Source organism: Marinicella litoralis (assembly GCF_002591915.1).
GTDB classification, from domain to species: Bacteria; Pseudomonadota; Gammaproteobacteria; order Xanthomonadales; family Marinicellaceae; genus Marinicella; species Marinicella litoralis.
Genome location: NZ_NIHB01000002.1, coordinates 1 through 57,671 on the forward strand (window position 1 = coordinate 1; position 57,671 = coordinate 57,671).

Sequence of the window (57,671 nt, forward strand, 5' to 3'; positions counted from 1 at the left end):
TTGACCTTTCCCCAAACTTAACACCACTGCTTGGATGAGATAATTCATTTTAAGCTGCCTGCTCAGCAAATGCTACTGGTGTTAAATAATCCAGAGAACTATGTGGTCTGACAGTGTTGTAATGTTTCCTCCATTTTTCTATTTTGTCTGTTGCTTGTTCAATTGATTTGAACCAGTTTTGGTTTAAACATTCATTTCTAAATTTACCATTCAAACTTTCAATGAATGCATTCTGAGTTGGCTTACCAGGTTGAATGAAACCCAGCTTAACTCCACTTTTTTGTTGCCAAAAGAACATCGCTTTTGATGTAAATTCTGTGCCGTTATCACAAACAACTTGGGAGGGTTTACCCCTCTGATCTATCAGCTGATCTAAGAACCTAGCCACTTGCCTGCCACTGATTGAAAAGGATGTTAACTGACCAACCATTTCTCTTGAGTAGTCATCGATGACATTAAGCACTCTGAACCTTCTACCATTGGCTAGCTGGTCACTGACAAAATCCATTGACCAACGCACATCAGTGCGATTAGGCACGAACATGGGCATCCTTGGTCTAATCAGTTTCTTACGCTTCTTGGTGCGTACCTGAAGCCCTAATTCAGTGTAGATTCGATAGGTGCGTTTCTTATTGCAGACCAAGCCTTCAGATTTCAATAAGCCGTGTAAGAACAGATAACCATAACTTGGGTGCTTGGTCGCCAACTCCAACAATCTCGTCCTGACATGTTTGTCATCTTTAGGCTTTGGCTCATATCTGAAGCCTGTTCTACTGATGCCTACCAAATCACAAGAGGTTCGTTCACTGAGTTTGTATGACAACTTGAAGTGACGTACAACTTTCTTTTTATTGGCAGGCTTTACCACTTTTTTGATAGCACATCCTTCATGGCCTCGTTTTCAAGCAGCTTTTCTGCCAAAAGTTTCTTTAGTTTGGCATTTTCACTTTCAAGTTCCTTAAGCCTTTTGGCTTCTGAAACCTCAAGTCCAGCGTACTTGCTTCGCCAATTGTAGAAAGTGCCTTGTGAGATGTTTAGCTGGCGGCAAATATCATCGACTTTGACTCCAGACTCGTGCTGTTTGATGGCGCCAATGATTTGTTCTTCTGTATAACGTTTCTTCTTCATAATGAGATCTCCTCAATCTTAGTTTAATTGGAAATCTCATCCTTGTCATGGTTCTGTTTTTGGGGGAAAGGTCAAAAGGTCACCAACTTAAAAACAGTCCAAACCTTTAATTGACCATTTCCTTTGTGAGTTCGGAGGTCAAATCAGTACTTTTTTATGACTAAAACTTCGATCAATGTTCGGTTTGCAGTCCTTAAGCGATGCATGTCCTTGATTAGTTTCTTTAAAAAGTGACTGTCCCTTATAGTTTCAATTAGTTTTTAGCTTTTTGTTAAACTAACACTTTTTGGACTAAGCCCAACATCATTATTAAAAGGCCAACAATAATCATTAAATTCAAAATAAACTTTGCTGTTAGCAATACTGGTGAATTTACTTTTTGATTAATTGCCTTCTGTTTTTCTTCATCGGTTAACTCAATTGGCAAATGATCAAGAATCAGTGAGTACAAAGATGTAAAAAATAAAACAAAAATCAGGCCAAACGACATTATATCAGGTCCATTTAAATCCTCATCAAAATTAAATACAAGGTGGACTGGAATCAAAACAACAAATATCAGTCCAATTATTCTATATTTGGTTATTTTCATTTAATAATCACTGTTATTATGTCATCCATTGTTTTAGTGGCTTTTGAGGCCGCAGCTGGCCTGTAAATATATTAACTAATCAAGGACAGGCATCCCTTTCAATTCACGCCCATCAGAGATTTGCTACAGAAAATTTCACCATAACCAATTTAGGACAGGCACCCCAATCCTTGGAATTAAGCCAACATCAGCTCTTGAATAACACTTTAACCCTCAAAATCTATCCAGCAGAACATGTCTGCAACCGTCCCGCTCAGCTCAAATCGACTAAAACCAACTCTAATCCACCCTAACCTCTAACTTAATCACTTTCCTGCTGAACACATGGGTCAAGTCAGTGATTTTTTAATCAAAAACTTCACTTAAAAATTAGTTTGTGGTTTCTAAGTAATGCATGTCCTTGATTAGTTTAATTTTAATCAAAAACTTCACTTAAAAATTAGTTTGTGGTTTCTAAGTAATGCATGTCCTTGATTAGTTTGTTGTTAAAATTTAGATATATATTCCAGTGATTGATTTTTCCATTCATTAAGTAATTTATCAACATCATTTTTGTCAGCAGCATTTTGCAAGCCCAAAACATTCTTTATCATTCCTTCTTTCTTTGATGAATCCAAAAAAGTATCTGATTTTAAATAATTTAATAAATCATCACAAATCCAAAATGCTTTATCAAACTTACCTAACTTACACATTGAAATTGCAAGATCTAATTGAAATAATTTAGGGTTAACTACTGAATAAGACTCAACAAAATAGGCTTGGTAATCATGGATTTCATTTAATTTATTCAAACCTTGAACCTTAATATAACTAAGCATATCTTTTAAAATGTCTTCAACCTCATTAACTTCCGCATTTTCACTAATCCATTTATTTTTTGTAATTGGATTATATTCAAACCTATTACCAATTGTATAATCACTAAAAATTTTACACCACGGATCTGTAATTAGATTTGTATATATATTCAAATACAAAGTTCCTATTGATCTCCCTGATGAAACAGATATCACTTTAAGAAAATCACCAGTTATTTGATAGTAAACAATTTCTTTCTTAGTAGCTAAAAACGATTCACCACTTAATTCTTTTAAAAACAATTTATCTGATATTTTTTTTAATTTAGTTTTAGTCAATTTCATTTTTTTGTTTTTGCTCCGAAGAATCAAAGAATCAGGGTCAGGCACCACTTTCAATAAACTAATCAAGGACAGGCTGACCTTGATTAGTTCTTGGTTAGTTTACGCGTAAATAAACAATGTCATCAAGTTTAATCACCTTCAAATCCATCCTTAAATATCAATCCACTACTGCCGGCTAATTCAATAATCACATCTGGGGATTGTGAATCTACGCTAATCTTGGCTGCAGCTTGAAAGACTCCTTCTTGGGCTGGACTAAACTCTATTTCGAATTGGCATTGTTGTCCAATTGTCAGGGTTGTGCCAATGCATTGATTGTTGAAGGTTGGTAATTCAAACGCATCTACATCTGGACCAATTAAGGTGATGGTATCTATGGTGATGTTCTGATTACCTGTGTTGGTGATGGTTATGGTGGCGGGCATGGAAATGGTGTTCACCGGTATGTCACCGAAATCTATGTTGGCTTGTGATGCCTGGATTTGTGGAGGCAGGTATTCTACCGCGCCTATGTCGCATATGGCGATACCGTTTCCGTCGCCGTCTTGAGGACGAATCAGGCCTCTGGCGTCTGTCGCAGGGCAGCTTGGACCTGACATAGCGTCTATGGCGGGACTGTCAGGGCGAGGTTCTAAATAGGGTATGCTATCGCCCAAAAATTTGAGTGGCCCTAACTTGATGCTGTTGTCGGCAATTTCTATATCACTACCCAATGTAGTCATGTTACATCCGGTAAGGTCTCCGAAGATATTGTTGCCGTTGGAGGTCAATGCCGCCGATCCGCCTATCGCACAATTCAACGGGAAACTAAGCAGTCCCGGAGGTTGGTAGTTGCCGCCCAGCACCGAACCAGTGATGGAGACAATGGCGTTGTTGGCCAATGTCAGTGCGCCCCCGCTGATACCACTGGCGCCTCCGGTATCGCCGAAGTTCCCAGTGATCGTAACGTGGTTCAGTTCATAGTTTCCACCACCCAGGTATAAGCCGCCGCCTTGATTACCGGTGATGGTCACATTTTCGAAAACACCATTACTGGATGCTTGTGCCCAAACAGCACCACCGCTGACCGCGCGGTTGCCATCAATTAATGTGTCTCGAATATCGATCAGGTTGTTGGCTATAATCGCACCGCCGACAAAACCATCTGACATGCCACCAGTGATTCGAGATCGGCGTATGACCAGGTCACCTGGCCAGGCTTGAATACCACCTCGTGCAATGGTCAAATCTTCAATACGCAGTGTTACGCTTTCGGAAGTGGTACTCAAAACTGTGCTACCATCGCTGCCATCGATGGTGGTTTTGCCTGCTCCGTTGCCAAGAAGAATAAGGTCTTCTGCAACAGTGAACAATGTCCCCTGCTCCTGTGTAAACACGCCACTTCCCAGCGCGATAACCCGTTGGCCAGGTAGTGCGTTGGCTTCTTCTATGGCTGCACGCAGCGTGCAAACACCGTCTTCTGACTCACAAATACCGTCGCCGGGGTTGACATCGGATTTATCCAGTAATCCATCTTCTATTGCATCAACATATATATCGGCAGGAGGTACGATATTGAAGACCTGGGCAATTTCGTTGTTAGGGTTGACATCAACTTGATCCTGAGTTGCATTTGCCAAAAAGGTCAATACGGTGCCGGGACTGGCATTCGCATCAACCTGTGCGGTGATTTCGGCACCACTTGAAAAACTGGGGTTTAAGTTGCCGATATTACAAGTAACCTGCAGATCAACAAAACTGCAGCCAGTCCCACTGACAAAAATTGAACCAGGAGTCAAACCTTCAGGTAAATCAACAGTTAACACAACACCTGTGGCAATGGTGGCTGGCCCAGCTGATGGTGGTTTGTTGAGTGCAGAGAACTGCACATTGATGAGCTGATTGGGTAAGGCCCGTTCACTAGTTGCTTGGGAGGACATTTCTATATCCAGTCCGTCGATTGCATTAATCTCAAAATCATTGCAGCCTATCAACGATTCAGAGGTAAGGGTTTCACTGCCATCATCTCCTGTTACGCGATCTGCCAAGCACAATTCGACAGTATAAGTTCCTGGTGCCGAATAGATATGATCTCCAGTAATGAGACCGACACCAGTACCTGACTGCCCTACTTCAGGCCCACCACCATCAATCTCTGTCTCATTTTCAATGCTGCCATCACCCCAATTAATGATGAGTCTATGTTGTTCATTGGGATCTGGGTCGTAGAATTCCGCATTCAGTCTATACACAAAACCAACGCCCACTGTGGCATCATCTGGGGGTATCACCATGGGAGCATCATTGATTTCTGCCACGGTCAATATCACTTCTTCAGAAGCTGACACATAGACGCCATCTCCTACCGAGAATGCGAATGAGTCGGTGATTTCTGCTGTGGTGTAAAAATCCGGATCTGGTATGTAGGTGGCTAGGTTATCAACAACTTGAACCGTACCAAATCTAGGTGCTGTTGATACCACAAAATTTAAACTGTCAAGTGTGTCCAGATCCGACCCATCCAGAAAAATGTCTGTTGGCGTGTCTTCTTCAAGCATGATGGCGATCCCAGGTGTGGCAACAGGAGGACGGAAGTTACGCATCACCTCTACTTCGACATCTGCAGTGGTGCTTCTGACAGGCTGACCCGATTGAATGTCTCTGACTCCATCACTGACACTAAAGGCAAATTGATCGATACAATTAGCGCTGTTCTGACAGGCGAAATCATTGTTGGACTGATAGACCAGCTCAGCCCAATCAGCACCTTGGTCTGTGAAGGGTGTCAACAACGAAATGTGAAGCAAATCCGTGTCTGGATCAAAGATGTAGAATCGATCAGCATTAGCAGAAACATCCTCCGGCGTACCAAAATCCCCCAAAACAAAACAGCTGCCATCACATTCACTTTCAGCCTCACCGGCGAAGAAGCCGTCGGTGGTGAATCGTTGGATACGAAGATTACCCACATCAGCTACATACAGTGTGCCACGTGGGTCGATATCAATGCCTTGCGCTACGTAGAACTGCCCAGGTCGACAACCAAAATTACCATTATTGGTGAAGTTGTAATTACAGAAATCACGTTCATCTTGGGTAATGATTGGGTCAACTCCACAGACAGCATCAGTACAAGAATATCCAACGCTGCGTTTGTTAAAGGTATCACAGACAGCCTCATCACCTGGTGCCAGATCGGTATCACAACGTCCCAACCAGCCGACAAATGAACCTATTTGTGCATAGCCAATATCATCTATAAATGAAGCAGCATATTTATATATTCGATTATTACGTGATGCATATAAATTGCCATCAGCATCCAATGCCAATGAGCTTGCATCAACATCAGTGTTTGCATCATTGGTCACATCATCACTGACCACACCAACCACCAAAATTGGATTGGTGGGGTCATTAGATTCCTCAATCGCATAAATACGACCATTTTTCTGCATCACATATACCAAACCATTGGCATCCACTATTGCGCTGATTGCATTTGGTATTTCGCAGGTATTATGTGGTAGGTTTATTGTGCAATTTTCAATTGACCCATTGGGACCACGTTCTTTGAGATTTCTCAAGTTATAGCTGTCTATTTCATTAAGGTCAAGATCATAAACAGTTACTGTTGATTGTCCCAATCCGTTAGGACTGTTGGTGGTTGTGCTGATAACACGGTTGTTGAATTCGTCTACTATAAGATCAGAAAAGTTATCATCATTGGTACTCTCAGATACTTCAAGTTCCCCTGAGGCTCCAAAACGTACAATCCGTTGTTCCAAATCGTAAATATTACTTGGGTTACCTGCCAGGCAGTTGACCAGACCTCTGTCTACCATGTAACTGCGACCATTGTCATCTACTGCGAACTTTTCTGCCATCATTGGAAATTCAAGGTCAAAGTCATCATCAGCATTTGGTTGATTCTGACATGCTTCCTCAATGTTCTCTTCTTCAGCTTCTCCAGGCGCTGCCTGTAATCTAAAATCTTCTACAAAATACGGATACAAAGGAGCTACAAAAAAGCCGTTTTCAGGATATTGTTCGACGTAGAACCGCAAAGGGTCATTATCAGGATCGTTGCCTTCAAGACGTATTATTTGGGGTTCAAAAGTGACTGCATCTTGTCGGTTTTGACCGGTTTGTGCTATCGGTACTGGGTCATTATTATTGTTCTTGATGTTGACGATTTGAATGGCTGTGTCAGTGTTACCTGAAGAATCAGTTGCAGTCCATGTGACTTGGTGTAAACCGGTGTTCAAAGGCAAATTGGCATCGTTGGTGATGATTGGGTCTAAATCAACAAAATCAAATACCAATGGCTGACCCAGTTCACTGACTTGGCCAGTACCTACTTCAATTATATCAGGTGGTGGAACAATAGCAGGAGGACGAATGTCAACGACTTCTACAGTCATTGTCGTGATGGTTTCATTGCGTTCATTCAGCAAGTTTGGCCCTGGGTCTTTGGCTGTCCAAATAATCTCAAAAGTTTGATTTTGTTCAGAAGTACTGACTGGCCAAAAAATACGTAAATTTTCTTCTGGAAAACTTGGGAAAAAAGTCGTATCACGACCGCATGCATCACTGACTTGGTACATGCTTTCCAAAATACGTAGGTAATTGTTTGCTGACACGCCTCCAGGTTCGTCCGCCTCTATTTGTACATGAATATTATTTCCAATCAATGTGGCTTCAATGCGACTGGCATTAAATGGTTGTGGATCTATGGTTGGTGGTACTTCATCATAAACACGAACAAATTGAAAAGCATCTCTGTAATTATCTATTCGCCAGCCTGAGAAAAACGCTGCATCATTTGCAATGAGAATTGCTTCACGAATGGTATTTATCAGCAACCCTTTCCAAGGTTGTAGTTTAGCACCTGAAGGGATTCCTGGGATTAATGGTGCGAATAAATCCAGTGCTGACATCCTTGCATTAACACGCCAACGTATGACACGATCGCCAATTGGAAAAATTAATTCACGATCTTCCGCATAAGGGCATTCGTACCTTGGTCCCGATCCATCCAATTGACTGAACCTTACTGATCCATCAGCTCGGCAGTCTTCATAGATGCGATCTGTGGCTTCGAGAGAGCCTGTATTTGCCCAATATTCCAGATCAAGGCTTGGTGAAATTTCAGGGGTTGGCTGATTATAAAGCATCACCACATCGACCTCGGTGTTGTGGTGGTAAACTGTTGGTGAACCCAATTCCCCCCAGTTACTGTTATAGCCAAGACTAACCCCCAAGGCGTTTCCATATTTCGATGCCATATGAGGTTGTTCGAATCTTGCTTCACAAACCCCATTAGGTACACGTTTGGTTCTGCTGTCTGGTGCTTCAATATAGGTAAGACACCACTTCAAGGCTAAATTAGTAGCATAAACTGTCCCTTGGGCTATAGGTTGTTGTGGGCCTGGCACCAGAGAAGCACCGAAGGCTATGTTATGTGAAATCCCTAGTGGTATCTGACATAGTGTTGCAAAGTCGTTGCCAGTGCCGCCTCGTTGTTCAGATTTTGTGGCAACCTCAACCCATGCCACATCAAGTGCTACTTTCGATTCCCCGTCAGGTGCATGTGCAACACGCAGCGCAATACGATCAAATGGTTCACGTGATCGAAGACCTATCACACCATCAGACGACACTATTGAACCAGATCGCGCTTTGTCATCCATGGCGAAAAGATGCGACCCCAATCCATGCTCACCACGATAGGCTGTCATCTCGACCACTACATCAGATTGCACAGTCTTAATATGAAACAATAAAGCGTTTATTGGTTCATTCAAAGAAAGGTTTCCAGTTTCTGAACCAATTATGAATTGACCTTTGTGAGTTAACAAAGCCTCTAACGAAGCAGGTTTGAAAATTGTTTCACCTTTATCAGATCGACCGCTTTTTGCACCCTTTCCAATCAAATCAACAAATTTAGCCTGATTCGGCACATCAAAGATTGGTTCGACTAAAGGCTTGGGGCTGGCCAGTAATGAACTGGTAAACAAAAATAAGATCAGAACACAATGGAACAACTTGTTAAAAATAGGCATAGCGGTCTCTTTTTTTACTTGATTATCTATAGAGGCGTAAGCCATCATCTTTTAGGATCATTAAATTACAAATTATTCAAAGCTTCTTGTGTCTTAACTGTTCTGGTGTCTCCTGGTGGGAATGCCTTGGTGGCATGGTCTAAAACGGCTTGCCAGTGTGTTTTGGCACTTTCTTTATCACCCAACCCATCTGCCGCAACACCCAAATCATAGCGTGTCCAAACTGTAACCCAGCTATCAGGACCATCTAATGTTTTTCGTGTTTCCCATGTTTCATTCAGTATTTTTTGGGCTTTCTCAAACATGCCTTTGGCGTTATATACTCGACCTAAACCTTGTTTCGCTGTCATCAGGATATAGTCAGGTTTTTCATTGGCTGCCTGCATGATTTGCACAGCTTCATTGAAACTTTTTTCAGCTTCATCAAGGCGTCCAATGCCTAACTGACCACGACCAACCAGATTCAAGTCATAAGCCACATAAGGATGAGAATTACCACGTGCCTTGCGTTCAATGGTCAAAACTTCCTCAGAAAATGGCAAGGCTTGTTCATATTCCTCTAATTGATTGTGAAGAAAGGCTTTCATCAATAGTATGCCAGCCAACTCTGGACTGTCAGATGCATGCACTTGTCGAGCTGCTTTGATCGCCAAATCCAAAAGTGTTTTCGCCTCAGCTGTTTGGCCTGCTTGTGTCAAACCACCCGCTAAATTGGCATGACCATCAATCACTTTTGGATGTAATTCACCGAAGCTTAATTTGAGTATGCGCAGCGATTTGCGGTAATGGACAATGGCTTCATCAAATAACCCTTGGTGATCATAGGCCATGGCAATATAATTGTGTGCAGTACCCACGCGATCATGGTCAGGTCCATGCAAAGCGGAAAGAATTCCCAGCGCTTGTTGATGATTTGATAAACAAACATCAAATTGGCTTTCGTTACATGCCAAAACACCCAGGTTGGTTAATGCCGTTGCCACCATTCTGTGGTTTCCCCCAAATCTTTGAATGGCCGTATCTTTGGCCAAGGTTGAATGTTTTTTACTCTCTTCTTTATTGCCCAAATTAAATGTAATGTCTGCCATCAACAAATGTAAGCTGGTAAGCCTTTCCACATCTTCATGTTCTGTACCACCCATTTGCGAAAGTGCTTTTTCTATGGCCAATTTGGCATCAGGGTATTTGCCCAACTTCAGGTATGCTCGTCCAATGGTTTGATAGAGCTGTGTTTGTAACAGAGGTTCATCAGCCAGTTCTGAATCAATCTCGTGTAATCCTCTGTCCAACAAAGCCTTCGGATCTATGGCTTCTCCTTGAGCAACCATGGGGTTGGCCCGATCAAATAAATTCACCATAAACCCAGAAACACGATCAGACCGCTCAACTTGAGCCAACACACGGCCTTTTTCAACATCTAAACGATACAAATGAAAACCTAATAACAGTGACAGCGCAACAGAGAAAATACCAACGACTGTAACCACAGTGGTATTTCGCTTACAAAATAACCTGACAGATTGCCAAAAACCAGGAGGCCTCATCAAAATCGGTTCATGGTTGATAAACCGTTTAATGTCCTCTGCCAACATGCTGACACTTTGGTATCTATTGGCTGGATCAGGCTGACAACATGCAAATAAAATAGGGTCGATGGCAGGGTCATTTTTTTTATTTAAACGACTGAGAGGGGTTGGCTGCTCTAGTTGCAATAAATTGGCTATTTCACCAATTGACTTGTCTTGCAGTTCATGGGGCCCTTGTCCACTGAGCAAATGATAAAGCAGTACACCCAAAGCATATACATCTGTGGCAGTTGTTAACAAGCCGCCGTTTAATTGTTCCGGAGAGGCGAACTGTGGCGTCATGATGCTGGTCATTGAGCCCGTGTTGGCGTGACCTTGGTCTTCATCAATCCATTTGGCAATGCCAAAATCCAGTAATTTCACTTGCCCGGAATCATCAATCAATACATTCGCCGGTTTGATGTCTCTGTGCACGATCAGTCGTTGATGAGCAAACTGTACAGCTGCACACAAATCGAGAAACAAACCCAAGCGCTGGCGTTGATCCAAGTCATGTTTATTCGCATAACTTAAAATATCTTCACCCTGAACATATTCCATTACCAGATAAGGCTGGATCGTTTCGTCATCCCTTTGCCATTGCCCTCCATCTAACAAAGTAGCAATATTCGGATGCTGCAAACTGGCCAATACTTGCCGCTCTTCAGCAAAGCGATTACGTAAATTTTTCTCACCTGATCGCATGAGCTTTATCGCCACTTGTCGTTCATATTCACCATCATCTCTTTGAGCCAAATACACGTCACCCATGCCACCACGACCTAAAAGATTCAACACGCGCCAAGAACCAATGCGAACTGGTGATTTTTCTTTAAACATTTGACTCGCTGAAACAACTGCAGTTTCCAAAGAATCATTTTTAGATTGGTGTACCATCAACATGTCTTGCAATGTTTTTAATAACTCTGGGTGCTTGTTTCCAAATTCAGAAATTGCTTTTGCCTGTTGTGATTGGGGCAACCGAATGATGGCCTGAAAATGTTCATCTAAAATTACAAAGGATTGATTGTTCATGGATTGATTTGACTTCCTATCCAAGCCCTGGCGGTGATAAGGTCTCGTTTTATAGTGGCTTCCCCAACAGCGAAATGCGTGGCCATTTCCTTAACCTTCATTCCACCAAAATAATGACACTCTATGACCTCTGCTTTTCTTGCATCCAAGGCATGTAATTGCACCAGTGCGGACTCCAAATCCAATATCTCGAAGGCACTGCTTGCCTCATCTGCAAACTCAGTATTGATGTTAATGGTGATTTTCTGTGGGTTATTCCCACGTTTTTGAGCATGTCGTGAACGGGCTTCATCCACCAACACGTTGCGCATGACTTTGGCCATAATGGCCATCCAAGCCAGGGCAGAATGGGCTGATTGACGACCATTTAACCAGCGAATCACTGCTTCATTGACCAATTCTGTGGTTTGAAAAGCTTGACCTGACTCTTTGCGTAATTGGCGTCGTGCCATGCGTTTAAGATCTGGGTAAGCAGCATTGATCAAATCGTCCGCAGACAAATCTTCGACATTTGATAATTCCGGTATTACATCTGTACTGTTTTTTTCTGCCATTAAACCCTTTAATCAAAGAAATATCAGGCCAACAGACCCACACACCATTGAGTTATAAATTTATATTAGCATATCAGAATTCAAAAAACAGATAAAGAAAACCACTTCGTAATTAATCCATTAAAGACAACGAAAAATTGAAGTAATCCTTGGAGACCAGCACAACCATCGAGTCATTGGATTTGGAAAAACAAACCTGTGATCATGGTGCCTGCTCTAAAATTTAATATATTAGAGCCAATTAAAGGAATAAATTTTAAATGACATTGTTCTGAGCCAATTGCTTTATTTTACATGGGAGGGTTGATAGTAACCAATCAAAAAAACCAACCAAGAACCAACCAAGGACAGGCACTCCAATCAATAAATTCTTACACGCTCATCAGTGATTTGCCACAGAAATTTCCCTGGCCGATTAGGAGATGATTGGTTGTGAATATTCGTCAGATCTTTATTTTCACAGGATATGGTCCAACTGTTTACCTTCAATAATCAGTGATATTTTTTCCCAAATATATATCGCGTTTCACATGCCAGATTCCTTGTTGGTTGCGTTTGGGTAAACTGACACCGCATCCGGCACGACAAGCCTTATTATTGCGGTTTTCTTGTAACAGCAAGGGGTCATCATCAAAAGTGACATCGTCAATGTAATAAGTGCCTTTGTTGGGTTCAATCACATGTAAATGTATATGCTGTGGTATATCTCGCCTTGGGTAAGCACCGGGTCTAACGGAATCAAATCGATACAAGCCATTGGTATCGGTGATGGCCCAACCGCGAAGCTGGCCGTGATTGGTCTTACCCGTGGGGTATAGCCCTTCAGCATCCGTTTGATAGGCGTAAATAATCATACCGGAAGCTGGCTTACCACTTTCATTGTATACAATACCTTCAAGTATGAGCGGTTCGCCCTCTTCACCTGCAGGTGTGATTCTGGAATGTGATTTCAATTCTTTTGGCATATCAATAAACACCAATTCACAACCTTGGCAAGGGCCTCCAATAACTGGTTCTTGAGCTGTGGCATTTTGCATGTATGCCAAAAACAACAGTGAATGGAGAATGATGATAAAGTGACTTCTGTTCATGATCTTTTCCTTTGGGTATTTCTTGTTTTAAAAAATGTCATTTTTGATAAAGTACCGTCTTTTATTATGAACTGGTGATACAAAGCAGCCAATACATGGCAAACAATCACCGCCAGCATGATCCATTCACCAACAATGCCATGAATAACAGCGGCAGGCTTTTCTAGTTGTTCCAGTGACAGGCCAAAGAGGCTTTCTACCTCAATCCCCCGGAACCAGGTCATGTCGTAAAAGAAGAAATAATCAATTTCGCCTCTCCTTGATAAATAGTCTGCGATAGATAAATATCCGCTTAACGGCATTATGATCAAGAGAAGGTACAAGGCGATGTGCACCACACGTGATGCAAGCTGTTGCCAATGAGAACCTGTTTTAGAAACGGGCACAGGGTGCATCAACCTCCAAACTAACCTGAGAACAATGATCACCGCCAGCGTCAATCCAATCGACAAGTGCAGTTGTATAGACAACCAATTTTCAAAGTCGCTATCCGCAAGCCATTCGCGATAATAAATGGCGCAATAAGTAATTAAAATAAGTACTGCCGTTAGCCAATGAAACCACTTGGCAACCGCACCATAGACCAAAGAATTGTTTTTATGCTCCATTGATACCCTTTACACATCCAAAACATCAAATGTGTATAGTCACACAAGCAATTAGCGTGACTCAAGTCAGAATCATTTAAAACGATGAGTTTCTGTTTTAAGCTGTGGAGTTGCTTTGAAGCGGCTGATAAACGCCTTGGCATAGTTACGGCTGAGTCGAACTTTACTGCCGTTGTCTAGGGTTAAATCATAGTCACCATTAAGTCGAGATTGGTAGGAAAGCACCTTTTCTGTGTTGACTATAATGGAGCGATGGATGCGAATGAATCGATAGTCTAGCTTTTCAGCCATTGATTTCAACGTTGTTGAATGCAGGTATTCTTGAGCTTCCATCTGAATAGATACATAGGGCGTTGCTGATTGTATAAACAGGATGTCGCTCAGGTTTATTCGAGTGTTGTTCTTACCTGAATTAACCACCAGGTAGTTGGTTGAACTTATGTCATCAGGTGATTGCTTTTCAATGGATTTGGCATGCACAGCCAATGTTTCTGTCGGTTGATCATCTAATGATTGAGCATCAAACTTCATTTTATGATTGTGACTTGCTAAATATTTTAATGCGTAAATATAGACACCATAGACTAAGGTGATTTTGAGCAAATCATTGGCCAGCGTAAAAGTCAGCACTTTGATGACACCATAGGATTGGTCTCGAAAAATCACAGACAAGCACCAAACAGTCAGGGATGTCATTACCACATGTGCCAAAGTAGCAACAATCAGCGTGACTCCCATTCTGCTGTATGTGTCGATTTTTTTGCTTTGATGTAGGTATTTGAGCAGCCATAAAATCGGCGGAAATATCAACCAAAAACTTTTAAATAAAAGCGACTCAGAAAAGTAGAATGAGGTGTTATTTCTTTTCGACTCAAGATAATCTTGGAACACACCAAGAAGTATCAGAGCAACAAATACAGAAAGAACTGCTATTAAGAACTTATTGCCATAAAAAAAACTAAAAACCTTTGATTTAGTAAGTGTTGGCAATTGATTTCTCATAGGCATTTATTGGTAATTCACGATAAATAATCAGGGACTGTAGTGGACAAATAATTTTGCCACTGTGCTGATAATATGCCACTTCAATAGCAGAATCAAGTCGTGACAACACCACCTCACCATCAGCTTTTGTGGCTTGGTCTCATGAACCCAAGCAGACCTCCTTTAATTCAAAGCCGTCCAATAACCACAGCTTCAATCAGGCATGGTTACTCAAAGCCGTCTTCAAAAATCAGGTCAGACAATGATTCTGACTCAATGGCTCCCACATCAACGGTGGTGCCATAAATTCGCCCTGCTCCGGATAAATCCAAATCTCCCAGGCTCCATAGTTCATCAAAGTGAGGCGGAATGTGGGTGAAAGTAGGTGGCCGTTTGCCACGGTTGGATAAGGCTGAATTGAGCGCAGGTTTGAAATTCAATAGCCCAGTTTCAAACTCTGGTGTCACAGAAAAATTACCGGATGTTTCATCGGCAGCGCCTATAACGACACCCAGGTCATTGTTGAAGAGGTACTTGTATCCATCACCAGTTAAACTCAAATCCCCTGCTGTGTTAGCCCAAAAGATGTTGTTGGCCATGAAGGCACTGGATGATTCATACACTTTGATTGATGTGCCAGCAAATAAATTTGTGTGACCAACACTGGCGAAGTTATTCATCACGGTGTTGTTGGTGAAGTACACGCCCGGGGAATCACCTGTACCCACACTGTTTTGCTGACTGATGATGACTGAACCCGTGCTTGAATCAGACTGATTTTCAGTGAATAAATTATTTCTGATCACCAACCTGTTTCCGCCAACCACATACAATGCCCCTGCTTCATCGGCCGTATTATCAATAAAAACATTGTTTTCGATCAGCACGTTACCCAGGTATTCTGCCAATGGGAACAGCCTCAAACCACCCCCAAAATCACCCGCATTTCCTTCAGTTAACACCAGATAGGAAATACTGATGTCACCGAGGGCACCTGGGATGATGTTCAATGCACTGGCTGTGTTATTTCCACTTAAGGTACTGTGTGACAAAGGATCATTGGCCAATATTCTGCTGCCACAACTGTTGTTATTGAAGGTGAACCAATTACCGCTGATTTCTAAATCATGGTCTTCTGTGAAGCCAGAATATGTAAAACCTCCCGTTGGGGCAGTAAAGACGCCAAACCGCAACTTGATGTGGTCTGTTTGGTTGTTACTGTCTGCAATCGCCAAGGCATTTTGTAATTCTGCACCATTTGAGACGCAAAATGAGGCCGCATGAACTGGCTTTAAAAACAGCAAGCCCAAAAAACCCAGCAGTATCATTTTACTTGTGTATTTTATAATCATTGTATATTTTCCTTTTTCTATCTAATCAGTAACTAAATGACTGTAAAAGCATAAACAACACAAAAAATCAGAAAATAAATGGTCATAATGTAAATAAAATGCGTAAGAACTCCCCCAAGGTTGCCATTTATAGGCATCGATTGAGGGGTGCGAATAAGTCAACAATAACTCAACCCGGAACGGTTTGAGTTGAATTGATTGAAACCCAATTGAAAATTACGCTGCCATTGAACTGGCTGAATGTTGCGGAATAAAGGATTCAGCTGATCCTCAATATACAAGTGTCATCATTTAGATTGTCAAGAACGAGCCTACGGCTTACTTGCATCAGAGTCAGGCAAAACAGGCAGAGAAATTTCTAATCACCTTGGTCGTTCTCTCTGAACAATTTCAGAAGAGCTTAAACGAAACTCAATAATCCTCAACACCTTTAATGCTTCAAAAGCGCACATTGCCAAAAACCACTCGGCAGATCATGCCTGCAATCGATACACTTGGATGAAATTCGACAACATCAACCAACAACCGCCCTCGCCACTTCCTTGATCACTTTACTGGTGAAATCGCCGGTCAAATCAGTAAGTTTTTTAACTAATACACAGTTAAAAACTTAATTTGTAACCCTTGTGCGATGTGTGCCTTTGGTTAGTTATGTATGTTTTGGCCAAATAATTTTGGCTCGGTTTAACTTACAAACCTATACTTTCGTTGCGATTCATTTAAGCTTGCTTTAAAAAATCACGCAAAACATACTGCAAAATGCCGCCGTGCTGATAATATGCCACTTCAATAGCAGAATCAAGTCGTGCTTCTGCCTCAAATGACACCACCTCGCCATCAGCTTTTATGGCCTTGACTGAGACTTTCTTTCTCGGTTCAAGACCCTCAGCAATTCCTGTGATGTTAAAAGTTTCTGTACCGTCCAAACTCAGACTGTCGGCATTTTGTCCTGGTAAATACTGTAAAGGTAACACGCCCATATAAACCAAATTACTGCGGTGAATTCGCTCGTAACTGTCAACCAACACAGCTTTTACGCCTAACAATGAGGTGCCTTTTGCTGCCCAGTCACGAGATGAGCCACTGCCATATTCTTTGCCACCCAATACCACCAATGGGATGTTATTTTCTCTGTATTTTTTCGCCGCTTCATACACTGACATCTCTTCTTGAGTTGGTAAGTAAAGGGTCACACCACCTTCAGTTTCAACCAATTGATTTTTGATGCGCACATTGGCAAAGGTACCACGCAGCATCACTTCATCATTGCCTCTTCTGGAGCCGTAGGAATTGAAATCTGCGCGTTTAACCCCTTTACTGATTAAGTACTGACCAGCTGCTGAGGTTTCATTGAATGATCCGGCCGGTGATATGTGGTCGGTAGAGGTGTTGTCACCCAGCTTGAGCAAAGCGCGTGCATCAATGATATTTTGCATGGCGGCAGGCTGTTCTGGTAGGTCTTTAAAAAATGGAATTTCTTGAATATATGTTGATGACTCTTCCCATTGATACAAATTACCTTTGGCCACTGGCATGTCTTGCCAAATTTGATTCCCTGCAAAAATTTCACCGTAATTTTTTGCGAAATATTTGGGCGTCAACACCTCTGCCATGATGGCATTGATTTCATCATCACTGGGCCAAATGTCTCGAAGGTATACCGGATCGCCATTGCGGGTATGGCCCAATGCTTCGTTTTCCATATCTATGTCAACACGACCCGCCAAAGCAAAGGCCACTACCAGCATCGGTGACATCAAAAAATTCATTTTTACCAATGGATGAATCCGCGCCTCAAAATTACGGTTCCCTGAAAGTACCGATGTGACCACCAAATCATAATCTTTTACCGCTTGTTCAACAGCCGGCAGTAAAGGACCGGAGTTGCCGATACATGAGGTACACCCATAACCGACTAAATGAAACTGTAAGGCTTCAAAATCAGTCATTAAACCCGCTTTATTCAAGTAATCTGTGACCACTTTTGAACCTGGCGCCAATGACGTTTTAACCCATGGCTTGACATCTATACCTTTTTTAATCGCATTACGCGCCACCAGTCCCGCACCAATCATCACAAAAGGATTTGAAGTATTGGTACACGAGGTAATAGCCGCGATGGCGATCGAACCATCTGCGAGTTTATATTTTAAACGCTCCTCATCAACCCAAACACTTTTTAAACCATTGATGGTTTTTCCTCGGTGAATTTGTTTGATGGTTTTGTCTTCATTCGATTTTTCAATTTGGTCACCACCCTCATCAACAAAACGTTTTTCTAGTTCCTCTTCGGTTTCTCTGTCTTTTTCTTCAACATAAGATCGTCCAAAGCCACCGTGAAGTAATTCGCCAAACTTGGCTTTGGCATTTTCTAACAGGATTTTTTGTTGCGGTAATTTAGGACCCGCTATGGTGGGCTTGATGCCACTGACATCCAATTCCAATACGGTGGTGTAATTAATGGCTTCTTCATTTTCACGCCACAGCATGTTTTCTTTACAATAGCGTTCAACCCGCTCAATCTGTTCATCAGATCGGTTGCTGTTGCGCATGTATTCGAGGGTCTTGTCATCAATGGGAAAATAGGTGATGGTACAACCAAACTCTGGTGACATGTTGCCTAAGGTTGCTCGATCAGGCACAGACAATGTATCTAATCCCTGGCCAAAAACTTCAACAAACTTGCCTACCACACCATGAGTTCGCAACAACTCTGCCACAGTAAGCACCAGATCTGTGGCTGTTGAACCCACAGGCAATGTGCCAGATAATTTCAAACCAATCACTTCAGGCATGATAAAATAAATGGGTTGACCTAAAATAGCGGCCTCAGCCTCGATGCCACCGACTCCCCACCCCACCACGCCAATGCCATTAACCATGGGTGTGTGGCTGTCAGTACCGACCAAGGTATCAGGAAACAGCTGACCATCTCGAGCAATCACACCCTGAGATAAATATTCCAGGTTAACTTGGTGACAAATACCCATACCTGGAGGGACTACACTGAAATTAGTGAAAGCGTTTTGTGCCCATTTCAACAACTGATAACGTTCTCGGTTACGCGAATATTCAAGCTCAATGTTACGCTGATAAGAGTCCTCAGTCCCAAAATAATCAATTTGCACAGAATGATCAATCACCAAGTCCACTGGAATCAATGGATTGATTAAATCAACTTGTTTGCCTTTTCGTGCCACTTCTGCGCGAATAGCGGCCAAGTCAACCACGGCTGGTACGCCGGTAAAATCCTGCATCAAAACCCTGGCAGGTTTAAATGGAATGTCGTCTGTACCACCTTTGGGTTGCCAATTTAACAAGGTTTCTATGTGTGCTTTGGTCACCCCAAAACCATCAAAATTGCGCACTGCATTTTCTAATAAAATGCGGATCGAAAATGGCAACTTTTCAATTGCATAACCTTGTTTTTGCAATGCCTTTAAACTGAAATACTCATGTTCTTCAGCCCCTATTTGTAAGATTTTTTTGGCTTTGAAAGGATCCAGATCAAGTGTATTCATATTCTGTAAAACTCCATTGAATGAAAGCAGTTTAATCAATTGTTATACGACAATAACGGCTTTATATCAACACATGAATGGCATTGAAAGCATCTGCTTGATGGTTAAATAGGCCAGCAGTATGAAACGATGCGAACCATGCCATGAAAATCCAGTTGAATTAAATCAATAATTCGAGCAGATGCACGCCAAGGGCTGTTTAGCTATATTGACATGAACTACAACCCACAAGGTGCCATACCAGTAATGATTAGCGTTTATCTCGTGTTGCTAAGTGCCCGCCCGCCGATTTATTTTTATTCAATCACAATATCGGTGGGTCAGGCAGATCCTATACTTTCAGTTCGGAACCAAAGCGTTCACGTGTTTAATCAGCGGTTTGTTCACGTGGAAACAATTGATTGATAAACTTTTGCAGCGTTAAAGTTATGGCTGAAGCGGATATGAATCCGATAACTGCTATCAAGATGAATTTATGGGTCATGGATGAAAGCCTGATGGAATAAAAAGATCCAGTGGTAATTAAAGCCGATAAAATCCCGGCATTTGTAAAATTCAGTTTACTGAGGGGGTATTTTTGAAACTTGGAAAGATCAAAAATTAAACTGATGTGTACGGTAAACAGCAAAGCATATATAAAAACCACAAAGGCGTTTGTGGGGGTCAATGTATTGAGTTGGCTGAGCATAATAATCTCCTGTGTCATTTTAAATATTGAGTCATTTTCAGCATGACCCAATGTGCTTGATAAGTGATCAATTGGAATATAGCCATGTGTGCTGAAAATAATCATATGGCTGATTTTGGTTGGTGCTGATTCAAAAAACGACTCTTTATATCAATGTGGATTAACAGAGCCAGCAAGCGATTGTGCTTAATTAATCACCAAAATTTACTGAGGTCTGCTACCAGCTGATACGACCATGCCGAGGTGGACATATCAATGTTGCGTCTAAGAATCGTTTTGAAGGGCTTCTTTACACCAGGGGTGGTGCTCGAGCTGACTTGGGGAGGTGGTTGTTATACTTAAGGTTGGAAACGTGGAATAAATAATCATGATGGCCATATACACCTGAGACTTCCTTTACTGGTTTTGACAAACAAAGTTCTGGATCATCACCGTCATTTTCATAACTCATAGTAATGACTGTCTGAAAACCAGTAAGGTGATCAGATAAATAAGGTTTATCTTCAGGTAATCCCGTCAATGCAAAAACAGTCAGGCACAAAAAGACATTCAATTTCTTTGAAATCATCATAGATTGGCCAAACTGGATTTACAGGGTATTAAGTGTGACATGAATTAAAAATTTTTAAAATGTTCCAACTTTTTATTAAAGCAAAACCCAACGCGATGCATTACTATGTTGGGACAAAGCCATGTCGATGTTTTCGATATGTACTTTCATTCTTCTCAATCTATTTATAATCTCATTTATTAAAAAATCAAGTCCATTTAAACAATTATATGGGAAATACCACAGACTGGGATTTATGCTCTTATTTACATTTAACTGTCATCTTTCCGTCATTGAACATCACATATAAAAAAGCCAGCTGTCTATAGTCAGCTGGCTCCTTTAAAACAGTCGATTTTATCTGTTCACGTAAGTGATGTTGGCTCCCCTGCCTCCATCGTCCTTACAATGTTGTAACATGCCTTGCATGACGCTGTAGTCAGTGGTTTGACCACTCCAATAAGTACCGTCGTTATAGAAACAGTTGACGGTCCATTGTGTTCTGGCCATAGCGGAAGTTGCAAAGAACAGTGAAGCACATAACAATGTGGCGAACCATACTCTTCGATTTAATGATTTCATGGTATTTCCTCAAATTTGTTTAATGTTAATGGGTTTAATTTAACGATCAGTTATTGGTGGGGATCGTAGGTTGACTGTAAAAAGTTACCACCCTGTGAGGTGCAATGTCTGGCCATGTCATAAGCCACTGAATAAGAATCAGTTTGACCTTGCCAGCTCCATACCGTGTGATCATTGTCTATGCCGGTACAAGTGACTGTCCATTGTGCCCTGGCATCTGCCGTGGTACTGAACACAGTGCCAGTAATCAATGTTATGGCTGCTGCTGACGATAGTAAAAATTTATTCATATTAGTTAACCCTCTCTGTTTAAAATTTAAATTATTTGTAGTCAACGGATTGCAATTTTAAATTGAATTCGCCGCATAATTATACATTTTATTCCACGTTCAATATACCAGTATTTTTAATGTTTAATGGTATTTATAAACAGACTATTTATTCATAATGTCAAGTTATGTTTGTGGCTGTATTTTGTATTGAATTTTGTTACAAAGGGTTGTTCGGCATTGTAAAGGAGCGCAACTGAATGGGCTTAAGCATAAATATATAAGCCCATGAGTTTACTTGTTATTGTATTTTGGGGTCGAAAAGTTCATTGGACAAGGGCGTTAAATTAACCCCATTCAAGTTCCAATTGATTGAATTCAACGGGTATTGTAAGTTGACATCGAAATCAATGTTTCTTGAACTTGAGTAGTTAAGTTCAATGGTTCCTACAAATACTTGGTCGTTGGTGGGAGCAAAATCACAGTCGGGGCAAAAGCCGGTGTTGGCTGACATATCAATGCGGGTATTGGCTAGATTTGCACCAGTACCTAAGGCCCAAATCGGCTGACCATTTTCATCGTAATAAAACATGATGGCTACAGCAACAGGGCCTTGGGTGATGACAGATACGCCCCACCCGCTGTCGTTGGGGTCATAATATGAACCGGTTTGTTGGTTGATGGTGTTACCTGCCGCGAAATCTAAATATTGAAAGGGTTCAGCGCTGGCACGACCATTGATCTCCCATGAAAAATTGGCATGCTTGGCATCGGTGAAATCAAGAGTGGCGATACCCACATCTTCAGAGGTTGGTGTTCTGCTGTTTGCATCCCACGTGACGCGAATTAAGTTGGCTTGCCAATTTGGGGTGTAGACACCAGAAGCGATGTACCAAGTCGGTGACCCGTCGTCATTATAGGTATACCAAATGATGAATATATTATCCCCGGCCCTTTGCAGGTCAAAACCATGACCATTTCTGTCTGGGTTGTACCACAAGCCTGCACGCGGCTTAATTTCGGTTGAATTTTGATCAGTGAGGTCTGAACCATTGATGATTTCTTGTTCGTCATAAATCCCATCACCGTCTCGATCAAAGGCCAGTCTTTCGCCCAAGCCCAATGGCACCAAACTGAAAGTCAAAGGCTGCTCATTAGCGGCTAAGGACATCAATCCCAGTGATGATATTACTTGTTGCTTGGATGACAAGAATTCGCCATTGTCAGCATCATACAAATAACTGCTTGATGAACCCAAGCGTGCGATCAATTCCACTTTACCAGTATCAGCCACTTGGATCAATTGTTCTACTCCGGCATTGATTTGACTGGCTTGTTGCAAGGTATATTGTTTACCAACACCTGCATGGGTGTCCTGAGATTCTGGCGGGGTGTTTCCCAAGGGGACAAAGCCTGGGTCCAATTCTGAGCCAGAAAAGGCCATCATCAAAGCCACCAAATCAGCCACCTCTTGGTCTGAGCGAACACTGAATGCACCAGCACTTAAAAACCGAGACACCGAGTCTATCGCCCCATCGTGTAAAAAGCCAAAGCCCGCCAGTGATTGACTGCGCGAGGTCTCAAAACCCACTTTTTCGTACAAATTTCTTAACTGGGGTGTCTTGATAGACTTTTGGGTTGAGCCATCAACACTGACGATACCCAAGTGATTTTCACCCATGGGGCCAGTGGGCATGATTTGACCACCAACATCCAGGTTGATCAAGGCAGGTCGCAAGGGGCCATTGACTGCCATACCGGTCGGTAAACTGTGGCAACTGGCACATTGAAACACCGTATCCAATACGCGGCTGTTGTAAAGACTCAAGCCATTTTGTGGGTTACCTGAGCCCAAAGGACTGCCTGCAGGGGCAAACCTGCCTGAGGTGTAATGGTTGCTTAAATCAATGCTTTCAGGCAGGCTGTTGTCGATATTGCGAAAGGGGTTGGGTGGAAATGTGATGGTGGCTAACATCAATTTAAATTGTTGCATTTGTTCCGGATTCAATCGTTGGTCATCTCCGTTCAAACTCATGAATGCACCATTGAATTCTTCCAGTCCATCGCGATCACCACGCCAATGAAAAGGTTCATTACCTATGATGTCTTGGAATGTCTGGGTCATCATGGGGCCTTTCATTGGATGAAAATCGGAACAACCTGGGGTGTTGAGTAAACTTACGGTGGTCTGACAGTTTTGATTGAATATTTTCATTTCCCCTGCTGGATCACCTAAATCCCATGCCAAACGATCCATCCTACCATCCACATGACAGGAAGCGCAGGCAATTTGCCCAAGCCCTGAGGTTTCTTGGGTATTGTATAAAAACGGTCGGCCTTGTTTAATCGCCTCAGGTAAAGGGTTAAATACAGTCATTTGACTGATTTCGGTGTTGTTTGAAACATCGACCACTGACAAGCTGGCGGCAAAGTGATTCCACACATACAAACGCGCCTTGTCGTCGTCCAATGCCAATCCAGTGGCGCCCTCACCCACTGCAATCTGTGCCAAACGATCACCGGATTGATTGATCACAACCACATTGTCAGAGCCCATACCAGCCACATAACCGCGGTCACCTGCTTGGTTCCAAACCACCCCACGCGGATCACCAATTGACTGGTCACGAATCGACTGTGGTTCTGTCTCAGCTACATAGTCCAGATGAGGGTTGAGGTCAATCACCTCAGTTTGCTGCAAATCGTTGGTCGTTACTTTACCCATTTTGACTTGTAAGAATTTTCCATTGAGCACCGGTTCAAATCTAACTTCATTGGTGGCATCGGTTCCCACCAGGGTGACTTCATTGCTGGCTTGGTTGAATCCAATGGCCATACCTATATTCATCAATCCTGAAACATAACTGACCTCATGGGTCTGGGTGTCTATCACAGCAATGTCATGATCCAGCAGTTCCCAACCTTCAATGCGCCCTGAAGAGGCCGCTTGGGACCCTGAGATGAATTCCGTCCAGTCTCGATCATTGTCGTCCAACCATCGACCGTCACTGGCCTGTTTAACGATCAATGAAACTTTCGGAGCTGTGGGTAAATCTGGATTGATGGCTGGAAAAAATTGATCACCCTCATTGGGTGGTGGATTTTCACCTTGATACGGAGAAGTGGTTCGGTTAACTGGATTGAACGGAAAGGTTAAGGTGTTTTCAGTTTCATCAATACCACCAGCCAAAATAGTGGTCTTGTTGCCTGACTCAAAGCTGGCCACATAAACTTGGCTGCCATCAGCATTGACTGTCATGGCGCGCGGTTCCTCGGCCATCAAGGCAATGACCGTTGGCTCAGCTGATAATGCCAGGGTATTGAAGACCATGACCTTGTTGACTTGTGAACAACTGACAAAGGCTTGGTTGTTGGCAAAAACCACATCGAAAGGCTCGTCTTCGGTCTGTAAGGTGAGCTTGACCATCCTTTGGTTGAAATCCACCACCGAAACGGAGTCAGAAATGTGATTAACCACCCACAATTCATTGTTGTCTTTAAAGCGCACCGAAACGGGGTCAATACCCACGTTAACATGACCCAACCGCACTGGGTAACCCTGCGAAACATCAAATAATTGAACCCGATTATCAGCGGTATGAGCGACTGCCAAACGCGTCTTGTCCGGAGAGATGTCCAATGCATGCACCGGATGGTTTTCCCAGTTCACATAAGGTACATCAGCGGCAAATAACATCGGACTGAACCACAACAGTAAAAAAACCAAGGGCATTTGAATCCATTTTATATTATGAAGAGTGAAGTCAGGTGTGGGGGTTATTGGATTCATCAGACACTTATCGTTTTTCTAAAGTCAATACGATATCTCATACCGGCCCCTTAATTCAATTGTTTGTTATTAATCCTGTGTTTATAATCAAGTTCATCTTTTAGCTTCAGTGAAACATGCCCTTTATCATTCTGTTGATACTTTTGATGGTGTTTGGTCCCAGCCTTTGGGTGAAGTATGTCTTGCGCAAACATCAAAAACACATCGAATCTTTGGATGGAACTGGCAGCGAATTGGCGCTGCATTTGATTGAACGGTTTAAGTTAACTGGAGTTCAAGTCATCAAAGGTAAGGTGAATGAAGATCATTATGACCCGCAAAATCAAGTGGTGTGTTTAAGTCCGGAAGTCTATGATGGCCAATCCTTGACTGCGGTGGCAGTAGCGGCCCATGAAGTAGGCCATGCCATACAATTTTATAACAAAGAACCCGTGAGTTTGTTGCGCGAGAAGTACTTAAGCAAAGCCCATGCGATTCGCCAATTCGGCATCATGTTCTTAATGGCCTCGCCGTTGATAGGCCTGTTATTCAGAATACCTCACTTAGCAATTCTTACCTTAGTGATTGGGGTGATAACCATGCTTGTTTCGGTGTTGATGTATGTGGCCATTTTGCCTGAAGAATTTGATGCCAGTTTCAACAAAGCCCTGCCGATATTGTCTGAAGGGTACATTACAGAAGAACAATTACCGGTGGTCAGACAAATTTTAAAAGCCTGTGCCCTCACCTATGTCGCAGCTTCTTTGGCCAGTATTTTAAACCTGTGGCGGTGGGTCAGGCTGCTCAGGTGAAGTGAGCAGCCTGAGGTATCAATCAGACTTGATTCACTCTGCTGTTGGAATCAGGTACTGTTGAAAAAACAAGATGACGGCTTGTTGGTAGACGTCTTGATTTTCCTTTTTTCTGTAGCCATGGCCTTCATTCAAGGCATTCATATACCAAACTGTTTGTTGTTTGGCTTCTAAGGCTGCCACGATTTGATCGGCTTCAGTGACTGGCACCCTGGGGTCATTTTGGCCTTGAACCACGAACATCGGGATGTTGATTTTATCCACATTATTCAATGGGCTGATTTTATTCAAATGTTCGCGCATGGCAGGTATGCGCTCATCACCATATTCAGCCCTTCTGAGGTCTCTTCTGTAATCCTGGGTGTTTTCCAAAAAAGTGACAAAGTTTGAAATACCAACAATATCAACAGCGGCTTTTAATTGGTCGCTGTAATACACTGCTGAGGCCAAGACCATATAGCCACCATAGCTACCACCATAGACGGCAACCCGACTTTGATCCAGATCGTTTTGCTTCTCAATCCATTCTAACAAGGCACCAATGTCTTTAACTGAGTCTTCACGGTTAAAGCCATTATCCATTTGCAAGTAACTCTTGCCATAACCATCTGATCCTCGCACATTGGGAATCACTACGGCGACACCCAATTCCTTGATCCACATTTGATAGGTGCTGCTGAACCATGGTTTGGACTGACCTTCGGGTCCTCCATGGATGGCAATCACCACTGGGTGAGGACCAGGTGATTTTGGTTTGTAGACAATCGCGGGGATTTGTCTGGCTTGGTCATTCACTTGATCAAAAGTCGGGTATGAAATCATTTCTGGAACAACAAATTCATTGGTATTCAAGCCCCCAACTTCACTGAAAGTCCATCGTGTTAAATCGCCGCTTTTTAATAAATTTTTCTTTAAATCAAGTACATACACATCACTGGGCGTTTGTGCCGTATTGATGGTAATTGCCAATTTATCGACTTTTTGGTTAAAATCAAAGCCGCCTAATACGCCCAATGGGATACCAGCTACTTTCTGGTACTTCAGTTGTTTGATGTCCATCAGATACAATTCAGAGCGGCCATTTTCATTGCTGCTAAAGGCGCCTCTGAGTCCGTCTTTACTGATCACCATGTCGTTGATATCCCAAGGAATGTCAGCAGTGACTATGGTTGGTTTTTGCGCAGTCTGATCCAATGATTGCCAAGCCAGTTGTGAGAACTCACTGTACTGGTCAGTGATATAGAAAAAACCATGGTTGATGTCATCAAAGGCTATCGGTAAATTGGTACTTTTTGAATCCTTGGTGTGAACCAGCGGTGTTAACTTTTTATCTGCCAAGTTCAAAAGATAGGTACTGGATTGATTGGCACTGACATAATTCATGACCAAAACCTGGCTGTCATCGGCATTGAAATCTGCCACGCCCCACCAACTGCCATCTGGTGAGGGTAATATCATGTCAGCCGTTTCTGGGTTGTCAGGTTGGATGATCCACAAATCGTTTGAAGCTCCATTTCTTCGGGTGCTTTGAAATGCCAAGGCAGAACCAGAATTATTCCAAACAATTTGTCCGTTCCGTGATTCACCATCACTGATCATGCGGCTTTCCCCAGTCATGGGATCCAGCACAAATATTTGTGAAAATTCACTGCCACCAGCATCCATGGTAAAGCTCAACGCTGCACTGCCAGGTTTTTTATTGACCGAACCAATGGGCTCCTTGAAAAAAGTCATTTGGTACCTGGTTCCTCCAGCTTGGCTGACCCGATGCAGTTGAGAAACATCACCAAAACGAGTGCGGATATAAATGCTTTCATCGTCCTCAGCCCACTCAACGAAACTGGCAGACCGTATATTTTGATAACGATTCAGCTCGGCTTTGATTTGTGCTGGAATTTCAGGCATGTTTTTCATGACCAAATTACCATTGTTTAGGACAACTTGCTTAGAATCTGCTCCAAATGCAAAGATCAATAACAATAAACTTAAGATTTTAGCGGTAGAAGATGACATGGTTTTCTCGATTGTGTGTGAGTAGTGGATTAACAATATACCAGAGGATTTATGTATAACAAGTGTATATTTACAGTAGAAATGCTTTGCCTTTATGCAAACATTGATTGCAGCGGTTGAGTCATGATGAGATGACATGATTTTTTGTTCTGAATATATTTTTAATTTTCATGATGTCAAACCTACACCATGCGTTATCATGTGATTGATTGAAAATGATGGGAATTGTCTATGAGTTGGTTGAGTATTTTACCGCCTTTGGTGGCGATTGCTTTTGCGATATGGAAACGTGAAGTGACTTTGGCACTGCTGCTGGGTATTTTTACCGCCGCCTTGATTTTGAGTGGTGGCAACCCTGTTTTGGCTTTTGTTGATGTGGTAGATCGCATCGTGCAGGTGTTTGCCAGCAACTACAACACCCGCGTTTTGATGTTCAGCTTGTTGATTGGTGCCTTGATTCAATTGATACGAATATCTGGTGGTGTCGCGGCTTTGGTCAATTGGTTGACCTGGCGCAAATTAACCAACAGTCAGCGCAAAGCGGGTCTATTACCTGCCTTGCTAGGCAGCAGTATATTCATCGACACCAACATGAGTGTTTTGACCGCAGGCATTTCTTCACAAGCCATTTTTGACCATCAAAAAATGAGTCGTCAACGGTTGGCTTATATCATCGATTCGACCTGTGCACCCATCAGTGTGCTGGTGCTTTTGAATGGTTGGGGTGCCGCCATTTTAGGCTATGTGCAAGAAACAGGTGTTACTGATCCAGTGGGCGTGATGCTCAGCAGCATTGCTTACAATTTTTATGCCATCATCACATTAATTATCGTTTATTACACGGTATTGAGTACCCGCATATTTGGTCCGATGAAGCAGCTTGAACATCAAATTCAGCAAAAACAAATCAGCGACAACTTGGAAAACAGTAAGCAGATTGGTATGGAAAGTGAAGATTTAACCCAACCGACCAAGAAACGCTATATGTTGTTACCTTTGATTTTTATGGTACTGAGTATATTGGTGTTTATGTTCATCACTGGTGATGGTGACTTGCGCCAAGGCTCAGGCTCAGAATCGGTGTTGTGGTCAGTGGTATTGTCGGTGATGTTGACCTTTGCTTTGTTGCGCTTTGATGCCAAAAAACCAAGTAAATACTTGATGGAGCAATGCTTCAAAGGCATGGGTGAATTGTTGCCATTAGTTACATTGGTACTGCTGGCTTTTGCGCTTTCTTCTGCCATGGGCGACATTGGAACCGCAAAATTTGTTACTTCTGTGGTCAGTGATTCAGTGCCGGTGATTTTGGTACCGGCCTTGATTTTTGTGATTGCTGGGTTTGTGTCGTTCACCACCGGAACCTCTTGGGGTACTTTTGGCATTTTAATCCCTATTGCTATTCCTTTGGCCTTAGGTTTAGGTATTTCACCAGGTTTGGTGTTAGGAGCGGTGTTAGGTGGTTCTGTATTCGGAGACCATGCCTCCCCTATTTCGGACACCACAGTGATTGCGTCCTTGGCTGCCGGCTGTGATTTGTTAGATCACGTCAAAACGCAACTACCCTATGCCCTAACCGCAGGTGGTTTGAGCGTCTTTTTGTATCTGATTTTGGGTCTTTTGCAATGACATGAAATCATAAAACATCCCATATCTGCGTTTTCTCATTATTGTCGTATTTGTCTGGTTGCTAAAAACACAATAACCTGACTGTATACCTAGCCTATATTATTGATGATTAATGGTTATTAAATTCTCGTCAATGATATCTAAGTTGACTGATAACATTTTAACCATATGCATATAAATTACTTCAGTTTCAGTCAGTTATATTATTATTTTAATGCAAAAAATACATACATTCTAAATTGGTACTGCGTCGTTAGGTGTGAAATAATTTTTAAAGACAATATTTATTCTAAGCGCTGCAAATGAATCATGAGTATTTTGGGTTCAGTAGATGACAGCTAGCATTAGCTTAAATTACTGATTAAGACCTTTCACTTGATACTTGCCTGAAGTTTTTAATTCTATGCTCACATCTTGATTGGTGCTGTTTTTCCAATACCAGCCATGCGAACCGGTAAATGGCACTGTTGCCGAGCCTTGCATTTGATTGGTTGTTGCAATGGTGAAGCTTTCAAAATAGCCGGTAGTATCCCCTGCTGGCTCGCCATGAAAGTCGAAATAAATATTCGATGCATCAATGGTTTTCCATTCATAATTTAACTTTGAAAACGCTTGTAAAGTGAATTTATATTCAATGCCTTTGTTGGCAGGAACCGTTATCATGACAATGTCTTCACGAAATTCAAACTCTGCTGCATTGGCTTCATCGGGAACAGGGTTCACTTCAGTCTGGCTAACAATGGGTTCTGTGACCTGTTCTGCCAATACAGTTAAACCAAGCTTCTTCCCCAAACCTGTTGGATCTATGTTGTACTCGGCGGGCATGATGATTGTAAAATAAACCACCACTGAAAGCACCAATGCACTGATTGTGGCGATTATTAATGCTTTGTTTGATGTCACTGGAATGTCATCGTCTTGTTTCATGTTTTTCTCTTAATTATTGATTTAACTGTTAAGGAAGTAGCCAGTCAGTTGATACATCACCAACATCATACCTGCTGTCATTAATAATGTGTTGGTGAGTCCTGAAAACTTAAGATAACTGTCATACCTTCTCCAAAAACTCAAGACAATCAAAACCAATCCCAAAGCCATGATTTGACCCAATTCAACCCCTAAATTGAAGGCCAATAAATTGGTCAATAATCCATCACTGTTCAACTCAAATTCTTGGAGTTTAGTGGCCAATCCAAAGCCATGAAATAAGCCAAAAATCAGCACTGCTATTTTGGTGTTGGGTTGAACACCTACCAGCTTTTTGAAGCCACCTAAGTTATCAAATCCTTTGTAAATAATAGAAAAGCCAATAATGGCATCGATCAAAAATGGGTTGACTTGAATATCATAAAAAGCACCAAACAACAATGTGGCACTGTGACCCAAAGTAAATAAACTAACATAAATCAGTACATCTTTGGTTTTGAAAAGAAAAAACACCACACCCACTAAAAACAACAAATGATCGTACCCTGTGATCATGTGTTTGGCACCTATATAAATAAAGGGCATGATCGCCATGCCACTGTTATTCAACAAAAAGTTCTTGGTCGCAGAATCTACACCATGTGCCATGGCTGTTAAAGAAATCAACAAGCCCAAGAAAATAAGCACCAGGCTGACAAGTGAAATACGCAGTTTATTCATTGATCTGATAATCCATTTAATTCCAGCATACATTCGTTGTTTGAATGTTGTATTTTACTGATTATTTCTTCGATGCGAGCACTTATGTTTTACTGATATGCCAGTAAGTACCAGAAATACATGTTTGAGGTTTTAAGCTTTTAAATAAAAAAACCGCAGCTCAAATCAATAGTTGAGCTGCGGTATTTTGATCACTTAAATATTAAATACTATTATTCAAATGCAAACTGTGAGCAGTAAATCAAATCTGCAGGTTCAGCCCCAGTCTGGTTTTCAACGACTGTATACTGTTCCGTTATTTCATCCCAAAGTGCCACATCTTTGCGACAATCTAGATTGATATCAAAGGATACAATTGCTACTGGTAAAGTCAAACCAGGAACTGTACCAATTAAATCATCCAAGGCAGAGCCAACCAAATCAACAAGTCCACCAAGCCCATCTCCTAACAGTACATTGAGCGAACTGTCTCCTGAGTTCACCACCACAACGTCTTTGTTTCCATCATAATTAATGTCAAATGCAGCCACATCAACCGGTGATAAACCAACTGAAACTGTCAAGCCACTTAAAAAGCTGCCATCACCGACTCCCAATCTGAGTGTCAGTAATCCTAAAGTTTGATCCAAGGCAATTAAATCTGGTATTTGGTCATTGTTATAATCAAAAAAGTAAATACCACCCAGAGGGAGCGTGCCAACCAATGCTTGAGGTAAATTGTAGCCGCCTACACCATCAGAAAGTATCATATGCACGGTACCCGCGATGTCTTTGACGGATACATCCAAAGAATTGTCATGATTGATGTCTGCTAAATTTAAAGAGGTGGCCGTCACCAACATGGACGGTATTTCTAGGGTTTGACCAATGGAGAACCCACCCAAACCATCACCAAAAAGTATGGTGACACGGCCATTGAGCACACCATCAATACTGACAATGATGTCTACCAAACCATCATTGTTCATATCTCCTACATCCAAGAATTTAACCAATTCTAGGTTTTGTAAACCCACTGCCAATTGGGTTGCTGTTTGGAACCCATTGATTTGATCATTGATTGATATTGACACGTCTCCATTGGTATCTATCATAATAAGATCCCTGAGACCATCTGAATTGATGTCATCACTTTTTACTAAAATTGGATTAACGTTCAACGCAACCACTTGTGGGGGATTGAAACCACCTAAACCGTCGGCTTCACTGATTTCTATTTGATTGGTTGATAATATGCTGATTAAATCGATGGACTTGTCGCCAACCAAATTGACAGCAATATTTCTAGTGGCCAAACTGACACTGGATCCAAGCATAAGACCCGCTACAGTTAATACAATGCTTAATCGTTTTACAAAACTACCTGAATATCTCATAACATGTCTCCATAAAACTGTAAGTTGTATTTATTATATTAATACGCAGTCATCAATTTGTAAATAAAAATGTGCGTGAATATACATTTTGAATATTACATATATACATAAATAATCGAGTAAATTCAGACACTTAACTATGTTTGTGTAAAATGGAAAAATTAGAAGTTTAAAACAATATAAACTGGTGATTTTTGTAAGCCTATAAAGAACATTACACGGAAATCAATGTGAGGTGATTGTTAAGTGAATCAATAATTTAATCCAGTACACCATCAACCAATTGATAAGAAGCCACTTTTTTTCTGGTCGCAAAACCGCCATTCCTTTGTTTGTTATATAACTGGCTAAGTGAGAGAGGTGTTTGGGAAGTAAACAATCAGACTGTTTAATTAATTCATTGTTTTTTCTAAAATGACAAGTCAAATCCAATGGAAGGTATCAATGGCAACCAATCCTTTTGTTCATTGATCAAGACAAAATCACCTTCATCATTTTCTTCATAGGAGTATTCAGAACAGCATTGGTTTTTGCGATTCAGTGCATTGTTTAATTGCAGCCAGTATTTGGCTTTATGGCCTTTAATCATGCCATCATAAGACAGTCTTAAATCCAGATTAAGGAAGTCTTTATTTCTTGAACCATTCCGATTGCCTATGATCAACTCACCTTCTGAATCATTGATTAAAGTTCTTGGCCATCCTGTATGGTATTGCATCAGTGAGTTAAACTGCCACTTGCGCCAAAACCATTCTAAGTTTAATTTAACTGCATTTTGCTGGTCCCATCCCCTTAAAAACTCATCACCACCAATGACATCTTTGACTTCAGAGAAGCTGTAACTGGCAGACCAATTGAATTGATCATAATACCCTGAAACAGTCACATCTACGCCCTTAGAAAATGCAGACTCTGGTTCTACCCTGATACGATCAGAAAACAATTCTGGATGCAAATGTAGGTCAATAAAAAGGTTTTCATAGTAAGGTTGAACATCATTGTATTTTTTGTAGTAGAACTCTGTTCTTAGGTTGTAATGATTGTTCAGTTCTTTTTGCACCTCAAAAATGGCAATGTCAGCAGACTCTGGTTCAAAATACATCAATTCCTCATCTTCGAGTAAGACCCCATCTATATGCTGGTCTTGAAAATGTCGACCCAGTCCTAACCTAAAAGTTAATGTGTCGTCATAAAAGAAACTCAGATTCATTCTGGGGCTGATTTGAGTCTCATTATTCCAATCTTGATGATCTAAGCGCAATCCAAAATCACCATAAAAACTATTATTGAATTTATACCTGACATTTCCATAGAGTGATTTTCTTATACCCGAGTTTTTAAATCGATGATTTCTTGATCTGTTGATTTGATTTGGGTTTAAAATTTCAGTTAAAAAGTCACTGCCACTGAAATCTGAAGTGTATTTAATATCTGTGGTTTCACTTTTTAGCATCATACCTAATGAAAAAGCCAACGATTTTGTAGCACTGTAATTGATGCCTGCGGAAAAACCAGAGGTGTTGGTTTTTCTGGATTCAAAAATACTGCCTTGCAATTCGTCATCAAATAAATCACCATTTCTGTTGGTGTTGTTTGATTGAAAAAAAACCAAACCTTTTAGGTTGAGATTTTCGTTAATGGGTTTTTCTATCGACATCCAATAATTATTATCAATGTATTTGGCTCGTGCAGTTTCATCTTCATTGACCAGGTTTAATTTGATGGTGTCTTTGGCATGCAATAAATTGCCTTTGATGACTGTACCGTCATCAAACTCTTGCTGCAAGTGTATAAAAAGATCATCGAAACTTGGATCTCCAGCTTCAATATTGAACAATTCTGTTCTCAGCAAATCCCCCCCTGATCGATAGGAAACCAGGTACTGTGACTCGGTATTGAATGATTCACCCAAAGTGATATGCGAACTCAATATTCCCAGCGAAAGGTCGACAAACAAATCATCGCTTGGTTCACTGCTTTGGATTTCCATCACTGAACTGATGTAGCTGCCATATTTTGCAGGAAATACCCCTGCATAAATAGACAACTCATCAACATAACTTAAATTGATGGATGAAAAAACCCCAAAAAAGTCTTTGAAATGATAAGGGTTTCTCAGAGCCAACCCATTCAACACCACTTGCGATTCATTTTGTTTACCACCTCTGACATGTGACCTTGCCGTGATGCCATTGCTGGTGATGCCTGGCAACTTATTAACCGCCCTGGCTGGGTCGTTACCAATGTGTGGCGTCGCTGTTAGCTCATCACGTGTAAGGATACTTTGGTTGGCTTGATTGACTGATTTAAAATCAAAGTGACTGGTGGTTACATAAAGATTTTCTAAGGCTTCAGGAGACTTTTGTAACTCAAAATTTCTTGAGACAATGGCTTGGGATTGAAAATCAATTTCATCATGCTGTGGATTGTAGCCTGGAGCTGTGATGGTAACTTTGAGTTTGCTTCTATCGTCTATAGTCAAGTAATAACCCGATTTGTTATTAACAACTTCAACATCAGTACCCGTATTAAAATGAATTTTTGCACCGACGATTTGATAACCGGTCTCTGTGTCTATTACATTACCGATGGCCATGATTGGTGATTGCATCAATTGTTGGCTATTTTCAACAGGCCTGATTAAATAAACATGGTCTTTGACTTCAGTTAATTCATAATCGAGATTGTATAAAAATTGTTTTAAAGCTCGAATGGAACGAATGGGTCTGTCAACGATGATTGAATTGGCTTTTAAAAAATCATCGCTGTAGACAATTTGAGTTTGGGTCGTTGACAATGAATCAATAACCTTTTCAAGAGAATCACCGCTCTGTTGAGCACATAATACCCATGAAATACCAAGCAATACTGTGGCAGTAAATAGTTTTCCAAACATAATTGAACGATTAAACTCGATGAACGTTTCTAACCATGCTCATTATGGATGTAAATTTGATTGTCGTCTATGGAATATTTAAACCGAGTGGTTGGAAGTATCACTTCTAAAGAATCCACAGGTAAAATGCCATTGATGGATCCTGACAGCTTAATCGAAGCCGCTTTGTTTCTTACTTGGTCAGACTGCCATTTAATGGGATAACCTGTTTCTTCACTGACCCATGACAAATACGCTGTCAATGTTTGGTCTTGTATGGCAAACCCACCGGAAATCTTTTGCGTCCATTGCCAAATGGGGTCATAAGTCATGACTTCACTGTACTCGGCCTCACCTTTGTCATTAAGATTTAAAACCCGACCTTGGGTTAACTCAGCTTGTGGGATGTGATCACTTGCGACCAAAACCAAACCTTCTCTGACACCCACGTTCAATTGATCTGAATTAAATTCCACGCTGTATTGTGTTCCAATATGATTGACTGTTGCCAAAGGGGTATCGATCGTCAGTTTATGATGTCCTGCCGTACTGTCTGAATTCACATAAACACGTCCTGAAATCAGAGTCAAGTGATTGTTGGCTTCAACCTTTAAATGGGTGTTTTCATCCACCCTGAATTGATTGCCATTAAAAAGATTAACCATTAAACGATTGTTTCTTTGGGTTTTCAAGTAATCACCAGGGCTGATTGTTTTGTCATTATCGAGGTTTTTCCAATCACTGTTGTTTTGACTGATTTGAATCTGTCCCTGAATTTCTATGCTGGCAGCGATGTTGTATACAGGCTGATTACCCTGATACAAAAGGGTGAAACTAAACAATGAAATAAATAAAAACAACGATGCTGCAATTTTCATCGCATGGGCCTGATAAAACGGCGGCTTATGCGTTTGTTGCCACAATGCATGTACTTCTTGATAAACTTCATCGCGAATGGATTGGTCAGGCTTTATTCTCGGGCCTGCTTGATCCAATATCTTTTCGATGTCTTGTTTGTTTATGTCACTCACTGGGATGACTCCTCGGGGTTGAGAAAGAAGCGTGTTTGGTCACCCAATATTCTCGTTATTACAATTTTAAATGATTCTCTGGCTCGGGCTAATTTTGATTGTACCGATGTTACAGACAAACTCAAATCTGCAGCTATTTCATTGACTGACAATTTATCTAAATATTTCATTTCAAGTAAATCGCCATATCCATTGGGTAGGTTGTCCAGAGTACTTGAAATGATTTCATGCAGTTTGGACGTTTCATACTGTTTGTCTGGGTGGTCTTTGATTTCGCTTTTGATGTTATCAAAAATTTCTTGAACTTCTGGCAAATCACTGACTCTGACGGTTTGCTTGATGTTATTTTTCTTGAAATACAAACTGATTTGACTGCGGTTGATTTGACAAAGCCATGACATCAGTGAGGCTTCTCCTCGGTATTGTTTGATGTTTTTGATCGCCAAAAACAATGTCTCTTGCACCAGGTCTTTGGTCAACTCCTTGTCACCATCAACCCTGACCAGAGAGAACCGATAGAGTCTGGGAAAATAGAAGTCAAAAAAATGGTTAAACATTTTTTCATTTCGATTTGCTATGCCCTTAGCAAGTTTCTTGTCTTCAAAGTGAATCAAATTACTGTTCGCATGATTAAGGTAAAACACCACTCAACTTGACAGGTGTTCACCAGTCAATCGGCTGAGCATCGTAGTGGGTCATTGGTTTTTTGAAACCAGCTTCTCATACATAGAGAGATTAATTCCACAAAAATCAATCGCACTTTTTTTAATTATTTAAATTTCGATTGATTTAATCATTCCTTGTCTCTAAAAGTGAATGAATCAAACAGTTAAAAATAAGACAAAAAACAAACTACAAATTGGTTTATGGCAGCTCAACTTATTGATGAGCCTGTTATTTGTTACCGCATTCAATGTGTATTTTTGGCAAGAATTGTATTCGATTGTCAAACCTACTTCACCCAGTGATTTGTTATTTATTTTATCAATCTTTGTACTTTTGGTGTTAATGATCAATTTGGTTTTAAATTTATTGACCAGCGCAAAAACATACAAAATTACTTACGTGGTGATTTTCACACTTTCCGCCATATCATTTTACTACATATCCCAATACAGCATCGTTATAGATAAAGAAATGATCAGAAACATCATGGAGACCAACGCTTCTGAAGCCAAGGACTTAATTGGTCTTAATTTGTTTTTGTACTTAACCATTTTGGGCCTTTTACCTATGGTGTTTATTTTAAAAACCAAAATGGCCCCAATTGGATTTTTGCGTCAATTATTAAGTAAATTAAAAGTAATTACAGCCTCGTTGGTTGTTATGGGGGTTGTTTTATACATCAGCTACCCATCGTATGCTTCTTTGGCCAGAGGTAACCGACACTTGTCACACCTGATTGTGCCTACCAACTTTATTTTTGCCAGTCTTTCATATATAAACGAACAATTCAAAAGCATCCAGTTGCCGTTCGATGACATCAGTAAAGATGCCATTCAAAGTCACTCAGCCACTTCGCCTAAAAAGGTGACCATTATGATCATAGGTGAGACGGCACGCGCAGATCGCTTTTCCATCAATGGTTATTCCAAAGAAACCAATCCCAAACTCAAAAGCAGGCACATAGCCAATTTCAAACACACCAGTTCCTGTGGCACCAGTACAGCGATTTCATTACCGTGTATCTTCTCGCACCTAGAACGAAAAACTTACAACCACAAAACTGGTAAAAACAGTGCCAACCTATTGGATTTTTTTAAACAAGTGGGTATTGATGTTCAATGGAGAGACAACAACACAGGATGCAAAGGAATTTGTGATCGAACAGAGTATGTCGATTTGTCGCAAGAAACTGATCAGGCACTGTGCTCTTCAGGCGAATGTTACGATGAAATTTTACTCAAAGGTTTAAGCCATCAGATCCTGGCCAACACAAATGATCAAGTCATTATCTTGCATCAAAAAGGCAGTCATGGCCCTGCTTATCATTTGCGCTACCCACCTGAATTCGAAAAATTCAAACCCACCTGCCAAAGTGTGCAACTACAAAAATGCAGCGCTGCTGAACTGAATAACAGCTATGACAATACGATTTTATACACCGATCATTTCATCAATGAAACCATGAATATTTTGGATGCCCTGCCCGCAGAAATTTCAGCGTCTTTGATTTATATTTCTGACCATGGTGAGTCCTTGGGTGAAAACAACCTGTATTTACATGGTACACCTTATTTAATTGCCCCTGAAGCTCAAACCCATGTACCCTTTTTTTATTGGACGCCTGATGCAAGCAACCATTTGGTTGAATTAAGAACCAAGTGTCTCATCAACAAACAAGACCATCCAGTCTCACATGACCATATTTTTCATAGCATGATTGGCTATATGGACATTGAGACACCGCATTATGATGAAAGACTTGATTTGTTTTCATCATGCAAATCAAAAGAAATCCACAAACTCGCAGCTGAGTTCAATTCGGAGAAAACCCTGTGAATTTACCTTTCTTATCTGTCGTTGTGATGACGGTTCTGACTGGGTTGTTGATCTTAACCATTAAAGTGTTGTGTAACATCTTATCAGTCAATGATGACGACTGAATGGTCTAATCCATACCAAAACCACAAAGCTGAATTGCTTTTATTGATCATCGGCATATACGTGTTGATTACCGTTTACTGGTTTGAACTCGATTTTAAAATTGCAGATTTAATCTATGGTCAATTTCAATGGAGTTTAAAACAATCCTTTGTTTTTGAAGGCTTGTTACATAAATTTGCACGCATGCTACTGATCACCATTTACCTTGGCCTCATTTATCAATTAATTAAAACCATCTTATCTGCTTCAGACCCATCCATGGTTTACCACTTGCTTATTCTTGTTCTGGCCATTGGATCAAGTGTATTGATTGTTACCCTATCAAAACGATTGCTCAACGTTGATTGCCCTTGGGATTTAATTCGATATGGTGGCGACAAGCCTTACTTCCCAATGTTTGGCTACGACTCTAAATACCTACCTTCTGCTCATTGCTTTCCTGCCAGTCATGCCAGTGTTGGTTTTAGCTGGATGGCTTTGTACTTTTATTTGAAGGTCACCAATAATCAATTGAAGTTCAGAGTCCTGGGGATGGTTGTATTTTTGGGTTTTATCTTTGGTGGTGCTCAACAATTACGTGGTGCTCATTTTATCTCACACGACTTGTGGTCATTTCTGATCTGCCTGACTAACTGTATGTTCATATATCATTTGGCATATCGAAAATCTGCGGTGACCGTATCGTGAAACACAGGAACACAGCCATTTCATCCTTTTTGCAAATTCAAGACAGGAAATAGGTTCCGTTCAATGACAAATCCGCAAAAAAAATCATTATAAAATTATGAAAAAAGAACGCACAAATAAATATATCACAGCCTTGGTTTTCACGATGACTGTATTTTCTTTCAACATTCATGCAGAAGTCACTGAAAAATCAATTTCTCTGCTCAGTCAACAAATTGTTGATCATTTAAGCCGTGATCATGATGAGTTTGTACTTTCTGAGGTTATTGGTTCTGATATTGATAAAAATGAATACCTACCAATTGATCTACAAATAAGACCCCATTCTCTGATATTTGAAAATTTATCAGCCACCGAACGGAAGCAAATCAAATTATTGATCAGTCAAGTATTGAGTCCTAAAGGTTATTTGAAGTTATTAACCAATTTATCTATAGATAATGATTTAAGCAAACAATCTGATAGAAGCACAAAGCATGCCATCAAATTTTATGGAAAACCAAGTACCGGTTCATGGGGGTTTAAATTTGAAGGTTACCACCTGTCATTGACTTTTTTACTTGAGAATCATGAATTTAAATTCATCAATTTTTTTATTGGCCAAGATATTAAAATGCTTAATAAAACTGAATTTTTACCCTCAGCGCTTTATAACCAGGAAGCTCAAATGGGCTCTGATTTAATGAATGGCTTAAGTGCCCGACAACTGGGGAAAACATACCTATCAATGAATGCACCCAACGACATCATAACCAACCCCAAACAGTCATACAGAATTCAAGAAAAGTGGGGGTTACCTTCTAAATCTTTAAGCAAGAAACAAATGCCAAGTTTTGAGTATTGGGTGATGCAATACCTGGATTTGTTTAACATTCAATTGATCAAACGATTCATTGATGAAGTTAAAGAACATAAGTTCGAAGAATTGTATTTTGTTTGGAGTGGGCATTTAGATATCAGTAACAAGAACTTCTACTACTTAATTTACAATGATCGAATCATCATTGAACACAGCGTCAGAGACAACCACATCCACAGCATCACGAGGATTACTTTTTAAACATGCTTACCCCCAAAGATAAATTGAGTGAGTCTGAGAAGGCAGAAATAATCAAATACATCAATGATGGCAAACCTATTAAAAAGGCCTGTAAACAGCTTAAAATTGATGAGCCAACCTTACAGAGTTGGAACATTCAATTTCCCAAGGGACAGGTCTCTGTGTCTGAAACGATCAGGTTGTTAGAGTTAAAGATCAACAGTTTGCAGCAAAGGATAACTGATTTAGAAACATCAATGACTAAATAGACAACTCAGGCGATGGCTTTAAAGTGCTTCTTTGCATCAATGCTTTCTTTTGTCGCTAAAGTCGATTTCAAATGACTGATGATTGCCAAATGGTCTGTTACATTGGTGTCGATTGCATGACTCCAATTATTATAAGGACGGTATTTATCTATATCTGTCACATTAAATAAACCAAGGGTCGGCACATGAGCAGCTGAAGCCAGGTGCATGATTCCGCTGTCAGCGCCTAAAAATAATTCGCTGGCGGCCATGACGGCACCCAGTTCCCTGATTTCACGACCATAAAAAGTGGGGGCCTTAAAGTCGATTTGAGAGACATTTTCCATAGGCAGAATCTCAACGATATTGTAATCACTGAAATTTAAGCGCAATTCAAGATAAAGCTTGTTCCACCAAGCCTTCGAATGCATTTTGTTTCCAGTAGCAAAAGTAAAGATACAAATTGTCTGCTTGTTATTGTTTGTGATGTTTTGCAAAATCTGTTGACCCTTTGTCAACTCATCAAGGGTTAATTTCAAGTCAAGCTGAGGCATGGCATCACCTCGACTTCTTCCAGACAGTTCTTTCAATGCCAAAATTGGCTTTTTAGCAATGTGTTTTAAATCACTTTTGTCCCCCCAATATATTTTGGCAGGTTTTCCAAATAGCTTGTGAGTCCCCTTGGATTTTTTGGTAAAAATTCTCCCAGAAGATGATTCTTCGACTGTATTGATCACCAAATCATAGGCCTTTCTTGTTACTTTAAAATAGTTTTTTAAATAATTGATTGGATGTAAAAAAGGTCTTTTGGGCAACTGATAGATGTTATTGATACTTGCGTATTCAGCAAACAAAGGTACAGCCAGCCCACCCTTTACAATCAAGTCAATCTTTGCCGCCGGAAAGGTTGACTCTATTTCTTGAATCAATGGCGTGATCAGTAACAAATTGCCTAACCTGTGATTAGGTCGACAAATCAATATTTTATTTATTTTTGACTGGTCATTGATTTCAATCCGTTCAGCATGGTTACTGATGAGATTGGTGGCACCAGTGAAAAGTGTTCTTCTTACACGATTGATGTCTTTTACAATATTCATGCTTGTAAGAGAAGAATGGATTAAGAATCAATCGATGTTTTTTAACTTTTTTCAGAAAATACGCTTCCTTTTGTCATTGGGCAGTAAGGCATGAAAACATCATTGATGATTCGGCAGGTCACTGCCACCATTAATCACCACAGATTTTAAAGCGAATCTGATTTGGCCACGCCTGCGTTCAATGATTTGTAATAAATGCACGGCGACTGGATTGGCTTGGGTTATTTGTTGTCTGAATCGGTAAATTTGCAAGTTGATGTATTTTTCATCTAAACCCGTTTGTTGACATAGCAAGTCTTTATCTATCCAGCCCTGCTCACTGTCTTCAATGCCTTGCTCACAGTCCCTGATGCGTTTCCTGGCTAAAAACAACATCAGGTAATGGTGAGTTCTCTCCCCTAAGTCAATTTGTATGCGATTGATGGTAAACACCATGGATACGTGTTCCTCATCTCTACTGACTGAAAACTCCAAACTAACCGGAGCCAGTTCTTGATTGTTGATGTGGTCTGCTTGCTGGGTTTTATCGGCAGTTTCTGCATCGATAAATACCCAACTTTTTTCATCTGTAGTGATTTTAGATCCTGAAGTCAACTGCATGACTCCGTTGTTGTTTTCAGCAACCCATTGACCATCAGAGGTCTGATATAAGGTCAGATCAGGAGAAATTTCATCGGGCAACAAAACCACACCTTCTAATTCAATTGGATCAACCCCATCAATCAATGACAACAACAAACTTTTCGGCGGCTGATCATCATAGAACACCCAACTGCAGGCATTCATTGCCCCAAATTGAATTGAATCGCCGATTTTTAACCTGGTTTTAACTTGAGTTGTTAAGGCTTTGCCATTGACAAATGTGCCATTACTGCTGCTGTCTTGAATCAACCAATGAGAACCATTCCAATAAATCGATGCGTGCAGTCGAGAAGACTCTAGATTATCTAAAACCGTGTGAGAACTGCCAGAATGTCGACCAAAAATGTGATGACTTCTTAACAGGGTCATGTGCTTAGTTACTGTGTTTAATAAAGTGGCCATAAATCAGAATCATTCAATTATCTGTAATAGTTTGTAATATCTTTTTTTGTCTGAGTCAGTTATCATCTACTTTAAGTTCAGCAAGATAAGTCTTGAACTTAAAGTTTAAACTTGTGAAAGTCATGGATATTTAGGGGGGAATAAATCATCCATTTCTTTCACAATTTCACATTAAGAAAAATATTTTAATTATAATTATAGAGGAATTACTTATGACAAACCCGACCATAAATGTAAATCTAAGCTCATTGGCACCTGGAACCGTTCCGACAGTGACCCAAAGCGTAGAGGTCAGTGAAGGCGCACAACTCGATGTCAATGTCACATGGCCCAGTGATGCGGTTAATACCATTACGGTTGATTTAGATTTCAGTCAAAGCGGCAACCAAGACCCGTTCAATGATGATCAAGGTGGTGACACCACTTTTGACTTAACGCGCAATCCTCCATCGCAGTCGGCCACTCAAACTTTAACTGTACAAAGTGATGCCACTGTAACCAGTGACGTTTATGATTTAACTTTAACCATCAATGGTCAAACTTACTCTACCGACCCCACTATAATTATAGATCCAGATTAACAGTATTACCTCAAGGGTATCGGGCTTGATTTCTTGGCTCGATACCCTCTTATTTTTCTAAATAAGTCATCCAGAAAAAATTTCTTTTTGTTTGATTGACCGTTATAAATTTTCCAATAGTTGCTTGAATTTTGGATCACTTCTGCTGTTTTTCAATAAGGGTGTGTTTTCAATTTCTTCCACCGAATACTTTTTCGCTATGGCCCATTTCAAATGTTTGATAGATTCCTCAATCATTCCAAGCTGATCAAATGAAGTGGCTGTAATGAAGTGTTCAATGCCTGAATGAGTATCATTGACTTGATTGGCATAATACAAAGACTCTTCGACTTTACCCAGGTTAGCCAAATAATAGGATAAATGGACCTTAGCTGATGTGTCATTGGAGTCTATACGCAACATGTTCTGGGCTCTTATAACCGCCTGTTCATAAGCTTCTAAGTGGTTATTATTGTTAGATAATTTATATGCATCTGCCAAGTTACCCCAATAAATAAAATACTGTTCATTCAATTCAATCGCTTGCTTGTAATAAGTGATGGCTTCATTATATTTTTCAACCGAAAACAGCATGGTTCCTAAATTTGAATACGCCCGGTCTGATGGTTTGATGGCTATGGCTTGTTTGCTGAATGCAATGGCCTTATCAATGTCACCCATGATAAAAAAGACGCCTGCAGTGTTTCGATACCCAATGTGATTATTTGGACTGATTTCAATCAGTTTTTGGAAGTTTTTCAGCGCTTTGGGATAGTCTCCATTTTGTGCATAGAAAACACCCAAATTAACGATAACATTCCAGTTGTTTGGTGCCGCTTTACTGGCATCAAGGTATACCAGTTCAGCATTTTTGATATCGCCTAATTTATGGTAAGCAGAAGCCAATCCAATTTGAGCATCCATCAACCAAGGGTTTTGACTGATACTCGCTAAGTACAATTTAACCGCTTTTTCATAATCGCCTTTTTTTAGCGCTGCTTCAGCAGACAAGTAATCAATAAAGGTGTTTTTAGGGTTAACCACTTTAAGTAGGTCAATACTTTCAACCATGGCGTCCAACCATTGACTGTCTTTGGTCTTGGTGAATAAATTAAAATGGGTTTCAGCCAAACCCACATAAGCACTCTCATATTGAGCGTCCATTGTAATGGCTGTTTGAAATGAATTCATGGCATTATTGAGGTTTCCTGCCTGGTCATATCGATATAAATACCCCCTGCCCTGAACATATTCTTTGTAAGCGCCATCCAATTGAGGTCGTTCGGCCTGAAACTTCTGAGTTAATTCCAGAGGCACAGACCATCCCAGTAAATTAAGTGCTTCGGCCCTTATTTGATTATGACCATCAAACAGCTCATCGGCTTTGATGATTAATTCAGTGGTCTTGAGTTGCTGGCCGGTTTCTCCATCCAATAAATTCAGCACCACCAGACGCGTGGAACCCATGTGTTGCATGCTGCCGCTTAAAATCAATTCCACACCGTATTTATCAGCCACTGTTTTCGGACTGACCTCTTTCATGCGGCTGATTTCGGTTGAAGGGACAATCCATGTATTACCTTGCTGGCGAGCGATGGCTGCCAAATCACTGCCCAGGTTGACTGCCAATCCGTTACCAAATATTTGGATCAACGGGTCACCACTGATGTTTTCAAACGGTAAGATGGCAATTTTGGTGGCCTCAGCCAATTGTCGTTCAATCAACTGATGGGTTGATGCAGGAAACATGATTTCCTTGGCACTCCAACCCAAGGCCAACACAAAAGGCAATAAAACTGCGATTTTACTGAGCCAATGTCGTCGTTGCCACCAGTTTTTGCTGTGAGTTAATTCAGCATGAATGGCATGTAATTCTGCGGCCAAATCAGCCGAATTCTGCCAACGGTCATCCCGTTGAACTGTCAACATTTTTTCAAGTAAATGAATCACATTGTCGGGCAGTTCAGGTACATGTTTTTGAATCGGAACGTAGTTTCCTGCGCAAATGGATTGTTTAACCGCCTCCAAATTTTCAGCCACAAAAGGTTTTTTTCCACTGAGCATTTGATACAACACAATACCGAAAGAAAAAATATCTGAGCGCTGATCCAAGTTCAATCCTTGGACTTGTTCGGGTGACATGTAACTGGGTGTTCCAATGCCAGGGGTGGTCATGGGTGTTGCTGCGCTATCGGCGGTTTCTTCAGTTTGCTGATGAATCAAACCCGCAATGCCAAAATCCAGTATTTTAATTATACCTTCTGAACTGAGCATGATGTTTTGCGGTTTGATGTCTCGATGAATCATGTACTTTTGGTGCGCAGAAGTCAGTCCGTCGGCAATTTGACAGGCATACTCCATTGTTTTGTCAAGCGCCAACCCAGTTTCGGGGATGAGCTCATTCAGCGCTTGACCGTCAACCCACTCCATCACGATATAATTGCTGTTCTCAGCTCGAGCCACATCATAAATGGTCACCACATTGGGGTGGTTCAGTTTGCTGGCCATGCGTGCTTCATCCAGCAAGGTCTCGGTGTTCATGCGTGATGCCGCTGCCAAAGGTCGCAGCATTTTGATCGCCACATCTCTATGTAAAGTGCGGTCTATGGCATGGTAAACGGCCCCCATACCTCCCTGCCCCAGTATTTCTTTGATTTCAAAGTGGGCCAAATCACCTGCCAGGTTAAAAGTATGTGTTTCTAAAACAGACTGCTTTTGTTCAGCCAGTCTGGCGGGAGCAATGGTTAAATCCAAATCATGTTCAGTGGTGACGTCAAAACCTGGGGCCATGGTTTGATTCAAATCATGACCAGTCTTGTTTGGCATGTCTTTGGCAGCATCAGTCTTTTCTGGTAACACAGTTTCATCGCCTGTTTGCTGCTTAAGTGGCCATTCGCAAAGTTCACAATGCGCTGTATCTGGCTCATTCAGATGAAAACATTGAGGACAGGTCAATTTATTTGGATTACCCATTTAGCTTGTTTGGAAGTCTCATAGCAATTGAAGGAAATGATTATATGAATACCCTATCACACACGTCAAATCAGCACCTCAGTATATTGGCTTGGACATCAATTTAAATGCTGCCCTGAATAACTTACCGTTCTGTTTCTGCCTTGTTCTTTGGCTTGATACAGTGCTTTATCAGCATCCTCTAACAACAGCAATGCGTTCTCTTCATGTTGTGCTTGGTAACTAGCGGCACCTATACTGACAGTCACTTTGATGTTCTGATTTCCCTTCACAATCACCATTTTTGCTGTCGCCTTTCTTATGCGTTCAGCAAATGCATGGGCGCCAACTAAATCGGTATCAGGTAAAATCACGATAAACTCTTCACCACCAAAACGACCTGCCAAATCACATTCCCGAACATGTTGTTTAATGACGGCTGAAAACTTTTGCAACACTTGGTCTCCAGTGGTATGGCCATAACTGTCATTAATTCGCTTGAAATGATCAAGGTCAAGAATCAACAAAGACAACGGTTGTTGATATCGTTGGGCCCTGATTATTTCTTGTGCCAAAACCTCGTCTACGTGTTGCCTGGTAAATAATTGAGTCAAATCATCAGTAATGGCACGTTTGTAAAGCAAAGTATTGTGCAAGGCAATACTGGTATGAGCGGCAAAAGTGGTTAAAAAAGGAATTTGTTGTTGATTAAAATTATGAGACTTTTGTTGGTTATCTAAATAAATAACGCCTATCACAAGGTTTTCCTGAACCAACGGGATAACAACCACACTGCGGCCACCTCCTTGTTTGACTGGGTTGATGTCATCCAATGCCTCATTCAGTTCGGTATCACCAATGATTAAAATTTTATTTTGATCAAAGCACTTTTCAACCAAAGCATGGCTGAAATCATGAGTGGTTTTATTGTTACAATTCCAATTCAATTGATCAAAGTGCCGCAAAGCCAATATTCGATGTTGATCTACATTGGTGTCTTTTATTACCACAAATCCCCGCTCAGCATTTAACACCTTACTGACCAGATTCAGGGCTGTTTTGAGCAATTCTGACAGGGTTAAACTGCGATTCAGTATGTGGCTGATCGAATTCAGGATGCGTTGTTCTTTTAACCGCAGTTCTTGGCTGTTAATTAACTGATACAGTTCATCATCAATACTTCGTATCAATTGTACATTCAGCGTATTGTCACCAAAATTTTCTTGCAACAAAAACAATAACTTGACCCTGAAATCATTGAATTCACTGGATAATTCAATTTCATCATTAACAGTGGGGGGATGAAAGCACGTTTGAAACATTTCTTGTGATTCATTGTCACGCCGCAGTTCATACCACATGCTTAAATTGCCCAGTTTCATTTCTGAATCTGCCACCAAGGTCTTGTATTCATTGGCAGGTAATTTGACGCTGTCAATCCAAGTGCCATAACTTGAGTTAAGGTCTTTGACCTGTAAACCCTCATCATGCCATGAAAGCTCTAAATGCTGTCGGGAAACACTGGTGTTCAGAACTTCAACATCTGCCTGTTCAGAACGACCAATGGTGATTTTCTTTTTGGAAGGTAACAACACTTCACAATGCAGTTCATTGTCAACATCTATCCAAGACAGATAATGATTGGTATTTGGTGTCATGCAGGTTATGGCTGGAAGATTATTAACATTATGAAGGCCTGAAAGTTATTTTTCAACTGACTTCATGTCAAGCCAGCCACATCGTTAATAAAGTATTTAAATGCATAATATTATGCGGAATTAAAGTAGATTTTTATATGTTCAGTACTTACCGATAACATCGATTGATTTTCGAACAGTTCAGAACGACGAATTCAATATTTGATAATCACTCACCCACATGAATTCTTTTTTCGATTGATGCCGCTTCTTGCCTTAGGGTATCAATGACATCCATCTGTAGACTGTAATTGGCATAAAGTAAAGATCCAACCGGCGGCTCCGGCCATTTTGTAAAGTCCACTTGCTTATACCAAGCCTTGGTGTTCAGTATCACCTTGGCTCTTATGTTTTGATCAGCTATGAAATCAAAACCCATTAAACTTTCTTTCAATTGCGACAATTCATCCAACTCAAAATTTTCTGCTGCTGATTCATTGATGATGGCGACAAGTGATTTATGCGCGAACCGGCGAATCGCTGGGTAACTGTCTTCCAATGCCAATAATAAATGTGGTATCAGAAATAAACGACTCTTTGCTGGCAATGATTCAAAATGCTGTCCCATTTGATAAGCCGACAGGGCGCGTTGAACGGGATCTCCAGAATGTAACTCCACCAAGCTTTGAATCATGCCATGACTGTCGCTGGGCAGCGGTTGTTGCCACAAATTTGCGCTTTGTTGATACAACCATTCATCGGTCTCATTCAAGTGACAAGCCACGCAAGCATTGGGTTTTTCGATCGACAGTTCTTGATGACTCACGGGTGACTCAATGCGATGATTTCGATGGAAGGTCATGATGCCATAGGTCATTTTGGGCATGTGGCAGTCATAACACAAAGAACCGGCACCATCGACATCGTGGCCGGTGTGTGCTTCAGGTGATTCCACCATGTCCTGGTGACAAGTGAGGCAAGCTTGATTGGTGCGATTCTCTGGCTCAATCATTCCTTTCGGGTCACCTCCATGCATATTGTGACAGCTGTTACAGGTAAAACTGTTGTCTTGTAGACAAGCTGACTGCACAATACCTTGGTATTCATAGGCGGTTAAGCGTGGTGTACCATCGGCCCAAAATCGAGTGGCAAAAATGTCTGGCTGTTGTGATTGAATCTGGGTATCTTGCCAAACTGGATTGACATGTTTTTCAAGATCCTGGCCGGGGCGGAATGTGGGACCTGATTCCATCCAAATTTTCGCCATATCAAGGTTTTCAGGAACGCGTTGTCCATGGCATTGACCACAAACACTCAATGCGGCTTGTTGATCCAATTCATTGGGATGAACGATACTTGGGTCTTGTTTTTCGGTGAAATGAAAGTAGTATTTTCGAAATGGGTTCTGGCTCAATTGGCTGTGAATTTTGGCTGGTGCATGACACGATTCACAGCTTATTCCAAGTTCTGTTACGGCTGAATCAAATCTGGCATCGGTAAATACATTGACTGGCTCCCCTGCTCTGCTGCGTTCGACCAATTCATTGTAATTGTTCATACCTGGTTTGATTCCGGTGTTGTGACAAAAAATACAATTTTGATTCCAAATCCCAGTGTGCTGTGAAAAGGATTGATCATCCGAATCCAGAAAAGCACCATTGAGGTGGATCCATCGTTGATCTTCTATGTGCCAAAGTAATTCCAGACGATAATAATTACCATCGGTGTTTTCAGTCTGTGCCAAGTATTGTTGATACCTTCTGGAACCGACAGTGCGCTTAATTTCTATCTCATTGAGGAATTCTTGATTATTGGCATCGTAATATGAAAAATAATACCTTCCATCTTTGTTGATGGGCCTGATGGTATAACCCCAATAGGTTTGCGGTTGGCCATTGAAATCACCCAGCACCGAAAGATCGCTGGCTTCTTGAGTCATGGTTCTGTGATAGGTGTCATACCAACTGCGGTGACGATTTTTATGACAATCTTTGCATTCTGCTGAACCCACATAATCAGCCTCAGCAAAATCGACCGTCTGCTGGGCAGATTCAATTTGTTTTTGCCAAAACCAAATAAGAACCAAAGCGAACAATATCAACATCATCCAAGGGAACAGTTTTTTAATCATGGTTTAGGTCTAATGTCGAAGATTGTGTGGCTACATCATAGCAAAAAAAGGCATTGAATTGAACTGGGTCTGTGACAGAAGCTTTAATTCCGATTATGGCTATATAAACTTTAAAAACCAGATAAAATGGTCTGATGAATTTATCCGAACAAAATTTAAGCCATCCCAATAAATCAACAGTTTTAGACCGCCAGGTTTGTCAAAATGCTCGACTTTCACGTGATGCCAGGTTTGATGGCTTGTTTTTCACCGCCGTCAAAACCACAGGGATATATTGCCGCAGTGTCTGCCCAGCCACACCACCCAAAGAAAGCAATGTCGATTACTTTGCTACAGCCGTGCTTGCCGCCAATGCAGGGTTCAGACCCTGTTTGCGTTGTCGACCAGACAGCGCCCCTTATTCGGCAGCTTGGTTAGGTAGTCAGGCTTTGTTAAAACGTGCAGTTAGACTGATCGACGACGGTACTTTAGAGCGACAATCAATCAAAGAACTGGCCACTTATTTAGGTGTCAGCGATCGTTACCTGCGACAATTATTTGTTAAACATTTTGGTACAGCCCCAAAAGCTTATGCCTTGTACCAACAATGTTTGTTTGCAAAACAATTGATTCATCAAACCAGATTGCCCATCAATCAAATAGCCTATGCCAGTGGTTTTAATAGCATTAGACGGTTTAATGATTGTTTTATAAAGATGATACAAATAACCCCCAGTGACATCCGACGTAAATCGGTGACAACTGACCATCAACACTTAAAACTAAAACTGTCCTATCGACCACCCTTTGATTGGAAAAGCATGCAAACGTTTTTGGCTGCCAGATTCATCCCGGGCATCGAAACTGTAACAGACTCCACTTATGGCAGAACCTTTGAAACTGAATGGGCTGGCGCTGTGTACAGTGGTTACTTTGAAGTCGAACATTTATGTGGTCAAAATGCATTCAATGTATCAATCAAGTTCAATGAACTTAATCACTTGGCCTGTTTAAGGACGGTAACCAACAACATTCGCAGGCTGTTTGATTTAGCTGCCAATACCGACATGATTGAAAATCACCTGTTAAAAATGATGCCACCAGATTTCAAAGTCAAACAAGGCTTGAGAATTCCTGGTATCTGGAGTCCGTTCGAAGCTGGCGTTCGTGCCATTTTAGGCCAACAAATATCGGTCAAAGCTGCAAGAAATTTAGTGATTGAAACAGTCAATCAATTGGGTGTATTGAAAAACAATCAACGGTATTTCCCTACACCTGAAGCTGTTATAAACAGTGATTTGGCTTTTTTAAAAATGCCTGGATCCAGAAAAAACAGTCTGAAAAATTTGGCCCATCACTGCCTTTCTGACAATGACCAAACAGACCTTGACTCATGGTTAGCTCTGAAAGGCATTGGCCCATGGACCGTTAATTACAGCAAACTCAGGGGCATAAGCGATCCAGATGTGTTTTTGGCTGGCGACTCAGGAATCAACAATGCTTTAAAAGCCTTGAGCATCAACCCATCAACATTCAATCCTGATGCAGCTGCTCCTTGGCGCAGTTACCTCACTTTTCAACTATGGAGTCATTTGTAATGTACATCGAATATATGGATACACCCATTGGTCAAATTGAAATCACTGCTTCAGATGTGGGTGTTTGTAGTGTTCACTTTATGCGAGAGAACAAAGTTAAAACTGAGCCCAATCTGCAAACCAACCAATGGACTCGAGATTGTAAAAATCAATTGAATGAATATTTCACTGGTGACAGAAAAGAATTTGATTTGATGTTTGATCAACAAGGCACGGAGTTCCAAAAGCAAGTTTGGCAAGCTTTGTTAACCATTCCATTTGGTCAATTGGCTTCATACCGAGATATGGCCGAGCAGATTGATAATCCCAAAGCAGTCAGGGCTGTAGGTGCAGCCAATGGGAGAAACCCCATATCAATCATCATTCCTTGTCACCGGGTTATTGGCAGTAATGGCACGTTAACTGGCTATGCTGGTGGTTTAGCAAGAAAACAATGGTTGCTACAACATGAAGGCAAGCGGTTGTTTGATGTTTAATGATGCTGGGAATAAAACAATGATTGTCTCTGGTGTAAGTAAATTCCTTATATCACTTAATTTGACGGCACAATACCTGAATGGACTCCATTGATTAACTGCAGACAACTCATTCGAAGTTGTCTTGCATATTTTCGATACTGGCTTCTACGTTTTTGGGCTTATTAAAATAAGCGATGTGATAAACCGCCTCACCTTCCTGGACCAAAGGAATGTTTTGTTTACCAATGATAATGCCATCAGACGGACTTAACATCTGTGATGAAACATCACCCAAAGGTTTTTTGATTTCTGCCAGCACTTCATTTTCTGCCACACGATCACCCAATTCTTTTTTGTGAATCACAAATCCACTGTCCGATGCCCGCACCCAACCACTGTTGCGAGCAACAAAAGGCTCGATGACAAATTTTTTGGCTTTGACTTTTGGCAACATGCCTAAATGCCTCAAAACATTGGTGATCCCTTTGACGCCAACTTTGATTGACAACTCATCAAAACGCAGGGCTTGCCCTGCTTCATACAACAACATCGGGATACCATGACCATCTGCGCATTCTCGCAATGAACCGTCTCTGAGGTTTGAGTTAACCATAACCGGAACACCAAAGGCTTTGGCCATTTCATAGGTGACTTCATCGTCCATATTGGCTCTGATTTGCGGTAAATTACTGCGGTGAATGGCGCCTGTGTGTAGATCAATACCGTAATTACATTTACTCACCACTTCTTTCATGAATAAATGGGCGATTCTTCCTGCCAAGGAACCTTTGGCTGAGCCAGGGAAACATCGGTTCAAATCCCTGCGGTCAGGTAAGTAACGACTTTGATTCAACACACCATAACCATTCACAATGGGTACAGCAATCAGAGTTCCTCTCAAAGAATTGATCGACTTGCTTTTAATCAGGCGGCTGATGATTTCAATGCCATTCAACTCATCACCATGAATCGCACCACTGACAAACATCGTAGGGCCAGGTTTTTTGCCTCTTTTGACATAAATGGGTATGTTCATGTCGGTGTCGGTGTAAAGGCGCACTGTGGGCAGTTCAATTTTTTTTGTTTCACCCCTGGCTATGGTGTGCCCACCAATAACTAAATCGTCAGTTGGATTGCTTTTTTTGACCATGTTTAATCTAAATTATCCTTAATGGAAATTGGTTCACCAATTCATTTTATGGTAATGATTATAACGGATAATTTCACAAATACCACGTATTGCTTTCAATGCAGAAAACATTTGGTACTCGGCTTCAAAACCACCTTCCGGTCTAAGATTAATTCTCCAAATCTTCAATCAAAGCTTTCATTTCTTTGATTTCCTTGTTCTGTGCTGCAATGATCTCATTGGCTAATTTTTGTACCCTAGGATCTGAAAAACTCGCCCTAGAACTGGTCAAAATTGCAATTGAATGATGTGGAATCATGGCTTTCATCCAAGCAACATCTTCAATCGTGGCTTGTGATCTGACTAAGTACAAGGCGCCAGAAAAAAAACCAACGCTGAGCAAAATAATGATCGAGTTGATTTTTTTATTGGGGTATTTGTTCAACATAAACAAGAGCATAACCACAGCCATGATTGACCCCATAAGAATCGACATGTAAAACCTGGTTTCACTCCAATAGACATGACCAAACTCATAGTTATTTAAATACATAGCAAGGTACATAATGAAAGTTGATGTAAGTATCATCAACCCAAATTTTTTATAACTCATCATTCCTCCTTAGAAAAAATTAATTAACATATAAACAGCAAGTAAAATCATTATTAAATTTTCAGTCAAGGACACAAAACCTAATGGTACATTGCTGTCACCACCAACACAGGCACACTTCAACGCTCTTTTATCAATATAAACAGCCTTAATGACGGAAACCGCACCTATTGTGCCTATCAGTAATGCCACTGGGGCAAAATACCAAGGGTTTAATCCCGATAACATACCAATGCCTGCATAAGCTTCAGCAAAGGCATAAAAACGAGCATATGGAATGTATTTCATTGCCAATAAATCATAAGTGATGAATTGATTGATAAAACCATTCAAATCACGAAGTTTTTGAATGGCCAATACAGCCATACTCATCCCAAAAAACCAAATCAGCACCGGTTCAAATACCAAGTCTTGGTAGGTATTAATTGTCAATGACAATGCCATTAAAAATGTCACTGCAAAAATGGCAATGATGGGCTTATAGGTGACAACATCTTTATCAGGGTTTTCAAGGCCTAAATAACTGCGCAAATCATCATGTCCACCAATCCGCTCTCCTTCTACAAATACCTGTGGTGTACTTTTAACGCCCTGTTCTTGTTTAAAAACATCTGTTTGTTCCCTTGATTCTAAAATTTGGTCAGCAACTTCAAAACCGTGTTTTTTAAGTAAATATTTGGCCTTTAAACCATATGGACAGATATGTTCTGCCGTTTCCATTCTGTATAGAGTTGCTTTCTTTTTCATATTAAATTCTCCTCATTGTTTATTGAGTTTTTTAAACCGAATTGTTTTTCAATGGATTTATAACGCCACAATAAATAAATCACTGGTAAAACAACCAAAGTCAAAACCAGCGCACTGATCATGCCTCCTACCATGGGAGCAGCTATCCGACTCATCAATTCAGAACCTGTTCCAGTACCGTATAATATGGGCAATAAACCAATGATGATAGAAAGTGAAGTCATCATCACTGGGCGGACCCTTAAACCAGCTCCTGAGGTCACAGCTTCTAAAATGGCTGCCTTTGTGGGTTGCGAGCCATTTTCATTGTATTTTAAAACCAATGCTTGATATGACTGATTGAGGTATACCAACATAATCACCCCAATTTCAACAGCCACACCTGCCAAAGCTATAAAACCAACACCCACTGCAATCGAATAATTAAAGCCTTCCAGATAAATCAACCAAATACTGCCAACCAAGGCAAATGGTAAAGTACCCATGATGATGGCCACTTCTGTAAAATTCCTGAAGTTCATGAACAACAACAACACAATAATGCCCAGTGTCAGTGGCACAACATACATTAATTTTTCTTTGGCTCTGAGCATATATTCATACTGACCAGACCAGGTAATTGAATAACCAGCAGGCAAGTTTAATTGTTCATTGACGATTTTTTGTGCCCGTTCTACATAGGTACCCACATCAGTTCCTTCAATGTCAATTAAGGACCAGCCAGTTAACCGGGCATTTTCACTTTTGATGCCTGGAGGGCCATCTTCAATGAACACATCTGCCACATCACCCAAAGCGATGATTTGTTTGTTTGGAGTCACGATGGGTAGCATTGCTATCTTTTCTGGCGAATTTCGATCCTCTTGTGGGTACCTGACATTAACGGGGTACCTTTCTTGACCTTCAACGGTCTCGGTTACATTCATGCCACCTATGGCGGAAGAGATGACTTGTTGAATGGCTGCCACAGTCAAGTTGTACCGAGCCGCTTGTTCACGTTTGATGTCAATCTTGATGTACCTACCACCGGCTACCCGCTCAGAATACACTGAAGCTGTTCCTGTGACATCCTGTAAGATTTCCTCCAACTGCTTTCCTATGGATTCAATTTCAGTCAATTCAGGGCCTGATATTTTGATGCCCACAGGTGTTTTGATACCTGTGGCCAGCATATCAATTCTGGTTTTGATGGGCATAACCCAAGCATTGGTAACGCCTGGAATATTGACCAAGGCGTTGAGTTCTTGTTTCAAATCTTCGGTGTCTATACCAGCTCGCCATTGATCTTTGGGTTTGAACTGAATAAATGTTTCAATCATGGTCAATGGCGCAGGGTCAGTGGCTGTCTCAGCCCGACCAACTTTGCCAAATACGGTTGCTACTTCAGGAACAGACTTAATCAACTTATCAGTTTGCTGCAACAATTGACGTGCTTTACCAATAGAGATACCTGGATAAGTGGTAGGCATGTACATCAAATCACCTTCATCCAAAGGTGGCATAAACTCGCTGCCAATTTTATTGACTGGCCAGAACCCTACAAACATCACCAACAAGGCCATCAACAAAGTAAGCTTGGGAAATTTCAAGGCAGTTTTCAAAACGGGCATATACATGGCAGTCAATAATTTGTTGACTGGATTTTTGTGTTCGGGCAGCACCTTACCTCGAACAAAGTAGCCCATCAATACTGGAACCAACGTCACTGCCAATGCAGCTGATGCAGCCATTGCATATGTTTTGGTGAAGGCCAGTGGTGAAAACATGCGACCCTCTTGGGCCTCTAAGGTAAACACCGGAATAAAACTGACTGTAATGATCAACAGACTAAAGAACAAGGCTGGGCCCACTTCTGAAGCGGATTTGATGACAATTTGCCATCGGTTGGTATCGTTGACCTCCGTCTTTTCCATGTGCTTATGCATGTTTTCGATCATCACAATGGCCCCATCTATCATGGCCCCAATGGCTATTGCTATCCCTCCCAACGACATGATATTGGCATTCAGACCTTGCATGTGCATGATAATAAAAGCCGTTAAAATGCCTATAGGTAATGAAAAGATGGCCACCAATGAAGACCTGAGGTGAAATAAGAAAATAAAACAAACCAAACCCACCACTGCAAATTCTTGTAACAGTTTGTACCATAAATTCTCAACGGCTCGTTCAATCAAGGCACTTCTGTCATAAACTGTGATGATTTCTACCCCCTCAGGCAAGCCTTTTTTCAATGAATCTAGTTTTTCCTTTACCCCATCAATCGTGGCTTGGGCATTCTCTCC

Annotated in this window: 41 protein-coding genes (1 of these 41 running past the window's edge); 9 read left to right on the plus strand and 32 right to left on the minus strand. The window is 41.0% G+C overall.

Annotated elements, in window-relative coordinates; genetic code table 11:
* Window positions 1-49 precede the first annotated feature (49 nt).
* From CCS90_RS06630 to CCS90_RS06705, 16 genes are all read right to left on the minus strand, one after another.
* Window positions 50-1,128, minus strand: a protein-coding gene (locus CCS90_RS06630) for an IS3 family transposase (RefSeq protein ID WP_099018773.1) whose coding sequence is annotated in 2 segments (ribosomal slippage) — window positions 50-876 and window positions 876-1,128 — 1,080 coding nt in all. Because the reading frame shifts where the segments join, the coding sequence is not laid out codon by codon here.
* A 271-nt stretch (window positions 1,129-1,399) separates the two neighbouring features.
* On the minus strand, window positions 1,400-1,720 hold the full coding sequence (locus CCS90_RS06635) for a hypothetical protein (RefSeq protein WP_099018774.1): 321 nt from the start codon (window positions 1,718-1,720) through the stop codon (window positions 1,400-1,402).
* A gap of 485 nt (window positions 1,721-2,205) precedes the next feature.
* Window positions 2,206-2,859, minus strand: a complete 654-nt coding sequence (locus CCS90_RS06640; RefSeq protein WP_133566532.1) for a hypothetical protein — start codon at window positions 2,857-2,859, stop codon at window positions 2,206-2,208.
* A gap of 134 nt (window positions 2,860-2,993) precedes the next feature.
* Complete coding sequence (locus CCS90_RS06645) at window positions 2,994-8,909, minus strand: choice-of-anchor D domain-containing protein (RefSeq protein WP_162846900.1); 5,916 nt, start codon at window positions 8,907-8,909, stop codon at window positions 2,994-2,996.
* Between the two features lie 65 nt (window positions 8,910-8,974).
* On the minus strand, window positions 8,975-11,509 hold the full coding sequence (locus CCS90_RS06650; protein WP_099018777.1) for a serine/threonine-protein kinase: 2,535 nt from the start codon (window positions 11,507-11,509) through the stop codon (window positions 8,975-8,977).
* Window positions 11,506-12,063 carry an ECF-type sigma factor gene (locus tag CCS90_RS06655; protein ID WP_099018778.1) on the minus strand — a complete coding sequence of 186 codons (558 nt, stop codon included), beginning with the start codon at window positions 12,061-12,063 and terminating at the stop codon, window positions 11,506-11,508. The genes CCS90_RS06650 and CCS90_RS06655 overlap by 4 nt, the downstream gene beginning before the upstream one ends.
* Before the next feature lie 485 nt (window positions 12,064-12,548).
* A complete protein-coding gene (locus CCS90_RS06660; RefSeq protein ID WP_246027040.1) occupies window positions 12,549-13,154 on the minus strand; it encodes a dioxygenase family protein in 606 nt (201 codons plus the stop codon).
* Entirely contained in the window at window positions 13,151-13,762 is a 612-nt protein-coding gene (locus CCS90_RS06665; RefSeq protein WP_099018779.1) for a cytochrome b, read from the minus strand. Before CCS90_RS06665 ends, CCS90_RS06660 begins: the two co-directional genes overlap by 4 nt.
* A gap of 72 nt (window positions 13,763-13,834) precedes the next feature.
* The gene (locus CCS90_RS06670; protein ID WP_246027041.1) at window positions 13,835-14,500 is read right to left on the minus strand and encodes a LytR/AlgR family response regulator transcription factor; all 666 of its coding nucleotides are present in this window, start codon (window positions 14,498-14,500) and stop codon (window positions 13,835-13,837) included.
* 473 nt (window positions 14,501-14,973) lie between these two features.
* The gene (locus tag CCS90_RS06675; RefSeq protein WP_133566534.1) at window positions 14,974-16,098 is read right to left on the minus strand and encodes a right-handed parallel beta-helix repeat-containing protein; all 1,125 of its coding nucleotides are present in this window, start codon (window positions 16,096-16,098) and stop codon (window positions 14,974-14,976) included.
* Window positions 16,099-16,817: 719 nt separating this feature from the next.
* Window positions 16,818-19,619: an aconitate hydratase AcnA gene (gene acnA / locus CCS90_RS06680; protein WP_099018782.1), complete on the minus strand. Its 2,802-nt coding sequence runs from the start codon at window positions 19,617-19,619 to the stop codon at window positions 16,818-16,820.
* A 367-nt stretch (window positions 19,620-19,986) separates the two neighbouring features.
* A complete protein-coding gene (locus CCS90_RS06685; RefSeq protein WP_133566535.1) occupies window positions 19,987-20,307 on the minus strand; it encodes a hypothetical protein in 321 nt (106 codons plus the stop codon).
* Window positions 20,308-20,596: 289 nt separating this feature from the next.
* Window positions 20,597-20,875 carry a hypothetical protein gene (locus CCS90_RS06690; protein ID WP_143751547.1) on the minus strand — a complete coding sequence of 93 codons (279 nt, stop codon included), beginning with the start codon at window positions 20,873-20,875 and terminating at the stop codon, window positions 20,597-20,599.
* Window positions 20,876-21,214: 339 nt separating this feature from the next.
* The gene (locus CCS90_RS06695) at window positions 21,215-21,439 is read right to left on the minus strand and encodes a hypothetical protein (protein WP_099018785.1); all 225 of its coding nucleotides are present in this window, start codon (window positions 21,437-21,439) and stop codon (window positions 21,215-21,217) included.
* A 50-nt stretch (window positions 21,440-21,489) separates the two neighbouring features.
* The gene (locus CCS90_RS06700) at window positions 21,490-21,729 is read right to left on the minus strand and encodes a hypothetical protein (protein WP_099018786.1); all 240 of its coding nucleotides are present in this window, start codon (window positions 21,727-21,729) and stop codon (window positions 21,490-21,492) included.
* A 280-nt stretch (window positions 21,730-22,009) separates the two neighbouring features.
* Entirely contained in the window at window positions 22,010-25,498 is a 3,489-nt protein-coding gene (locus tag CCS90_RS06705; protein WP_133566536.1) for a YncE family protein, read from the minus strand.
* A gap of 116 nt (window positions 25,499-25,614) precedes the next feature.
* Here CCS90_RS06705 and CCS90_RS06710 point away from each other — a divergent pair, with 116 nt between their 5' ends.
* Window positions 25,615-26,289, plus strand: coding sequence for a zinc metallopeptidase (locus tag CCS90_RS06710; RefSeq protein WP_099018788.1), 675 nt, complete (start codon window positions 25,615-25,617; stop codon window positions 26,287-26,289).
* Between the two features lie 33 nt (window positions 26,290-26,322).
* Here the strand turns inward: CCS90_RS06710 and CCS90_RS06715 are convergent, their stop codons facing one another.
* Window positions 26,323-28,302, minus strand: a complete 1,980-nt coding sequence (locus CCS90_RS06715; RefSeq protein ID WP_211337068.1) for a S9 family peptidase — start codon at window positions 28,300-28,302, stop codon at window positions 26,323-26,325.
* Between the two features lie 231 nt (window positions 28,303-28,533).
* Between CCS90_RS06715 and CCS90_RS06720 the strand changes: the two genes are divergently transcribed.
* Window positions 28,534-29,928 carry a Na+/H+ antiporter NhaC family protein gene (locus CCS90_RS06720; protein ID WP_099018789.1) on the plus strand — a complete coding sequence of 465 codons (1,395 nt, stop codon included), beginning with the start codon at window positions 28,534-28,536 and terminating at the stop codon, window positions 29,926-29,928.
* A 354-nt stretch (window positions 29,929-30,282) separates the two neighbouring features.
* Here CCS90_RS06720 and CCS90_RS06725 read toward each other — a convergent pair whose 3' ends face one another.
* The 6 genes from CCS90_RS06725 to CCS90_RS06755 form a co-directional block, all read right to left on the minus strand.
* Complete coding sequence (locus CCS90_RS06725) at window positions 30,283-30,855, minus strand: hypothetical protein (RefSeq protein ID WP_099018790.1); 573 nt, start codon at window positions 30,853-30,855, stop codon at window positions 30,283-30,285.
* Between the two features lie 21 nt (window positions 30,856-30,876).
* On the minus strand, window positions 30,877-31,575 hold the full coding sequence (locus tag CCS90_RS06730; RefSeq protein WP_099019437.1) for a HupE/UreJ family protein: 699 nt from the start codon (window positions 31,573-31,575) through the stop codon (window positions 30,877-30,879).
* Between the two features lie 212 nt (window positions 31,576-31,787).
* Window positions 31,788-32,951, minus strand: a complete 1,164-nt coding sequence (locus CCS90_RS06735) for an FG-GAP repeat domain-containing protein (RefSeq protein WP_099018791.1) — start codon at window positions 32,949-32,951, stop codon at window positions 31,788-31,790.
* 409 nt (window positions 32,952-33,360) lie between these two features.
* Window positions 33,361-35,748 carry a TonB-dependent receptor plug domain-containing protein gene (locus CCS90_RS06745; protein ID WP_162846901.1) on the minus strand — a complete coding sequence of 796 codons (2,388 nt, stop codon included), beginning with the start codon at window positions 35,746-35,748 and terminating at the stop codon, window positions 33,361-33,363.
* Between the two features lie 128 nt (window positions 35,749-35,876).
* Entirely contained in the window at window positions 35,877-36,857 is a 981-nt protein-coding gene (locus CCS90_RS06750; RefSeq protein ID WP_099018794.1) for a FecR domain-containing protein, read from the minus strand.
* Window positions 36,854-37,414, minus strand: coding sequence for an RNA polymerase sigma factor (locus CCS90_RS06755; RefSeq protein ID WP_133566537.1), 561 nt, complete (start codon window positions 37,412-37,414; stop codon window positions 36,854-36,856). The genes CCS90_RS06750 and CCS90_RS06755 overlap by 4 nt, the downstream gene beginning before the upstream one ends.
* A 259-nt stretch (window positions 37,415-37,673) precedes the next feature.
* Between CCS90_RS06755 and CCS90_RS06760 the strand changes: the two genes are divergently transcribed.
* From CCS90_RS06760 to CCS90_RS06775, 4 genes are all read left to right on the plus strand, one after another.
* Window positions 37,674-39,359, plus strand: a complete 1,686-nt coding sequence (locus CCS90_RS06760; protein WP_099018796.1) for a phosphoethanolamine transferase — start codon at window positions 37,674-37,676, stop codon at window positions 39,357-39,359.
* 93 nt (window positions 39,360-39,452) lie between these two features.
* On the plus strand, window positions 39,453-40,151 hold the full coding sequence (locus CCS90_RS06765) for a phosphatase PAP2 family protein (protein ID WP_162846903.1): 699 nt from the start codon (window positions 39,453-39,455) through the stop codon (window positions 40,149-40,151).
* A gap of 145 nt (window positions 40,152-40,296) precedes the next feature.
* Window positions 40,297-41,211, plus strand: coding sequence for a DUF3500 domain-containing protein (locus CCS90_RS06770; protein WP_180236506.1), 915 nt, complete (start codon window positions 40,297-40,299; stop codon window positions 41,209-41,211).
* Between the two features lie 2 nt (window positions 41,212-41,213).
* Window positions 41,214-41,459, plus strand: a complete 246-nt coding sequence (locus tag CCS90_RS06775; protein ID WP_099018799.1) for a helix-turn-helix domain-containing protein — start codon at window positions 41,214-41,216, stop codon at window positions 41,457-41,459.
* Between the two features lie 5 nt (window positions 41,460-41,464).
* Here CCS90_RS06775 and CCS90_RS06780 read toward each other — a convergent pair whose 3' ends face one another.
* Both CCS90_RS06780 and CCS90_RS06785 read right to left on the minus strand, forming a co-directional pair.
* Window positions 41,465-42,538: a glycosyltransferase family 9 protein gene (locus CCS90_RS06780; protein WP_099018800.1), complete on the minus strand. Its 1,074-nt coding sequence runs from the start codon at window positions 42,536-42,538 to the stop codon at window positions 41,465-41,467.
* A gap of 99 nt (window positions 42,539-42,637) precedes the next feature.
* The gene (locus CCS90_RS06785; protein WP_099018801.1) at window positions 42,638-43,582 is read right to left on the minus strand and encodes an FHA domain-containing protein; all 945 of its coding nucleotides are present in this window, start codon (window positions 43,580-43,582) and stop codon (window positions 42,638-42,640) included.
* A gap of 212 nt (window positions 43,583-43,794) precedes the next feature.
* Here CCS90_RS06785 and CCS90_RS06790 point away from each other — a divergent pair, with 212 nt between their 5' ends.
* A complete protein-coding gene (locus CCS90_RS06790; protein WP_099018802.1) occupies window positions 43,795-44,163 on the plus strand; it encodes a hypothetical protein in 369 nt (122 codons plus the stop codon).
* Window positions 44,164-44,265: 102 nt separating this feature from the next.
* Here the strand turns inward: CCS90_RS06790 and CCS90_RS06795 are convergent, their stop codons facing one another.
* The 3 genes from CCS90_RS06795 to CCS90_RS06805 form a co-directional block, all read right to left on the minus strand.
* On the minus strand, window positions 44,266-47,001 hold the full coding sequence (locus CCS90_RS06795) for a serine/threonine-protein kinase (RefSeq protein ID WP_180236507.1): 2,736 nt from the start codon (window positions 46,999-47,001) through the stop codon (window positions 44,266-44,268).
* A gap of 212 nt (window positions 47,002-47,213) precedes the next feature.
* Complete coding sequence (locus CCS90_RS06800; protein WP_099018804.1) at window positions 47,214-48,752, minus strand: diguanylate cyclase; 1,539 nt, start codon at window positions 48,750-48,752, stop codon at window positions 47,214-47,216.
* 208 nt (window positions 48,753-48,960) lie between these two features.
* Window positions 48,961-50,862: an ammonia-forming cytochrome c nitrite reductase subunit c552 gene (locus tag CCS90_RS06805; RefSeq protein WP_099018805.1), complete on the minus strand. Its 1,902-nt coding sequence runs from the start codon at window positions 50,860-50,862 to the stop codon at window positions 48,961-48,963.
* Window positions 50,863-50,996: 134 nt separating this feature from the next.
* On the opposite strand from CCS90_RS06805, the gene CCS90_RS06810 reads away from it, so the two are divergent.
* Together CCS90_RS06810 and CCS90_RS06815 are read left to right on the plus strand one after the other, a co-directional pair.
* Window positions 50,997-52,439, plus strand: coding sequence for a DNA-3-methyladenine glycosylase 2 family protein (locus CCS90_RS06810; protein WP_099018806.1), 1,443 nt, complete (start codon window positions 50,997-50,999; stop codon window positions 52,437-52,439).
* A complete protein-coding gene (locus CCS90_RS06815; RefSeq protein ID WP_099018807.1) occupies window positions 52,439-52,915 on the plus strand; it encodes a methylated-DNA--[protein]-cysteine S-methyltransferase in 477 nt (158 codons plus the stop codon). The genes CCS90_RS06810 and CCS90_RS06815 overlap by 1 nt, the downstream gene beginning before the upstream one ends.
* A 109-nt stretch (window positions 52,916-53,024) precedes the next feature.
* Here the strand turns inward: CCS90_RS06815 and CCS90_RS06820 are convergent, their stop codons facing one another.
* From CCS90_RS06820 to CCS90_RS06835, 4 genes are all read right to left on the minus strand, one after another.
* The gene (locus CCS90_RS06820) at window positions 53,025-54,047 is read right to left on the minus strand and encodes a succinylglutamate desuccinylase/aspartoacylase family protein (RefSeq protein WP_099018808.1); all 1,023 of its coding nucleotides are present in this window, start codon (window positions 54,045-54,047) and stop codon (window positions 53,025-53,027) included.
* Between the two features lie 148 nt (window positions 54,048-54,195).
* Window positions 54,196-54,639: a DUF305 domain-containing protein gene (locus tag CCS90_RS06825; protein ID WP_099018809.1), complete on the minus strand. Its 444-nt coding sequence runs from the start codon at window positions 54,637-54,639 to the stop codon at window positions 54,196-54,198.
* A gap of 9 nt (window positions 54,640-54,648) precedes the next feature.
* Complete coding sequence (locus tag CCS90_RS06830; RefSeq protein WP_099018810.1) at window positions 54,649-55,386, minus strand: MauE/DoxX family redox-associated membrane protein; 738 nt, start codon at window positions 55,384-55,386, stop codon at window positions 54,649-54,651.
* A protein-coding gene (locus CCS90_RS06835) for an efflux RND transporter permease subunit (RefSeq protein ID WP_099018811.1) crosses the window boundary here: on the minus strand, window positions 55,383-57,671 show its 3' portion. It continues 879 nt past the right edge of the window; the window shows 2,289 of its 3,168 coding nt (coding positions 880-3,168); its start codon lies beyond the right edge, outside the window; the stop codon is at window positions 55,383-55,385. Before CCS90_RS06835 ends, CCS90_RS06830 begins: the two co-directional genes overlap by 4 nt.

Excerpts from the sequence above, each read along its gene's own strand:
- CCS90_RS06635 (WP_099018774.1), bottom strand. The coding sequence starts at position 1,720 with ATGAAAATAACCAAATATAGAATAATTGGACTGATATTTGTTGTTTTG.
- CCS90_RS06645 (WP_162846900.1), bottom strand. The coding sequence starts at position 8,909 with ATGCCTATTTTTAACAAGTTGTTCCATTGTGTTCTGATCTTATTTTTG.
- CCS90_RS06650 (WP_099018777.1), bottom strand. The coding sequence starts at position 11,509 with ATGAACAATCAATCCTTTGTAATTTTAGATGAACATTTTCAGGCCATC.
- CCS90_RS06655 (WP_099018778.1), bottom strand. The coding sequence starts at position 12,063 with ATGGCAGAAAAAAACAGTACAGATGTAATACCGGAATTATCAAATGTC.
- CCS90_RS06660 (WP_246027040.1), bottom strand. The coding sequence starts at position 13,154 with ATGAACAGAAGTCACTTTATCATCATTCTCCATTCACTGTTGTTTTTG.
- CCS90_RS06665 (WP_099018779.1), bottom strand. The coding sequence starts at position 13,762 with ATGGAGCATAAAAACAATTCTTTGGTCTATGGTGCGGTTGCCAAGTGG.
- CCS90_RS06670 (WP_246027041.1), bottom strand. The coding sequence starts at position 14,500 with ATGGGAGTCACGCTGATTGTTGCTACTTTGGCACATGTGGTAATGACA.
- CCS90_RS06675 (WP_133566534.1), bottom strand. The coding sequence starts at position 16,098 with ATGATTATAAAATACACAAGTAAAATGATACTGCTGGGTTTTTTGGGC.
- acnA (WP_099018782.1), bottom strand. The coding sequence starts at position 19,619 with ATGAATACACTTGATCTGGATCCTTTCAAAGCCAAAAAAATCTTACAA.
- CCS90_RS06685 (WP_133566535.1), bottom strand. The coding sequence starts at position 20,307 with ATGCTCAGCCAACTCAATACATTGACCCCCACAAACGCCTTTGTGGTT.
- CCS90_RS06690 (WP_143751547.1), bottom strand. The coding sequence starts at position 20,875 with ATGATTTCAAAGAAATTGAATGTCTTTTTGTGCCTGACTGTTTTTGCA.
- CCS90_RS06695 (WP_099018785.1), bottom strand. The coding sequence starts at position 21,439 with ATGAAATCATTAAATCGAAGAGTATGGTTCGCCACATTGTTATGTGCT.
- CCS90_RS06700 (WP_099018786.1), bottom strand. The coding sequence starts at position 21,729 with ATGAATAAATTTTTACTATCGTCAGCAGCAGCCATAACATTGATTACT.
- CCS90_RS06705 (WP_133566536.1), bottom strand. The coding sequence starts at position 25,498 with ATGAATCCAATAACCCCCACACCTGACTTCACTCTTCATAATATAAAA.
- CCS90_RS06710 (WP_099018788.1), top strand. The coding sequence starts at position 25,615 with ATGCCCTTTATCATTCTGTTGATACTTTTGATGGTGTTTGGTCCCAGC.
- CCS90_RS06715 (WP_211337068.1), bottom strand. The coding sequence starts at position 28,302 with ATGTCATCTTCTACCGCTAAAATCTTAAGTTTATTGTTATTGATCTTT.
- CCS90_RS06720 (WP_099018789.1), top strand. The coding sequence starts at position 28,534 with ATGAGTTGGTTGAGTATTTTACCGCCTTTGGTGGCGATTGCTTTTGCG.
- CCS90_RS06725 (WP_099018790.1), bottom strand. The coding sequence starts at position 30,855 with ATGAAACAAGACGATGACATTCCAGTGACATCAAACAAAGCATTAATA.
- CCS90_RS06730 (WP_099019437.1), bottom strand. The coding sequence starts at position 31,575 with ATGAATAAACTGCGTATTTCACTTGTCAGCCTGGTGCTTATTTTCTTG.
- CCS90_RS06735 (WP_099018791.1), bottom strand. The coding sequence starts at position 32,951 with ATGAGATATTCAGGTAGTTTTGTAAAACGATTAAGCATTGTATTAACT.
- CCS90_RS06755 (WP_133566537.1), bottom strand. The coding sequence starts at position 37,414 with ATGTTTAACCATTTTTTTGACTTCTATTTTCCCAGACTCTATCGGTTC.
- CCS90_RS06760 (WP_099018796.1), top strand. The coding sequence starts at position 37,674 with ATGAATCAAACAGTTAAAAATAAGACAAAAAACAAACTACAAATTGGT.
- CCS90_RS06765 (WP_162846903.1), top strand. The coding sequence starts at position 39,453 with ATGACGACTGAATGGTCTAATCCATACCAAAACCACAAAGCTGAATTG.
- CCS90_RS06770 (WP_180236506.1), top strand. The coding sequence starts at position 40,297 with ATGACTGTATTTTCTTTCAACATTCATGCAGAAGTCACTGAAAAATCA.
- CCS90_RS06775 (WP_099018799.1), top strand. The coding sequence starts at position 41,214 with ATGCTTACCCCCAAAGATAAATTGAGTGAGTCTGAGAAGGCAGAAATA.
- CCS90_RS06780 (WP_099018800.1), bottom strand. The coding sequence starts at position 42,538 with ATGAATATTGTAAAAGACATCAATCGTGTAAGAAGAACACTTTTCACT.
- CCS90_RS06785 (WP_099018801.1), bottom strand. The coding sequence starts at position 43,582 with ATGGCCACTTTATTAAACACAGTAACTAAGCACATGACCCTGTTAAGA.
- CCS90_RS06790 (WP_099018802.1), top strand. The coding sequence starts at position 43,795 with ATGACAAACCCGACCATAAATGTAAATCTAAGCTCATTGGCACCTGGA.
- CCS90_RS06800 (WP_099018804.1), bottom strand. The coding sequence starts at position 48,752 with ATGACACCAAATACCAATCATTATCTGTCTTGGATAGATGTTGACAAT.
- CCS90_RS06805 (WP_099018805.1), bottom strand. The coding sequence starts at position 50,862 with ATGATTAAAAAACTGTTCCCTTGGATGATGTTGATATTGTTCGCTTTG.
- CCS90_RS06810 (WP_099018806.1), top strand. The coding sequence starts at position 50,997 with ATGAATTTATCCGAACAAAATTTAAGCCATCCCAATAAATCAACAGTT.
- CCS90_RS06815 (WP_099018807.1), top strand. The coding sequence starts at position 52,439 with ATGTACATCGAATATATGGATACACCCATTGGTCAAATTGAAATCACT.
- CCS90_RS06820 (WP_099018808.1), bottom strand. The coding sequence starts at position 54,047 with ATGGTCAAAAAAAGCAATCCAACTGACGATTTAGTTATTGGTGGGCAC.
- CCS90_RS06825 (WP_099018809.1), bottom strand. The coding sequence starts at position 54,639 with ATGAGTTATAAAAAATTTGGGTTGATGATACTTACATCAACTTTCATT.
- CCS90_RS06830 (WP_099018810.1), bottom strand. The coding sequence starts at position 55,386 with ATGAAAAAGAAAGCAACTCTATACAGAATGGAAACGGCAGAACATATC.